This window comes from Nocardioides sp. (assembly GCF_014360585.1).
In the GTDB taxonomy this organism is placed as follows: Bacteria; Actinomycetota; Actinomycetes; order Propionibacteriales; family Nocardioidaceae; genus Nocardioides.
Genome location: NZ_JACIXG010000025.1, coordinates 1 through 57,671, shown reverse-complemented (window position 1 = coordinate 57,671; position 57,671 = coordinate 1). Strand labels below are relative to the sequence as shown.

The window sequence follows — 57,671 nt, the reverse complement described above, 5'->3', positions numbered from 1 at the left end:
ACCTTGGCGAAGGCGTCGCGCACGATCTCGTCGCCGAGCACGGTCTCACCCAGGAGCGCCTCGACCGCGGCCAGGGCCGCTGCCGCGTTCTGCGCCTGGTGGGCGCCGTAGAGGGGCAGGAAGAGGTCCTCGTACGTCCCGTGCAGTCCGCGCAGCGTGATGATCTGTCCGCCCACGGCCGGTGTCCGGGACACGACCGCGTAGTCGGTGCCCTCCCACAGCAGCCGGGCACCGACCTCGGCGGCGTGCTGGTCCAGCACGGCCGCGACATCGACGCTCTGATCGGCGATCACCGCGACGCCTCCGGGCTTGATGATCCCGGCCTTCTCCCGGGCGATCGCGACCGGTGTGTCACCGAGGTACTTCGCATGGTCGATCGAGATCGGGGTCACCACCGCCACGTCGGCGTCGGCCACGTTCGTGGCGTCCCAGCCGCCGCCCAGCCCGACCTCGACGACGGCGACGTCGACCGGGGCCTCGGCGAACTTCGCGTACGCCATCCCGACCGTCGTCTCGAAGAAGGACAGCGGGTGCGGCTGGTCGTCGTCGACCATGCTCAGGTAGTGGGCGACGTCGTTGAACGCGGCTACGAAGTCGTCGTCCGACAGCGGCTCGCCGTCGATCGAGATCCGTTCGTTGATCCGCTCCACGTGCGGCGAGGTGAACCTCCCCACCCGCAGGTCCAGGGACCGCAGCAGCGTGTCGATCATCCGGGAGGTGGAGGTCTTGCCGTTGGTGCCGGTCAGCTGGATGATCCGGAACGCGTTCTGCGGATCACCCAGGATCTCGACCAGTGCACGGATCCGGTCCAGGGAAGGCTCGAGGCGGGTCTCGGGCCAGCGCGACTGCAGCGCTTCCCAGACCTCCTCGATCGTGGCCGCCAGGCGCGGCGCGGGAGTCTCACTCATCAGGTCGAGTCTAAGCCGTGGCCGCTTCCCTGCGAATTGCCAGACCCGCTACCCTCCACCTGATCTCGGACTGATCCCCATCCCCCACAAGGTCCACCATTCATGCGTACGCTCCGGGCTGCTCTCGCACTCTCGCTACTGGCCGGTGCCTACGTGTCGGCTGCCCTCGTCCTCCTCGTCCAGCAGGTGGTCCCAGGGCGCCGCTCCGCGACCGCGGCGGACCCCGGTGGACTCGTGCTCACCGAGCAGGACCAGCCGGCGCTGTGGGCGGAGGTCCGCCAGCTGGCCGACGCCGTCGGGACCCGCTCTCCCGACGAGATCCGGCTGGTGCCGGAGGTCAACGCGGCGGTCAGCGAGGAGACCAGCCTCCTCGGGTTCCGGGCCGGCACCCGGCGCATGTTCCTCGGCGTACCTCTCCTCCAGGGGCTCTCCCGCAACCAGCTCCAGGCCGTGCTCGCCCACGAGCTGGGTCACCACAGCACCACCCGCTCCCGGCTCGGCCCCCTCGTCCACCGCAGCCGCCTGGCGATCGCCGAGGTCGCCGCCGGCCTCGCCAACCCGCTGGCGAAGCGGCCCTTCCGGACGTACGCCCGGCTCTTCTTCGCCCTCACCCGCCCGCTCGCGCACGCCCACGAGATCGACGCCGACCGGCTCAGCGCCATGGTCACCGGTCCACGGACCGCGGCGGTCACCCTGCGCACGCTCCCGGCGCTCGACGCCGCCTGGCACATCTACCTCGAGCAGTACGTCGAGCCCGGCACCCACTACGGGCTGCGACCCACCCGCTTCTTCGACAGCTTCACCCACCTGATGAGCGACCCCGAGCGCCTCGAGGAGCTCGCCAGGATCAGCGCGACGCCACCCGAGACGGCGGCGTCGGCCTACGACTCGCACCCGCCCCTGTCGGAGCGGATCGAGCGACTGGAGGCGATGGCCTCCGCAGACGAAGCGGACGAGGCGGACAAGGCGGACAAGGCGGACAAGGCGGACAGGTCCGGCAACGCCGCCAGCGTCCTGCGGTATCCGTCCCAGAGCTTCCTCGCCCTCGAGGACAAGACGTTCGCCGGCTCGGGCCTGACCCCGGCGCCGATGGCCGAGATCGTGAGCCTCGCCGGTGCCCGTGCCGCGGCGGTCGACGCAGAGATCCTCCTGAACGCGATGCGGGCGAACCGGATTGTGCCGGCGACGGTCCGTGGTGCGCTCGACCTGATCGCCTCGGGCAACCTCGAGATCCTCCTGGGTCTGGTCGAGGTCGATCCCACGACCGCAGCGGATCCTGGCAGCACGGCGGGCGACACGCGACGGAAGGTCATCGCCCGCCTCCTCGGCGCCGCCATCGCCCACGAGCTGGTCGGCGAGGACAAGGCCCGCTTCGACCTCAGCTGGGCGGGCCCGTGGCGGCTGGTCGACATCGCGGGCCAGGAGGTCGACCCGGAGGGCCTCGCCCAACAGGCCCTCGACTCCCCCGGCTACGCCGCCGCGCTGCGCGCCTGGGTCTACCAGCTCGACGTGCAGGCCGACGCCGGGACCGCGGCCCGGACACGGGACCCACGGCGTCAGGCGCCGGCCGCTGACGGCTACATCGGCGCCTTGGCCCCGGTCTCCGGCGCCGGCTTCCGTACGCTGCTGCTGACCGACGCCGGCCTGATGCTGCTCAAGCCGTCGGGATCCGACCGTCTCGCCACCGGGCTGGCCACGGTGACCTCCGGCTCGCCCGGCAGAAAGCTGATCCAACGAGCCTTGGACAGGCCACCCGCCGAGCTCGCCGCGACGCCTCAGGCCGCCTTCGTCCCCTGGGATCGGATCCGCGCGATCCACCTCAAGCACGGCACCAGCGGCCGCCTCACTGCGGACATCACCACCGCCGCCGGCGACGGCTGGTCCCTGCACTGGACCGACGCCGCCGAGGAGGAGGGTCACCTCTGGCCCGCCGTAGACCACTACCTCGGCCGCCGCTTCACCGTCGACTGAGACGCCGAGCCGGCTCGTCCTGACCGTATTCCCCGCCGAGTCGGCTCGTCTTGACGAGCCGACTCGGCGGGAATCTCGTCAGTTCGAGCCGACTCGGCAGGTCAGGAAACGATCGTGTGGTTGGCCATGTCGACGACGGGCCGGTAGCCGATCTTGGCGTACACGTGGTTGGAGACCGGGTTGTCCACGTCGGTGAAGAGGCACAGCCGGGTGCCGTCCGCGCCGAGACGACGCGAGGCCTCGGCAGTCACCGCCGTCCCGTAGCCGCGGCCTCGCTGCTCCTTCGGCGTGTAGACCGGCGCGATCCGGACCACCCCGTGGGCCGGCAGGGTCGCACCGACCAGGGACACCACCTCGCCGTCGACCTCCCACAGCAGCAGGAACTCCTCGATCCGGCGCCGCACCTCGTCCTCGCTCACGGCGGCGTGCTCGTGGGCGTAGTCCTCGTTCTCGGACTGCTCCCGGGCCGCACGCCCGAAGTCGCTCAGCCAGTCCCGGCACAGCTCGAGATCGTCGTACGTCGCCGGTCGGGCGTGCCCGGGCACGCCCGAGGGCATCACCAGCGAGCCGAGCTCGTGCAGGCGCGACGCCATCGCGACGCCCACCCGGCCGCCGGTGAGCCGGACGGTCTCCTCCGCCACCGTCCGGGCGGCGGGTAGCGCGCCGTTGGCCCCACCGGCGTACTCGCCCCTCTCGTGCACCGCCCGCGCCAGCTCGAGCGCCGCCCACTCGGGCATCGGGCAGACGTAGAGCGGGTACGGCTCGAAGCCGGCCGTCCGCATCGCCGCGCCCACGACCCGGCCACCCTCCCGGGCGACCGCGAACCAGCGGTACGGCCCCTCCCGGGCCACCCGGGTCGCCTTCTCAGCGTTGGTGGCGAGCACGTTGGCGGCCACCGGCTCCCCGGCGAGGTAGTCCCGCGCGACGGCGAGGAACTCGGCTGGATCGGTGAAGAACTCGATGGTGCCCATGCACCGAAGCATGGCGAGTGCGCAACGCCGGTCTCAACCGGTTTCGCGCCAGCAACCGCGCGCCCATAGGATTTGGTCCCATGACTGAGACCACGCCCACGCAGACCGCACCGGAGACGACTACGCCCGCTGAGCAGCGCGTAGTCGCCGTACCGGACAAGCCGGTCCTCGAGGGCCTGGAGGCCAAGTGGGCCGAGCGGTGGAAGAACGAGAAGACGTACGCCTTCGACCGCACCCAGCCGCGCGAGAACGTCTATTCGATCGACACCCCGCCGCCGACCGTCTCCGGCAGCCTGCACGTCGGCCACGTGTTCTCCTACACCCACCCCGACCTGATCGCCCGCTTCCAGCGGATGAACGGGAAGTCGGTCTTCTACCCGATCGGCTGGGACGACAACGGCCTGCCGACCGAGCGCCGGGTGCAGAACTACTTCGGCGTCCGCTGCGACCCGAGCCTCCCCTACGACCCCGACTTCACCCCGCCCGAGAAGCCGGACCCGAAGCGCCAGATCTCCATCAGCCGCCCCAACTTCGTCGAGCTGTGCAACCAGCTCGTCGTCGAGGACGAGAAGGTCTTCGAGGACCTGTGGCGCACGCTGGGCCTCTCCTTCGACTGGGACCAGCAGTACACCACCATCGGCAAGGTCTCCCAGACCGCCTCGCAGCGGGCGTTCCTGCGCAACCTCGCCCGCGGTGAGGCCTACCTGCAGGAGGCGCCGACCCTGTGGGACGTCACCTTCCAGACCGCTGTCGCCCAGGCCGAGCTCGAGGCCAAGGACTACCCCGGCTTCTTCCACCGGGTCGCGTTCCACCGCGCTGACGGCACCCCGGTCCACATCGAGACCACCCGTCCCGAGCTGATCCCGAGCGTCGTCGCGCTGATCGCGCACCCCGACGACGACCGCTACAAGGACCTGTTCGGCTCGACCGTCACCTCGCCGATCTTCGGTGTCGAGATCCCGGTCCTGCCCCACGAGGCCGCGGAGATGGACAAGGGCGCCGGCATCGCGATGAGCTGCACCTGGGGCGATCTCACCGACGTCCAGTGGTGGCGAGAGCTCAACCTGCCCGCCCGAGCCCTGATCGGCCGCGACGGCCGCTTCTCCCGCGACACCCCGGAGTGGATCACCAACGAGGCCGGTATCGCTGCGTACGAGGACCTGAAGGGCAAGACGGTCCACTCGGCCCGCGAGGCCGTCGTCGCGATGATCCGCGAGTCCGGCGACCTCGACGGTGAGCCGAAGAAGACCCAGCGGATGGCCAACTTCTACGAGCGTGGCGACAAGCCGCTCGAGATCGTCGCCAGCCGGCAGTGGTACATCACCAACGGCGGCCGCAACCCCGAGCTGCGCGAGAAGCTGCTGGCCCGCGGTGGCGAGCTGACCTGGCTGCCCGAGCACATGCGCCACCGTTACGACAACTGGGTCGGTGGCCTCGCCGGCGACTGGCTGATCTCCCGGCAGCGCTTCTTCGGCATCCCCTTCCCGGTCTGGTACGCGCTCGACGCCGAGGGCAACCCCGACTATGCCAAGCCGCTGCTGCCGAGCGAGGACCAGCTGCCGATCGACCCGTCCACGGACGTCCCGGCCGGATACGAGGAGGCGCAGCGCGGCAAGCCCGGCGGCTTCCAAGGCGACCCGGACGTGATGGACACCTGGGCGACGTCGTCGCTGACCCCGCAGATCGCCGCCGGCTGGGAGTCCGACCCCGACCTGTTCAGCCGGGTCTACCCGATGGACCTGTGCACCCAGAGCCACGAGATCATCCGCACCTGGCTCTTCGGCCGCATCGTCCGCGCTCACCTCGAGGACGGCACCGTCCCGTGGAGCCACGCGATGATCGCCGGCTGGATCCTCGACCCCGACCGCAAGAAGATGTCGAAGTCGAAGGGCAACGTCGTCGTCCCGACCGAGATCCTCGACAAGTTCGGCGCCGACGCCGTTCGCTGGCGGGCCGCGCTGACTCGCCCGGGGATGGACTCGCCGTTCGACGAGACCCAGATGAAGGTCGGTCGCCGACTGGCGATGAAGATCCTCAACGCCTCCAAGTTCGTCCTCGGCAACGTCGGCGCGAGCACCCTCAACCCGGTCGCGATCACCCAGCCGGTCGACTGCGCGCTGATGGCTCGCCTCAAGGAGACGATCACCAAGTCGACCGACGCCTTCTCCGCCTACGACTACTCCACGGCGCTGGAGACCTCGGAGAAGTTCTTCTGGGAGTTCTGCGACGACTACCTGGAGCTGGTCAAGGAGCGTGCCTACGACGAGGACGGCGGCCTCGCCACCGAGTCCGCGCGCGCCACCCTCGCCACCGCTCTCCACGTCCAGCTCCGCCTGCTGGCCCCCTTCCTGCCGTACGTCACCGAGGAGGTCTGGTCGTGGTGGCAGACCGGTTCGGTCCACACCTCGGCGTGGCCGCGTGAGCTCGAGCTCGGCACCGCCGCCGCCGCAGACCCGGCGACGCTCGACGCCGTCGCGGCGACGCTGACCGGGATCCGTGGCGCGAAGTCCACCGCGAAGGTGAAGATGCGTCACCCGCTGGCCAAGGCCGAGGTCACCGGCCCCGCCAAGCTGGTCAAGGACGCCGAGGCCGCCGCGCCTGACCTCAAGCGGGTCGGCAACATCGTCGGCGACCTGTTCTTCACCGTCGACGAGAACGCCACGGCCATCTCCGTAGCCGCCGAACTCGCCGACGAAGTCGGCTAGTTCCAGGTGGAGGAGATCGAGCAGCGGCGCGGCTGAGCTTGCGAAGCCGCGAACCCGCGTGTCGAGATCAAATCCACCGCTGGCGGAGGTCCCCGAGGAGGCCTGAGGCACCGACGGAATCAGAACGAACGGAGCAGGCCCCGGACCGCGATGCGGTCCGGGGCCTGCCTCGTCCCTCACTCCGACCAAGCGCCCGGGGGGACTCGCTCGGCCGGTCACTCTGGCGTGGTGCTGGTCGCCATCGGAGTGATCTCTACTGCACCGACTTCTCGGCGCAAGTCTTCTCGTCCTTGCTGCCGTCCTTCGGCTGCTCCGACCGCTCCGGCGGCTCCGTCGTCTCAGCGTCGGACGGCTCGGCGGAATCGGTAGAGGCCTCAGGGTCGGCTGCGGGCGACGACCCTACCGGTGTCTTCGGCTCAGTGCACGCCTCGCCGCACTCCGGCGTGGCCCGCGGCTCGGGAGCCTCGCTCGCCCCCGGCAGCTCCTTGAGGTCCTCGGCGATCGCTGCGGTGAGCTCGCAGACGCCCTCCACGATCCGCTCGGCCTCGGAGCCCGGCCCGTCCGGCTTCGGGGCGGGCTCCTTCGACTCTCCGGTCGACTCCTCCGCCTCTCGGGCGTCCTTCGGGTCCTTCATCGGAAGCGACTCGACCGGGACGCCGGCCTCGGCGGCGAGCAGCTGCTGCAGGAACATCGGCACGGCCTGGTCGACCGGTCTGGCGTCCTTCTCGGCCACGAACGGCCACAGCAGCGGCGCCATGATGCCGGGGATCGGCCCCACGGGCGGCACCAGCGTAGGCGGCTTCGCCCCGCCCTCGTCCCCACCGGGGTCAGCCGGCTCCGCCGGCTGGTCGGGGGACGGCGCGTCGGGCTGCTGCTCGGCCGGCGGCGCGGGCGGCGCCTTCTCCGGCTTCTTCTCCGCCTGCTCATCGGGCTCAGCGGCGGCGCCCTGGCCGGTGTCCCCGTTCTCCTCCGCCGCGGCGCTGGGAATCTTGGACACCCCGGAGACGCCGGCAGAAGGCGCCGGCGGGATCACGGTGAACTCGGCCTGGCCCGAGAGAGTACGCGGCACTCGGTGCAACGAGGAGACGTCCGGGCTGAGGGTCTGGATGATGACGAGCAGGCCGATGAGCACCACGGCGGCATAGGCCATCACCGGGCCCCTCTGGAACCTCACGTGCCCACTTCCCTACCGAGTGACGGACCTGTAAAGGTACAGATGATCATCAGTGCGTATTGTGTCCGACCGCCCGGGCCGATAACGACCCGGACGGCGGAAATGACCCAAACGGACTAGGGCCGTGACTCTCGAGTCCCGGGTCTAGGCCGACTTCTTCTTGGTCTCCTTCTCGCGAGTCACGAGCGTCGGCATCTCGCCGTCGTCGACCACCTCGCGGGTGACGATCACCTTGCCGACGTCGCCGCGGGAGGGCACGTCGTACATCACGTAGAGGAGGACCTCCTCGATGATCGCCCGCAGGCCACGGGCGCCGGTGCCGCGCTCGAGGGCCTTGTCGGCGATGGCGGTGATCGCGTCCTCGGTGAACTCGAGGTCGACGCCGTCGAGGTCGAAGAGCTTCTGGTACTGCTTGACCAGCGCGTTGCGCGGCTCCGTCAGGATCTGCACCAGCGCAGCCTGGTCGAGCTTCTCGACGCTCGCGATCAACGGCAGCCGGCCGATGAACTCCGGGATCAGCCCGAACTTGGTCAGATCCTCGGGGCGAACGAGCTTGAGGAGGTCCTCGGACTCCTTCTCGGCCTTGCCGCGCACCTCGGCGGTGAAGCCGAGGGTCTTCTTGCCGACGCGCTGCTCGATGATGTGCTCCAGACCGGCGAAGGCACCGCCCACCACGAAGAGGATGTTGGTGGTGTCGATCTGGATGAACTCCTGGTGCGGGTGCTTGCGGCCACCCTGCGGCGGCACCGAGGCGGTGGTGCCCTCGATGATCTTCAGCAGCGCCTGCTGCACGCCCTCACCGGAGACGTCGCGCGTGATCGAGGGGTTCTCCGCCTTGCGGGCCACCTTGTCGATCTCGTCGATGTAGATGATGCCGGTCTCGGCCTTCTTGACGTCGTAGTCGGCGGCCTGGATCAGCTTGAGGAGGATGTTCTCGACGTCCTCACCGACGTACCCGGCCTCGGTCAGCGCGGTGGCATCCGCGATCGCGAACGGGACATTGAGCATCCGAGCCAGCGTCTGCGCCAGATAGGTCTTGCCGCACCCGGTCGGGCCGATCACCAAGATGTTGGACTTGGCGACCTCGACCTGCTCCTCCTTGGCGTGCTTGCCGGGGCCCTGCGGGCCTCCGGGCTGCAGACCGGCCTGGACGCGCTTGTAGTGGTTGTAGACCGCCACCGCGAGCGACTTCTTCGCCTGCTCCTGACCGATGACGTAGGAGTTGAGGAAGTCGAAGATCTCCTTCGGCTTGGGGAGGTCGGCGATCTCCACCTCGGAGCCCTCGTTGAGCTCCTCCTCGATGATCTCGTTGCAGAGATCGATGCACTCGTCGCAGATGTACACGCCGGGACCCGCGATGAGCTTCTTGACCTGTTTCTGGCTCTTCCCGCAGAAGGAGCACTTCAGCAGGTCACCTCCGTCGCCGATGCGTGCCACGAGTGGCCTTCCTTCCCCGACTTGACTGCTAGGTCCGAATAATTACTGACGGTACCCCGCGCCGCGCCTTCGATGTGGGAGCGGCGCGGGGCCCGAGGGTCAAACGAGCGCCGGCGTCTTGAGCGACTCGAGGACCGAGTCGATCAGGCCGTACTCCACTGCCTGAGCGGCGGTGAGGATCTTGTCGCGCTCGATGTCGTGGCTGACCTCGTCCATCGACTTGCCGCTGTGGTCGGCGATCATCTTCTCCAGCAGCTCGCGCATCCGGAGGATCTCGTTGGCCTGGATCTCGATGTCGGAGGTCTGGCCGAAGGTGCCCTCGGTGTACGGCTGGTGAATCAGGATGCGGCTGTTGGGAAGCGCCATCCGCTTGCCGTGCGTGCCCGCGCCGAGCAGGATCGCGGCCGCCGAGGCGGCTTGGCCGATGCAGACGGTCTGCACGTCCGGCTTGATGAACTGCATCGTGTCGTAGATCGCGGTGCAGGCGGTGAACGAGCCACCCGGGCTGTTGATGTAGATCGAGATGTCCTGGTCCGGGTTCATCGACTGCAGGCAGAGCAGCTGGGCGATGACCGCGTTGGCGACATCGTCGCTGATCGGGGTGCCCAGGTAGATGATCCGGTCCTCGAAGAGCTTGGCGTAGGGGTCGATCCGGCGCACGCCGTAAGACGTACGCTCCTCCCACTGCGGGATGTAGTAGTTCATGTCGTCAGTCCTTCTTGTGGGCGGGGCGGCCCTCGTCAGAGGCTTCCTTGGCACTCCGGATCACCTGGTCGACCAGGCCGTAGTCGAGCGCCTCGGCAGCGGTGAACCAGCGGTCGCGGTCGGCGTCGACAGTCACCTGCTCGACACTCTGACCGGTGTGCTCGCTGATCAGATCGAGCAGCACCTTCTTGATGTGCAGCGACTGCTGGGCCTGGATCTTGATGTCCGAGGCCGATCCACCCATGCCCGAGGAGGGCTGGTGCATCATGATCCGGGCGTGGGGAAGCGCGTAGCGCTTGCCCTTCGCGCCGGCGCAGAGCAGGAACTGCCCCATCGAGGCGGCCAGCCCCATGCCGACGGTGGCGACATCGTTGGGGATGTAGTTCATCGTGTCGTAGATGGCCATGCCGGCATCCACCGAGCCACCGGGCGAGTTGATGTGGAGGAAGATGTCGGCCTCCGGGTCCTCAGCGGAGAGCAGCAGGAGCTGCGCGCAGATCGCGTTCGCGTTCGCGTCACGGACCTCGGAGCCGAGGAAGACGATGCGCTCCCGCAGCAGTCGGGTGTAGATGTTGTCGTCGAGAAGGCTCAGACCACCGCCGTTGCCGCCCAGGCTCGGGGAGAGCCCTGGGGCACCGGCGTGAGCGTCAGCCGCGCTGGAGTCGATGTTCACAGGATCGACACTAGCCGCCGAAGCCAGTTGTTCCACGGCTGGTGTGCCGTTGTTCGCCGACGGCAGAACTGTGCTGTTGGCGATTGCTCCGCAATCGGCGCAGCGCGCCGGAGCCGGAAGGAGCGCGAGTGCCGCGCTAGGCGAGCCAGCGCAGCAGGGCGTCGTGCACCGCCGGGTGGTTCGACAGCGGCGTCTCGGCGGTCGAGAGGGTGAAGCGCTCCGCGGTCGGGAACAGGTCACGCACCCGTCGCGACCGCAGCGGGGTCTTGTGTCGCCACCACAGCATCTCCCCGAAGAGGCGCCCGACCCGGTTGGGCCGCGAGGTCGCCTTGTCGGTGACCAGCAGATAGTCCACGTCCGGCCGCGGCGGCAGCATCGCCTCGTCCGGCCCGACCACCGCGATCCCGGCCAGATGCTCGTCGATCTGCTTGCCGACCCCGCGCGAGATCGGAGCGGAAGTGACCGCATAGGGAGTCGTGCCGAGCGCGATCAGCTCAGAGACGTACGTCGTCCATGGCCGGGCTCCAGGGGTGGCCACCCCGAGCGCGTTGCGGGCGATCAGACCACCGCCGGCGTACCCGACCAGGACGATGCGCGGTGAGCCGGCGGCATCGCTGTGCGGCTCCGCCGCCAGGGCGTCTAAGCACTCCTGGATCCGGCTGCTGAGCGCGACCGCGGCGGAGACCGACTTGGTGCCGGCCGACACATGCAGGTGCAGCGGCAGCCAGCCGAGCAGCTCGGCGAGCCGATCGGCGTACGTCGCACCGGTCGCCTGGGAGCCTTCGTCCCACACCGTCTCGTCCTTGCCCGACGGCGGGACCAGGACCAGGACCCGAGGGCTCGCCCCGGCGAGCTGGTGCGCAGCGGCCCACTCCCGCGCGCTGACCGTGCGGCCGTCATGGCGCACCGCGACAGCCGGCCCGGACTCGGTGCCGGCGACGCCGCGGACGATCGGGGTCGCGAGCGCGAACGGGGCCACGAACGGACGCCGCGCGAAGGCGGTGATGCGCCAGGCGAACCTCGCCAGACCGACGAGGCCGGCCACCCTGCCCTGACCGCGATCGAGCTGCTCCTCGGCTTCGGGGTCCACCGGGGTGTCCTCGACGTTGAGGACCACGGCGCGGACGGTCTCGGGACTGGAGCTCACGCTTGGAAGCGTAGAGCCTGAGCCCGGGCGGAGGACTCACCTGTGCCGCCTGACAGGCGCGTCTGTGCCTCAGATCACATCGCACCACCCGCATTCCGTACGTTTGCGTTCACTCGCGCGTATGGTGTCTGTGATGCTGTTGTTACGGATGTTGCGTGACGATGGCGGTCTTCACGGGTTACCGTCGGACTGGGAAGGGGGTGTCGGTCAGTGGGCGACGAGTTGGAGTCACACTGCCCGTCGTGCGGTGATTCGCGGGTTCCCGGGGCCATCTACTGCATCGGCTGCGGCGCTCCGCTGCTGGCTCCCCCGGAGCCCCACCGCCCGCTCTTCGTGGACGAGATCAGCGACGAGACCGCCACCCCGCGGAGCACGCGCGGCTTCTTCTTCGACGACGCTCCCCCGCCACCTCCGGCAGGACGCAAGGGCCGCACCGCCGCGATCCTGACCGTGATCGCGGTGCTCGTGCTCGTGGCCGGGGCACTCGGGTTCATCTTCGGCAAGGACGGGGTCGACCCCGCACGACCCGAGGCGAACCCTTCGACCGACCCCGCCGGGAGCGAGCCCGCGAGCAAGCCTTCGCGCACCCCATTGGGCGAGCCAACCCTGGATCCGAACGCCCCTCCCGAGAACCAGCTGCTCCGGATCTCCCGCCTCGACACCGAGGCCGCCAGCAAGCTCATCGGCAGCTGGATCCCCCAGCTCGCGGCGGTCGGCGCAGGCGACGGCGGCGACGCCGACTGGCACAAGGCGCTGAACCGCTACCAGGAGATCAAGACCGACCACCCCGACGTGCTGCTCCTCGACACCGGCGAGTGGCCCAGCTCGTACGTGAAGCCGGGGATGTACGCCGTCGTCGTGCCCTATCCCAGCGACACCTCCGGGCCCGCGCTGGAGTGGTGCGTCGAGCAGGGCCTGTCCCGGACCGACTGTGCAGCCAAGCGCCTGGAGGTCTCGGGAGCCCCGACGGACAACTACGACTCCCAGTAGATCCGCCAGCAGTAGATCCGCCAGGCTCCATCCACCAGGCGTCACAGACGAAACCGCCCCTGCCCGGATCGGGCAGGGGCGGCGTACGTCTGATGCTCAGGCGTCAGCCTTCTCGGCGGCCTCGTCGCTCTCGTCGCTCTCGTCGGCGGCCTCTGCCTCGGGCTCGCCGATGGTGCCGTCAGGACGGAGGTTCTTCAGCTCGACGTGGTTGCCGGACTCGTCGACGACCGTGGCGGCCTCGACCAGCTGGGCGAGCGCCTTGCCGCGCAGGATCTCCTGGACCAGCTCGGGCACGTGGTTGTGCTCGAGCATGTGGTTGACGAACTCCTGCGGGTCCTGACCGGACTGCTGCGCACGGCGCATCATGTGCTCGGTCAGCTCCTGCTGCTCGACACCGATCTCCTTCTCCTTGGCGATCTGGTCGAGGATCAGCTGGGCGGCGACGGCGTCACGAACGCGGCGCTCGAGGTCGGCCTCGAACTCCTCGATCGTCTGCTCCTCGTCCTCGAGGTACTTCTCGAAGGTGAGGCCGGCGAAGCCGAGCTGCTGCTCGATGCCCTCGCGACGGGCGTTGAGCTCGTCGGCGACGATGGTCTCCGGAAGCGGGATCTCGACCTTCTCCAGGAGCGCCTCGAGGACGGCGTCGCGGGCGGCAGCGGCCTGCTCGAGGCGCTTGCCGTTGCCGAGGCGGCCGCGAACGTCCTCCTCGAGCTCCTTGACGGTGTCGAACTCGCTGGCGAGCTGGGCGAACTCGTCGTCGTACTCCGGGAGCTCCTGCTCCTGCACCTGGTTGACGGTGACGTTGACGTCGACCTCCTGGCCGACCAGCTCACCGCCGACGAGGGTGCTCTTGAAGTCCGCGGACTCGCCGGCCGACAGGCCGGTGAGGGCCTCGTCGAGACCGTCGAGCATGCCGCCCTTGCCGACCTGGTAGCTCATCCCGACGGCCTCGGCGCCGTCGACGTCCTCGCCGTCCTTGGTCGCCTTCAGGTCGATGACCACGAAGTCGCCGTCGGCGGCGGGGCGCTCGATGTCCTTGAGGGTGCCGAAGCGCTCGCGCATCGCCTGGATCTGCTCCTCGACGTCAGCGTCGGTGAGCTCGATGTCCTCGACCTTCGCCTCGATGCCCTCGTAGTCGGGCAGCGTGATCTCGGGCTTGATGTCGACCTCGGCGGTGAACTCCAGCGTCTCGTTGTCCTCGAGCTTGGTGACCTCGATCTCGGGCTGCGCGAGCGGCTCGAGCGAGTTCTCTTGGAGGGCTTCGAAGTACATCTGCGGGAGGGCGTTGTTGACCGCCTCGGAGAGCACCGCACCGCGGCCGACCTGCTTGTCGATCACCTGGGGCGGGACCTTGCCACGGCGGAAGCCGGGGACGTTGATCTGCTTGGCGATCTGCTTGTACGCCGCGTCGAGGCTCGGCTTGAGCTCCTCGAAGGGCACCTCGACGGTCAGCTTGGCCCGGGTCGGGCTCAACGTCTCGACGGCGCTCTTCACAGGGTGTCTCCTGTCGTTTGTTTCTGAGAATGATGTCGCGTGCAGGGGCTATGAAATTTCGAGAAAGATGTCGGGGCGACAGGACTCGAACCTGCGGTCTCCTGCTCCCAAAGCAGGCGCGCTAGCCACTACGCTACGCCCCGTCAAGAGCCCCTCCCCAATCAGCGGGAATGGCACTTGGAGCGGATGACGGGAATCGAACCCGCGTAATCAGTTTGGAAGACTGAGGCTCTACCATTGAGCTACATCCGCGTACGCGAGAGCCAACGCCCTCGTGCAACCTGCGAAATCCTGCCATAGATCTGGCTCACACCTGTAACCGGCTCCCCTACTGACCGGTTGGTCCGGTCGTTTCGGTGCGGATCTCAGCGCCGTCTGCCGACCGCAACGAGTGCGCGATCGTCGGCGCTGGCGCTCATCCCCTCGAGCAGGCGGCGGGCTCCGCCACCCCGTCCGGTGACGGCGAGATGGTCGGCGGTGGCGACCAGGTTGCTGATGCCGTCCTCGAGGTCGACGCCCCGCGCCTCCACGACTCCGTCGGTGTAGAGCATCACCATGTCCCCCACGCCGAGCGTGCCTGTGCAGGCATCGAAGTCGACGTCGTCGATGAGCCCGAGCACCGGGCCGACGCTGTCGGCCTCCTCCCAGCGGCCGGTGGACGCGCGGCGTACGAGCGCGGGCGGGTGGCCGGCCGTGCGGATCTCGTAGGCGCCGTCGCTGAGGTCGATGGAGAGATAGACCGCGGTCGCGAAGCCCTCCTGCCAGTCCTGGCGGAGCAGGTAGCGGTTGGCGGCGGGAAGGAAGTCACCCGGCGGCACGGCGCCGAGGAGGCCGCCGAACGCTCCGGACAGCTGGAGCGCTCTGGTGCCTGCTCGCTCCCCCTTGCCGGAGACGTCCACGACGACCACCTCCAGCCGGTCCTCCACCCGAGCGGCCACCACGAAGTCGCCCGCGAACCGGGTGCCGCCCGCAGGCAGGACCGCCGAGTCGGCGAGCCACCCCGGAGGCATCGGGGGGATCGCACCCTGGTCGAGCCGGTGGGTCAGGTCGAGCAGCATGAGCTCGTCGCTCAGGCCGCCGACCCCGAGGTAGGTGCGGCGCATCGCGACGGACAGCACGATCGCGCCGAGCAGGAAGTGCACCCCGATGGAGGCGGCGTCGCGGTCGGAGAGCGTGACCCGGCTGGCGGCCACCACGATCATCACCATCACGAAGACGACGAACCAGCTGAGCGTACGCGGGCCGAGCAGCACCGCACCGAGCAGCAACGGCACCGTGAGCACCGCCACCGGGACCACCTGCAGCCAGCCGACCTGAGCCGCCGCGAGCACCGTCAGCAGGACGGTGAGCAGTCCGAGCCACAGCACCGCTCGCAGCTCCGGGTCGCGGAACCTGCGGCGGATCGCGTTGCTCCGCAAACGGCCTGCGAAGGCATGGCTCGACATGGCCTCACTCTAGGTCTCGAGGTGGGGGCTGCGTGGTCGTTCTCGCAGGCCGGAGAGTAGTGCGGGCTCCTACTTCGCGTTCGTGCGGGGCCGGTAGGTGCGCTGGCACTTCGGACACCAGAAGAGGTTGCGCTGCTGCAGCTCGACGGTGCGTACGTTCGTGCCGCACACCAGGCAGGGCTGACCGCTGCGGCGGTAGACGTAGACCTCGCCGCCGTGGTCGTCCTTGCGCGGCGGGCGACCCATCGCCTCCGGCGTGTGCTCCTCGCGGACGGTGTCGATGCGGTTCGCCTGGACGCCGAGCTTCATCAGCTCGACCAGGTCGTCCCAGATGGCGTCCCACTGCTTCCGGCGCAGGGTGTTGCCCGGTCGCATCGGGTCGATCCGGTGCCGGAAGAGCACCTCGGCCCGGTAGACGTTGCCCACTCCGGCCAGGACGGACTGGTCCATCAGCAGCGCGCCGATGCTCGTGCGGCTCCGGCTGATCCGCAGCCACGCCCGGCCAGGGTCGGCGTCGTCGCGCAGCGGGTCCGGCCCGAGCTTCGCGACCACGGCGTCACGCTGGGCCGCGGTGACCAGGTTGCAGGTGTTGGCGCCACGTAGGTCTGCGTACGTCCCGCTTCCGGTGGTCGACCCTGCCGAGACCAGGCGGAGCCTGACCTGGCCGACGGGAAGAGGGGGCTCGGCGGTGTAGGGCAACAGGTCGAGCTTGCCGTAGAGGCCGAGGTGGATGTGGACGTGCTGCTCCCCCGGGAACTCGACGAACAGCTGCTTGCCCCAGGCCTCGGCCCCGACGAGGACCTGACCGTCCAGGAGTGCGGCGGAGTCCGCGAACCTGCCCTGCGGGCTGCTGACCCGGACCTGCTCGCCGGCGAAGGCACCGCTCAGGTCGAGGGCGAGGCGGTGGAGGGTGTGCCCCTCGGGCATCGCCGGATCAGTCCTGGTCCTCGGCCGGCCCCAGGCCCTTGGCCGAGTCGGGAAGCGCCGGCCGCACGCCGTCGGCGTCGTAGGCGTGGAGCTGGTCGATACGGCGTACGTGCCGCTCCTCGTCGCTGAACGGCTCGGCCAGGAAGATCTCGACGAACTTCGTCATGTCCTCGAGACTGTGCATCCGGCCACCGACCGCGACGACCTGAGCGTTGTTGTGGTCACGGGCGAGCTTGGCGGTCTCCTCGCTCCAAGCGAGCGCGCACCGGATCCCGGTCACCTTGTTGGCCGCCATCTGCTCACCGTTGCCCGACCCCCCGATCACGACCCCGAGGCTGTCGAGCCCCTGCTCCCGATCGCGGACCACACCCTCTGCCGCCCGGATGCAGAAGACCGGGTAGTCGTCGAGTGCGTCATAGACGAACGGGCCATGGTCGACAGGCTCATAGCCGAGCTCCGTCAGACGGTTGATCAGATGGGACTTCAGTTCGAGACCGGCGTGGTCACAGCCGATGTGGACGCGCATGGCGTCCATCCTCTCTTACGGGCGGCTCAACTTCGGATTTGGTGGGTTGGTGTTTTTCTGAGGGTGGGGCCGCCGACCCTGTATTGGATGGTGTTCACGCCGAATCCCGGAGTAAAGGACGGCCTTCGGCCGCCGGCTTCGCCGGTCGCCTGCGGCGATCCTTGACACCGTGATCCGTCGAGAATTTTGGCTGGCTATCGGGTCGGCGGCGGGGTTTGGCGCAGCGAGTTCGGGTTGGGTACGGGCTTGGGGACCGGGGTTGGCCGGTCCTGCCAGGAGAAAGGTCTGCCGGGCGCTGTACTAGACGATGACACCTTGTGAATCGATCACAAGGCTGCCCCAACAGGCGGATGACCCACGGGACGGGGTTTTCCGATTCTTTCGCACCGTCCCTTCCCGGACGGAGGTTCCCCACCCTCCCGGGCGTGGGGAAGTTGCGTTGGAGTGGGGAGAGAATCTGCACGAGTGGGAAAGGTCCGCCGGCTCGGGAGCACCCGGCCGGATGGGCGGCCAAGTCCCGAGGAGTAATGGCCGCAGTGGGCGGTGGCACGTGGGCGGTGGCAGGAGGGCGTGAGTCCTTCCCAGCCTCCCGTGAATGGGGGTCGACCAGATCCGAGCCGTTGACGCGATGCCACCCAGGTCCACATCAACGGCGCAAGCAGAGCCGGCCTGGCCCAGGGCAGGCGAAAGTGCCCGCGCATAGCCGGGGGACTTGGCGGGACGACCGCTGCGGGGGTGGTCTCGACGTGCCGGTTTAGGGCCGCCGGGTGAACCGGACGGTGCCGTCGGGCAACCGCTCATGAACGTAGGCAGGGTTGTGCGCCAGACGATGATGGTGCGGACACAGCAGGACCCCGTCCTTCAGATCCGTTCTCCCGCCGGCGGCCCAGGGTTTGAAATGGTGGGCGTCACACCACTCCGGTGGCATGTCACAGCCCTCGGCCTGGCAGCACTTCTGCTGCAACCGGAGCGCTTTGCGCTGGATCGGCACGAAGACCCTGCTCCCACGGCCCATGTCCAGCACCTCACTGTCCCCGCCGAGGACCCAGGGGATGATGGTGGCGTTGCATGCCATCCTGCGGGCCTCGGCGGCGGTGATCGTGGTGCCGTTGGTCTCGTCGAACCCGAGGGTGGCGGTGCCGAGGTCTTTGCGGAGCTCCTCGAGGGAGATCACCACGTTGACCACGGTCGCGTCACCACCGTGCCTGGGCAGCGCATTCGGGTCGACGGTCTCGATCAACCGCGCGAACCCCTGACCCATCAACCGCTCCCACGGCGGCAACGGAGCACCCTTCTCGACCAGCTGCTGCTTGCGCGGTTGGGCCCAGGCCTCGACCTGCTTCTTGAACCGCATCCCGATCGACACAGGCAGTACACCCTCGAACCCGACGGTTCCATCGCCGTTGTCCCACACGCGTAGCGCGGTCTTCTGCTGGGCACGCTCTTCTTCAGCGAGAAGGGCTTTGGCTTCGGCTTCCTCGAACCGGGCGGGGTCGACCTCGACCAGGATCCGCTTACCGACGATCCGCAGTTCCTTGGCGGTGAACTGGGTCGCGTAGTCGACCAGCAACTTCTCAGCCAAGACCAGATGCTCGCGGGTGGCCAACGGGTCGGCCTCGACCTTGTCGAGCGCTTTGGTGATCACTCGGGCCTTCGCCTCGGAGACGACACCGGCAGCAAGGCCGGCAGAAACCAACTCATATCTCGCCACTCCCGCAGCGAGCTTGATCTGCGAACGAGCGGCGCCCTTGTCGACTAGCAGCTCGGCACGCATCCAGGAGGAGGCGTCCTTGTCGCCAGTCTCTGCGGCGATATCCCCAGAGACAGCGAGCACCCGCAGCGTCAATGCAGCTTGTTGTGCTTGGAGCTTCTCCACCTTCGCGAGGTAGTCCTTCTTCTGACTGGTGCGCCAGTAGGTCGGGTCCATCGCAAGGAGTTCTTCAAGGGAGGTTTCGATGGCAGCAAGAGCCGACGAGACGAGGTCTCCCGGGCTGGTGCCCCAGTGGTCGATGCTCACTGCTGTCACCTCCCTTCAAAGGCGTGTCGTAGTGCCTCCGATTCTACTCCCAGCAAGCCTTCTTGAACACCTATCTGTGCAGGTCAAACCAACTTTTCGCGGTGAGCGAACGCCCTCAAACCTGTGGACGCTAAGTGGCCCGAAGGGCCACCCCTGCCACCCCACGCGCATCACCGTTCCCAAGCGAGAATGCGCTGCGCCACACCCGGGCCGCCGCCCCGATAGCCAGCCAAATCTTTCTCGAGGGAGCCCGGTGTCAAGGACCGCGAAGCGGCCGGCGTAGCCGGCGGCCGAAGGCCGTCCTTTACTCCGGGTTTCCTCGAGAAGACCCTCGAAGCCGGGTCGGCGGCCCACACCGGCCTTCGGGTGGGACGTTCCGGCAGGGAGGTCTCGACAGGCTCGACCACCGAGGCGACCGTGTTGGTCTCGACACGCCTCCGCCTAGCGGCTCCGGCGGCTCGACCACCGGGGGGCGGTCTCTACAAGCTCGACCAGCGGGGCGAGGTCTCGACAAGCTCGGGCCAGCGGGGCGGGGTCTCGACAAGCTCGGGCCAGCGGGGCGAGGTCTCGACAAGCGGGACAGGAAGGTCTCGACAAGCTCGACCACCGACGTCCCACATCCGCTACCGTCCAACCGCATGAAGCCCCTCGGTGCCGTCCCCTGGCCCCCGACCCCGATCGTCACCGAGCGCCTGACCCTCCGAGAGACCAGGACCGAAGACAGACCAGCACTGGCCGAGCTGCTCTCGTCCGAGATCGTGCAGGCATACCTCGGCGGCCCACAGCACACCCGCGAGCAGCTCGAGGAGCTGATCCCGGTCGACCCGAACACGAGACCGGGCATCTTCGCCGTTGAACGCGACGGCGAGTTCATCGGAAGGATCACGGTCCAGCGCCGGGATCCGGCATGGGCACACCACGTACGCGACGAGGGCGACGAAGTGGAGATCGGCTGCGAATTCCTACCCACGACGTGGGGCGCGGGTGTCGCGAACGAGGCAGTCCGGGCGGTCCTCGGCTGGATCGACGCGACGCTCCCCGGCGAGCCCGTCGTCCTCACCACCCAGGTCGCCAACGAGCGCTCGCTCCGGCTCGCACGAAGGCTCGGGTTCGTCGAGGTCGAGCGGTTCACCGCGTACGGCGCGGAGCAGTGGTTCGGCCACCTCGAAGATCGACCCTAGTCGTCGGTCTCCAGGATGTTGGCCGTCCACAGCCCGAGGACGATCGGGAGCAGTACGCCCCAGATCGGCTGGAGGTCGGCGAACCCCTCGGGCGAGTCCCCGATCACGACCAGCCAGCACGACAGCGTCACGACCGACCCGACACACGCTGCGATCCCGGCGGCGAGGCGGGCCGCACCGCCCCGCTGTACGGCGAGCACGATCGCGAGCACCGGAGCCGAGACCACGAACAGGAGCGCCACGTAGAGCGCGATCGCGAGCCAGGTGAACGACGCGGGCAGACCGTCGGAGGCGTCTCGCGCATCTGCGATCCACTGGATGGCCGCCCAGATGTTGAGCTGGCGGTCGACGTCCCCGTCGTCGTCGGCCAGCCGGACCACCGGCGACGCGAGGGTCGCGACCACCAGCGCGAGCACACCGAGCAGCTGTGTACGTCGCAGCCGCGAGGCGGTCTCCTCGTTCCCACGAAGCGCAGAGCGGATCAGACCGTCCGAGTTGTTCGTCACCGCCGCAGGCTACCCCTCAGGAGTACCGAGATAGGCGACCAGCGCCAAGTGGTCGGACCCCGGCACCTCGACCGTCTCGGTCGCCAGCGCGACCAGGGCGTCACCGATGAGCACATGGTCGATCGCGGTCGCCGGCGGCAGAGGTATGCCGGCGAACCCCTCGGTCGGCCAGGTCGGCTGCCAGCCGGCGTTGCTCGCCCGGGCAGCGTCCTGCAGGTCCGCGTCGTCGAGCAGTCGCCGGGTCGTGTGGTGGTCGAGCGACGCGTTGAGATCTCCCAGGAGCAGGTCCGGCTTCTCCGCAGCCGCCGCCTCGATGATCAACTCCTGCTCGGCCGGCCACACCGCGAGCGTGGGCGGGGCGGGATGGGCGACGACGACCCGCCACTCTCCCACGTCGGCCGCCCACGACCCCATCGCCGTCTCGATCCGGCGTGACTTGGTGATCGGACGGTCGGCGAAGAGCATCGTGCCCATGGTGCCGGGGGCCGCCTCGCCGCTCCGATAGGGCAGCTGGTCCCCCAGCGCGACCGTCAGCTTCTCGAGCGCCTCCGCAGTGATCTCCTGGACGGCGAGCACGTCGACCTTGTTGGCGCGCACGGCATCGACCACCGCTTTGGTGTCGCCCTTGCCCTCCAAGAGGTTGGTGGTCATCACCGTCAACGGCTCACCGGCGCTGGTCGCCCGGGACCCGGCGTAGAACGGCGCCTGCCAGGCGACGTGCACCGCGAGCAGCAGCGCGACGACCCCGGCGACGACGGCGAGCCTGATCCGACCACGACCGGCGGCAAGCAACACCAGGACCAGGATCGCGACCAGGCACAAGGCGTACAGGACGACACCGAACGGCGCGAACGCAGCCAGACGCACCGCCCGCAGATCCGTGCTCGCCAGCGCCCGGGAGAGCGTGATCGCCAGCGCGGGCAGACCGCAGAGGACCAACACTCCCCAGCCCAGCACCAACGGCACCCACCGCGCCCGCTTCACAGGACGACCAGGTCGTCGCGGTGGATGACCTCCCGAGCGTACGCAGCCCCGAGGTTGGCCTCCAGATAGCCCGAGGAGCGCCCGGCCAGTCGCGGGATCTCGTCGGCGTCGTAGTTCACCAGGCCACGAGCGACGGCCGCCCCCGAGGGGTCGACGACATCGACCGGGTCACCGGCGTGGAACGCCCCCGAGGAGCCGGTGACCCCCGCGGCGAGCAGCGAGGCCCCGCGGCGACTGATCGCGGCGACAGCGCCGGCGTCGACGGTGATCGAGCCGACCGGCTCGGTGGCGTGCTGCAGCCAGAGCAGCCGCGCCGGCCGCCGCCTGCCGACGGCGTGGAACAGGGTGCCGACCGGCTCGCCCGCGAGCGCCGCCTCGGCCTGAGCCGCCGAGGTCAGCACGACCGGAACGCCGTCGTCGACAGCGATCCGGGCCGCCTCGAGCTTGGTCACCATTCCGCCCGTGCCGACCCCGGCGACGCCGGCCTTGCCGATGGTCACACCAGCGAGATCAGCCAGCGAGGCGACCTCATCGATCCGCCGTGAACCGGGCTGGGACGGTGGTGCGTCGTAGAGTGCGTCGACGTCGCTGAGCAGCACCAGCAGGTCGGCCTTGACCAGGTGGGCCACCAGCGCCGCGAGCCGGTCGTTGTCACCGAACCGGATCTCGGAGGTGGCCACCGTGTCGTTCTCGTTGACGATCGGGAGCACACCCAGGTCGAGCAGCTTCGACAGCGTCGCGTCGGCGTTGCGGTAGTGCGCCCGCCGGTTCAGGTCGTCGACGGTGAGCAGCACCTGGCCGGCGATGATGCCGTGCCGAGCGAGCTCGTCGGTGTAGCGGTGCACCAGCAGCCCTTGGCCCACGCTCGCCGCCGCCTGCTGCTTGGCCAGCGCCCGCGGACGCTTGGCCAGCCCCAGCGGCGAGAGCCCGGCCGCGATCGCCCCCGAGGAGACCAGCACGACCTCGGTGCCGGTGGCCCGGGTCTTCGCGAGCACGTCGACCAGAGCGCTCAACCGGTCGGGGTCGATGCCTCCCGAGGCCGTGGTCAGCGAGGACGATCCGACCTTGACCACCACCCGGCGTGCCCCGGTCACGACCTCGCGCTGCACCGATCCCCCTCGTACGTCAGCCTGTGCTCCTGCTGCGCCGGATCCTACCGGCGCCGAAGCCGATCGCTCCGCAGGTTTCCGCCGGTCGGGCGGAGCCGCTACTCCCCCGAGCGCTGTTCCGAGTCCGCCGACGGGTCGTTCTCGGCCCAGTCGCTGTCCGGGTCGTCCTCGCCGCCGATCTCGTACGAGACCGGGCCGGCGCCGTCACGCAGCCGCCGAGCGATGTCGGCGCGGGCTTCGTACTCTTCCTTGGTCTCCATCCCGGCGTCGATCTCGCGTCGCCGGGAGGCGGCGGGCCGCTCCTCGTAGAAGCGCTGGTCCTCGCCACGGCGGCCGAGCATCTCGGCGCCGGTGTCGATCGAGGGGCGGAAGTCGAAGACGACCGAGTTGGCCGGGTCGCCGATGATGACGGTGTCGCCCTCCACGGCCCCGAGCTCGACCAGGCGCTTCTCGACGCCGAGCCGGTTGAGGCGGTCGGCGAGGTAGCCGACGGCCTCCTCATTCTCGAAGTCGGTCTGGCGCACCCAGCGCTCGGGCTGCGGGCCGCGGACGAGGTATTCGCCGTTCTTCGAGACCTTGACCGTGAAGCCGTTCTTGCCCTCCACACCTTCGGGGCGCAGCACGATCCGGGTCGGTGCTGCCGCAGGGACGTCCTTGCGGGAGGCCGCAACGATCTCGGCCATCGCGTAGATCAGCTGCTGGGTGCCCTCGCCGGAGGCGGCTGAGATCTCGAAGACCTTCATCCCCCGCTTCTCGAACTCGTCGATGGTCATCTCGGCGATCGCGCGACCGTCCGGGACGTCGACCTTGTTGAGCGCGACCAGCCGCGGCCGGTCCTCGAGGCCGCCATGACGGGAGAGCTCGTTCTCGATGACGTCGAGGTCGTCGATCGGGTTGCGGCCCGGCTCGATGCTCGCGGTGTCGATGACGTGGACGAGCGCGGCACAGCGCTCGATGTGGCGCAGGAACTCGTGGCCGAGGCCTCGACCGTCAGCAGCCCCCTCGATCAGACCCGGCACGTCGGCGACGGTGAAGGTGATGTCGCCGCCCTTCACGACGCCGAGGTTCGGCACCAGGGTGGTGAACGGATAGTCGGCGATCTTCGGCCGGGCCCGCGAGATCGCCGCGATCAGCGACGACTTACCGGCGCTGGGGAAGCCGACCAGGCCGATGTCGGCGACGACCTTGAGCTCCAGGCCGATCTCCCGCGCCTCGCCCGGCTCGCCGAGGAGCGCGAACCCCGGTGCCTTGCGCTTGGAGGAGGCAAGGGCCGCGTTGCCGAGCCCACCACGCCCACCCTCGGCCAGGACCAGCTCGGAACCCGGGCCCACCAGGTCGGCGAGCACGTTGCCCTGCGGGTCGGTCACAACCGTGCCGTCAGGAACGGTGAGCACCATGTCCTCGCCGCGGGCGCCGTTCTTGAAGTCGCCCGCAGCCTGGCCCCCGTTGGCGGCCTTGCGCTTGGGACTGTGGTGGTAGTCGATCAACGTGGTCACATCGGGATCGACGCGCAGGATGATCGACCCGCCGGTGCCACCGTTGCCGCCGTCAGGACCGCCCAGCGGCTTGAACTTCTCGCGGTGCACCGACGCCACCCCGTGCCCGCCGCGACCGGCCTCGACGTGGAGGGTGACACGGTCGACAAAAGTGGGTACAGCCATGCCTCCAGCCTACCGACGGCAAGCCCCACAGTCGCTATCCGCGATCGGCCAACCCGCGGACCTGCCGACTCGGCACTAAGTTTGAGTCCATGCGAGTAGGAACAGTGATGTGGCCGATCGAGGACTGGCCGGCGATGGGCGAGCGTTGGGTTCAGGCCGAGCAGCTCGGGTTCGAGACGGCCTGGGTCTATGACCATCTGGCCTGGCGTGGGCACAGCCCCTGGGAGGAGGCGTTCACGTCGATGGCCGCCGCCGCGGCCCTCACCTCGACGATCCGGCTCGGGACCCTGGTGACCACCCCCAACTTCCGTACGCCGATCCCGACCGCCGCGGTGATCCGCAGCCTGGACCGCATCTCAGGTGGGCGGGTGACGATCGGCATCGGCGCGGGCGGCGACGACCACACCTCCGACGGAGATGTGCTCGGGCGGGAGTTCACTCCTCGCGAGCGCGCCGACCGGTTCGCGGAGTGGACCCGCACCGTCGACCGGCTGCTGCGTGAGTCACCGGTCACGATCGACGGCGAGCACTGGCAGACCCACGAGGTCACCGTCTCGCCCGGCCAGGTCCAGCAGCCTCGTACGCCGCTGTGGCTGGCCGGCAACGGCCCCCGCGGGATCCGGCTGGCCGCCGAGGTCGGCGACGGCTGGATCGCGAACCCCCAGGGCGAGGACCCGAAGGCGTACGTCGCCCAACGGCTCGAGATGCTCCGCGCGGCCTGCGAGGAGACGGGCCGGGACTACGCCGCGATTCCGAAGCTCTTCATGTCCGGTTTCACCGACGAGCCGTGGACCGAGTCTGCGGACGCGTTCGAGGACCTCGCCTGCTCCTACGCCGAGATCGGGATCACCGACATCGCGATCCACTGGCCCCGTGCCGGGACCCAGTGGGAGATGTCGTGGGACGTCTTCGAGGCGATCGCGGCTCGCGCGGCGGACCTCTGATCCTTCGTCAAGGCACACCCGAAGACGCCGAAGGGCCCTCTCCCGCAGGAGAGGGCCCTTCGAAAGGCGTTACTCAGGCGTCGCCCGGAACGATGTTGATCACCCGGCGGCCGCGGCGCTTGCCGAACTCGACCGCGCCCGGCTGCAGGGCGAACAGGGTGTCGTCGCCGCCACGGCCGACGTTGGTGCCGGGGTGGAAGTGGGTGCCACGCTGGCGGACGATGATCTCGCCGGCGCCGACGACCTGGCCGCCGAAGCGCTTCACACCGAGGCGCTGGGCGTTGGAGTCGCGACCGTTCTTGGTGCTTGCTGCACCCTTCTTGTGTGCCATCTTCTCAGTCCTTTAGGTGTCTCTAGAACGCCGGAATCAGGCGTTGATCGCGGTGACCTTGACCTGGGTGTACTTCTGACGGTGACCCTGGCGCTTCTTGTAGCCGGTCTTGTTCTTGTACTTCTGGATGATGATCTTCGGGCCCTTGGAGGCACCGACGATCTCAGCAGCCACAGAGGCCTTGTCGAGGCCGGTCGTGGTGACGGTCTCACCGTCGACGAGCATGACCACGGGCAGCGAGATCGCAGCACCGGCCTCGCCGTCGAGGCGGTCGATCTCGATGACGTCGCCGACAACGACCTTCTGCTGCTTGCTGCCAGCCTTCACGATCGCGTACACCGCGGTCTCCTTCATTGCTCCGAACTCAAAGTCTTGTGTCGCCCCGCGGCAAAGCAGACCGGACCCCGAAGCGATAGGTGCCAGCAGATGCCTGCAGGAACGGCGCACTGCGCACGCCGAGATTCAATCTTACGTACGCGGCCAGTTAGCCGCAAAACGCCGCGACACCGTCCGCTTGGACGATGCCGGGGACATTGTGCACCCGAGGGCCAGGATCTGGCCAACCGGGCGCCCGGTTCGGCCCTGTCCGCTGCGAACCGGGCACGATTGCGGGCATGATGCGCTCATGACGCCGACCGAACCATCGCACGCGAACCAGGCCAGGCAGGAGGAGATCCTGGCGCGCGCACGCGCGACCGGGCGGGTGTCCGTCACCGAGCTCGCCCCCGATCTCGGGGTGAGCGTCGAGACGATCCGGCGCGACCTCAAGGTGCTCGCCGACCGCGGCGTCGTGGAGCGGGTCTACGGCGGTGCGGTCGCCCTGGAGAGCGGCAGCTTCGAGACCTCGCTCGAGTTCCGGGCCGGCCGCGACGTCGACGAGAAGCACCGGATCGCGCGGGCGGCCCTCCAGCACCGGCGCGGCGCGGAGACGATCTACATCGACGAGGGCACCATGCCCCAGTTCCTGGCCGAGGAGCTCTTCGGGCACGGGCCGGCGACGATCATCACCCCGTCCCTGCCGGTGGCCACGCGACTCTCCGCCGACCCGGACCTCACCGTGATCGTCCTGGGCGGGCGCGTCCGCACCATCACCCGCGGCGTCGTGGACCAGTGGGCGACCCGGATGCTGGCCGACCTGGTGATCGACCTGGCCTACATCGGAGCCAACGGGATCTCCAGGGAACAGGGCCTCACCACCCAGGACCCGTCGGTGGCCGCGGTCAAGCGTGCCGCCATCGAACGCTCCCGCCGCCGGATCTTCTTTGGCGCCCACACGAAGTTCGGGGCCTCCAGCCTGTGCCGCTTCGCGGGCGTACGCGACTTCGAGCTCCTCATCACCGGCACCGAGCTCTCGGCCACCGAGGCACGTCGGTTCGCGGCCCTCGGACCGCGGGTCGTCCGGGCCTGAAAGACCCGGGAGATGAGCCTGAGAACGGGCAGCAACCGGGCGCTCCGGGCACATCGACCGGGCTAGGGGGTTCGGCGGAAACTACGCCATCGTGGTCGGTGACGACAGTCACACTGCGAGGAGGCAGACAGATGCGGGCACGGAGACGGACCTCCGCAGCGCTCACAGCGCTCTCACTGGCCACGGTCTTGTTGACCGCCTGCGGGACGGGCGGGCTCGGTGCCGGCGGCACGAGCGCGGGCGAGCACAGCATCACGGTGCTGATGGTCAACAACCCACAGATGCTCGAGCTCCAGGAGCTCACCGAGGAGCACTTCACCAAAGAGACCGGGATCGAGGTGAACTTCGTGGTCAAGGTCGAGCAGGACATGCGCGACACCGCGAGCACCGAGTTCGCCAACCAGTCCGGGATCTACGACGTGGCGACGCTGTCCAACTTCGAGATCCCCTACTACGCCGAAGCCGGCTGGATCTCGGACATGGAGAGCATCGCCAACGACCCCGAGTTCGACCAGGACGACATCCTCACCCCCATGACCGAGGCGCTCTCGGCCAACGGCAAGGTCTACGGACAGCCGTTCTACGGCGAGTCGTCGTTCCTGATGTACCGCAAGGACCTCTTCGAGAAGCACGGCCTCGAGATGCCGGCCGAGCCGACCTGGGACCAGGTCGCCGGCTTCGCCGCCACGATCAACGAGGCCGAGCCGGACATGCGTGGGATCTGCCTGCGCGGCCTGGCCGGCTGGGGCGACAACCTCGCCTCGATCACGACCGTGGTCAACACCATGGGCGGCACCTGGTTCGACGAGGACTGGAACGCCCAGGTGAACAAGGGTGGCTTCAAGAAGGCCGCCAACTTCTACGTCGACCTGGTCCGCGAGCACGGTGAGGCCGGTGCGGCGACCTTCAGCTTCCCGCAGTGCCTCAACGCCATGCAGCAGGGCAAGGTCGCGATGTGGTACGACGCCACCTCCGGCGCCGGGTCGCTGGAGGCGCCCGAGTCGCCGGTCAAGGGGAAGGTCGGCTACGTCGCCGCCCCGCACGACCAGACCGAGAACGCCGGCTGGCTCTACACCTGGGCCTGGGCGATCCAGAAGGCCTCGCGCCACCAGGAGGACGCCAAGGAGTTCGTCGCCTGGGCCTCCAGCAAGGAGTACGAGGAGCTGGTGATGACCGACACCGAGAACGACACCGGCGGCCCGACCAACGTCCCGGCGGGCAAGCGCGCCTCGACCTACGAGAACCCCGAGTACCTCGAGGTGGCCGGCTCCTTCGCGACGCCCACCATGAACGCGATCAAGAACGCCCAGGCCGACAACCCGGGGGTCCAGAAGCGGCCCTACACCGGCATCCAGTTCGTCGGGGTCCCGAGCTTCACCGACTTCGGCACCGAGTGCGCCAAGCAGCTCTCGAGCGCCATCTCGGGCTCGAAGACCACCGACGCGGCCCTCGACCGATGCCAGTCGCTCGCCCAGGCCTACGGCGACGTCCAGAAGGAGAAGCAGTGATGGCCGCCGTGACCGCACCCCCGCCCGCAGCTGCGGAGCCGACCGAGCCGACGGCGGCGCGGCCGCCCACGGCGTACAAGAAGTGGGGCCGCGAGTCCTGGAAGCTGCGCGCGCCCCTGCTGCCGGCGCTGATCTTCCTGATCGTGGTGACGCAGCTGCCGTTCGTCGCGACGCTGGTGATGTCGTTCATGAGCTGGAGCGCCCAGCCCGACGCCCCGGAGCGCAGCTTCGCCGGCTTCGACAACTTCAAGACGGTGTTCACGACGCCGGCCTACCGCACGGCCGTCCTGAACACCATCGAGATGACCGTGGTCGTCGTCGGGGTCAGCGCCCTGCTCGCCCTCGGGATCGCGCTGCTGCTCAACCACGCGTTCATCGGCCGCGGCCTGGTGCGCACGATGATGATCGCGCCGTTCCTGATCGTGCCGATCGCGGCCGCGGTCTTCTGGGGCAACGGCATCCTGATGACCGGGTTCGGCCTGGTCGACGGGGTGCTCGGTCAGCTCGGGGTCCCAGACGCTCAGAACATCGCGTTCCTCACCGACCATCCAAAGCTCGCCATCGAGATCGAGCTGATCTGGCAGTGGACGCCGTTCATGATGCTGATCCTGCTCGCCGGCCTGCAGTCGCAGGATCCGGAGGTGCTGGAGGCGGCGAGCATCGACGGCTGCAACGGGTGGCAGACGTTCGTGCACATGACGCTCCCCCACGTACGCCGCTATCTGGAGCTCTCGATCGTCCTCGGCACGATCTTCATCGTCCAGAACTTCGACTCGGTCCTGGGCATGACCGGCGGCCTGAACTCCACCAACGTCCCGTTCGCCGTCTACGAGACGTTCTACTCGGCCAAGGACTACGGCGTCGCCTCGGCCCTGGGCGTCGTCGTGGTCATCGGATCGCTGATCGTCGCGACCTTCGCGCTGCGCGTCGTGTCGTCCCTGCTCGAGGAGGAGAGCTGATGCGTACATGGAACCGGCGCCGGGTGGCGAAGATCGTCATCCCGCTCGCGGCATGGCTGATCGGCATCATCTTCGTGATCCCGATCCTCTACATGGTCCTGACCTCGCTGCACGCACCGCAGGACGCCCAGACCTATCCGCCCAGCTGGGGTGCGCCGCTGACGCTCGACAACTACGCCGGCCTGTTCAGCTCGGCGAACCCGATCACGCCGGCGCTGATCAACTCCGTGATCACCAGCATGATCTCGACGCTGCTCGTGCTCGCCCTGGCCATCCCCGCGGCGTACGCCCTGGCGATCAAGCCGGTGCGGAGATGGTCGGACACGATGTTCTTCTTCCTCTCGACCAAGATGCTGCCGATGGTCGCGGGCATCCTGCCGCTCTACCTGTTCACGACGAAGGTCATCAACATGCCTGACAACGTGATCATCCTGATCCTGATCTACACCGCGATGAACCTGCCGATCGCGGTCTGGATGATGCGCTCGTTCCTGGTCGAGGTGCCTACGGCGATCATCGAGGCGGCCTCGATCGACGGCGCCAGCACCTTCCGCATCCTGACCCGCATCGTGGCCCCGATCGCCATGCCTGGCGTCGCGGCGACCTCGCTGATCTGCTTCATCTTCGCCTGGAACGAGCAGCTCTACGCCAAGGTGCTCACCAGCGTCGCCGCGCAGACCGGTCCGGTCTACGTGAACACCCTGATCCAGACCGAGCACGCCTACCTCGCCGAGCTGGCCGCGGGGGCGACGCTGATCTCGCTGCCCGTGCTCATCGCCGGCTTCGCCGCCCAGGACAAGCTCGTCCAGGGCCTCTCCCTGGGGGCGGTCAAATGACCGAGGCACGACTCACGACGGCCAGGCTCGGCGAGCTCTCCGCGGCCGTTGCCGTCCCTGCGTACGACCGGACCGCCGTCACGCCCGGGATCGTGCATCTCGGGGTCGGCGGCTTCCACCGCGCCCATCAGGCGCGCTACGTCGACGACCTGCTGGCCTCGGGCGTCAGCGCCTGGGGCATCGTCGGCGTGGGGCTGATGCCCCAGGACGTACGCATGCGGGACGCGCTCGCCGCCCAGGACCACCTCTACACGCTCCTCGAGCGGGCTCCGGACGGGGACGTGCACAGGCGGGTGATCGGCTCGATCATCGACTACCTCTTCGCGCCCGACTCCCCCGAGGCCGTGCTGGCGTTGCTCACCGACCCGCGGATCCGGATCGTGTCGCTGACCATCACCGAGGGCGGCTACCACGTCAACCAGGCGACCGGCGGCTTCGACGCCTCCGACCCCGGGATCCAGGCCGACCTGCAGCCGGGGGCGGCGCCGACGACCGCGTTCGGTTACGTGGTGGAGGCGCTGGCGCGCCGTCGCGCCGCCGGGATCGCTCCGTTCACCGTGATGTCGTGCGACAACATCGCCGGCAACGGGGAGGTCGCCCGGGCGATGCTCTCTTCGTTTGCATCCTTGCGCGACCCGGACCTGGGTGACTGGATCGCAGCCGAGGTGGCCTTCCCGAGCTCGATGGTGGACCGGATCACCCCGGCGACCACCGATGCCGACATCGAGGAGGTCGGCTGGCGGTTCGGGATCCAGGACGCCTGGCCGGTGGTCAGCGAGCCCTTCTCCCAGTGGGTGCTCGAGGACCACTTCCCGCAGGGCCGGCCGCCGTTCGAGCAGGTCGGGGTCGAGATGGTGCCCGACGTCGAGCCCTACGAGCTGATGAAGCTGCGGCTGCTGAACGCCAGCCATCAGGCGCTGTGCTACCTCGGCTACCTCTCCGGCTACCGCTATGCCCACGACGTCTGCGCCGACCCGCTCTTCGTCGACTTCCTGCTCGGCTACATGTCGCAGGAGGCCACCCCGACGCTGCCGGAGGTGCCCGGCGTGGACCTGGCCGCGTACCAGCGGGAGCTGATCTCCCGCTTCGCCAACCCCCACATCCGCGACACCCTGGCGCGGCTGTGCGCCGAGAGCTCCGACCGGATCCCCAAGTGGCTCGTACCCGTCGTCTCGGCCCAGCTCGCCTCGGGAGGGTCCGTGCGCCGATCGGCGCTCGTCATCGCCTCCTGGGCCCGCTACGCCGAGGGTGTCGACGAGCAGGGCGCGCCGATCGACATCGTCGACCGGCGTCGGTCCGAGGTGATGGGCCGCGCGATCGCCCAGCGCGAGGATCCCCTCGCCTTCCTCCGCGACCCTGACCTCTTCGGCGACCTCATCGACTCCCCTGAGTTCACCGAGCCGTACGCCGAGGCGCTGGCGTCGTTGCACGCGGTCGGCGCGCGCAAGACTCTCGAGTCCTGGGAGACCTGACACACAGTTCGCGCAGTCTGGGCGGGTCGGCGCCGAATCGAGGTTGAACCGTGTGCATCGATGCACCAGGTTGGCCTCATGCCGGCAGCCGACCTGCCCAAACGTCGACCCTCGAGGTGAACTGTGTGCGCCGCTCCCGACCTCACAGACGTCCTCCGCGTACGTGGCGGGGCAATCACCCGCAAAGAGCTGCTCGACCTGGGGCTGCGTGACGAGTTGGACACCGCCCTCTCAGCAGGAAAGCTCGTCGCTCTCACCGGTGCCCGGGTGGCGCTTCCCGGACTTCCCGACGACAAGTCGGCCGCACTCGCGCTCGGCGGGGTCGTCTCCGGGCTCAGCGCGGCACGTGTGTGGGGCTGGTCGCTGAAGCATGAGCCCAGCCACATCGAGGTGACCGTGCCGCGCAACAGCTCGCGCAAGGCGCGACCAGGTGTGGTCGTACGCCGTCGGGATCTACGGCGCGGCGCGGGCTCGACCGGCGCCATCACCTCGCGGGCGCAGACCGTGGTCGACTGCGCCCGCGACCTTCCGTTCGATGCGGCGCTGTGCGTCGCCGACTCGGCGCTGCGCGATGGACTGGTCACCGGACTGACCCGCGAGGAGCTGGTCGCCGCAGCCGAGACGCTGCCCCGCACCGGACGGCAGCGGGCTCTGGATGTCGTCGTCGCCGCTGACCGCCGGGCGGCGAACGCGTTCGAGTCCGTGACCAGGGCGATCGTGCTTCCGATCGCAGGTCTCTCCGTCGAGCCCCAAGGCGACCTGGGATTCAGCGAGGCAGGTGCGGAGAAGTACGTCGCCAGGTCGAGCGAGTCGTCGAACGCCTCAGGCGTCAGACCCGCCTCGCGTGGATAGTCGCTCGACCCCGCCCTCGCCGAGTCGGTAGTTCTGGGCGACGAAACTCTACTTTCGTCCACCAGAAGTCACTTCTCGGCACGCCACTTCTACCTTCTCGGCGGGGAAGGCGAAGCCCCGGCTGCCGCTGGTGCGGGAGCCGGGGCTTCGTGGCCTACCTCAGCTGTCGTTCGACTGCGCCGTGTCGCGGCTGGCGCCGCCGCGGGTGCGGGTGACGACCTTGGGAGCCGGGATCGAGGCGGTGCCGTTGCTGACGACCGGTGCCTCCGACTTGGTCGCGGTCATCACAGCGCCCTCACCGGTGGTCACGACCTCGCGGCGGGCACCGCGGCGCTGCCGGGTGACCACCTTCGGCTTGGAGTCGACCGGCTCGGCCTTCACCGGTGCCACGTCGGCCGCCTCGGGCTGGGTCGCCTCAGGCTGGGTCACCTCGGGCTCGGGCGGGGCCACGGGAGCAGGCGCCTCGGCGACCGGCTCTGCGACGACCGGCTCGGCGGGCGTCGGCTCCGGCGCCACGGGCTCCGGCTTCGGCTTCGACTCCTTGACGGACGAGCTGCCGACGACGGCAGCCAGGACCGGACGACCGGTCGTCGCGGTACGGCGGGTGCGGGTCCGCGTGGTGACCTTGGGGGCCTCCGGCTCAGCGGCGGGCTCGACCGGCGTCTCGGTCCGTGCCTCAGGCTTGGACTCCGGCGTTGACTCCGGCTTGGACTCCGGCTTGGACTCGGCCGGGGCCGACCCCTTGGAGCGGCGGGAACGCGTACGGGTCGTGACCTTCGGCGCCTCGGGCTCTGCGGGCGTCGTCTCGGCCACCTCGGAGGTGGTCTCGACCGCCTCGACGGTCTCGGCCACCACAGGCTCGTCCGACTTCGACGCCCTGGACCGGCGAGAACGCGTACGAGTCGTGACCTTGGGGGTCTCGACAGGCTCGAACACCGCGGCGGGCTCGACGGTCTCCACCTCGGGCGCGGCCTCGGCAGGCTCGGTCACCGCAGCAGCGGCCTCGTTCTGCTTGGCCATGGCGGCGAACTCGGCGGGCGAGGGCGCCTTGGCGGACTCCTCCGCAGCATCCGTACGGGACTCGTTGCCGGTCTCGTCCTTGCCCTTGCCCTTGGTGCCGCGACCACCGCGGCGACGCGAGCGCGGCTCGTCGGGCGCGACGCCGGAGGACTTGCCGGCCTCGACCGGGTGCTCGTGGATCACGAGACCACGGCCGGCGCAGGCGTCACAGTTCTCGGAGAAGGCCTCGAGCAGGCCGGTGCCGATCCGCTTACGGGTCATCTGCACCAGGCCCAGCGAGGTGACCTCGGCAACCTGGTGACGGGTCCGGTCGCGGCCCAGGCACTCGACCAGGCGACGGAGCACCAGGTCACGGTTGGACTCGAGGACCATGTCGATGAAGTCGACGACGATGATGCCGCCGATGTCACGCAGCCGGAGCTGGCGGACCATCTCCTCGGCAGCCTCGAGGTTGTTCTTGGTGACCGTCTCCTCCAGGTTGCCGCCGGAGCCGGTGAACTTGCCGGTGTTGACGTCGACGACGGTCATCGCCTCGGTGCGGTCGATGATCAGCGATCCACCCGAGGGCAGCCAGACCTTGCGGTCCAGGCCCTTCGCGATCTGCTCGTCGATCCGGTACGCAGCGAAGGCATCGACGTCGCCGTCGTACTTCTCCACCCGCTCCTCAAGGTCGGGAGCCACCGACTGGACGTAGTCCTTGACGGTCTCCCACGACGAGTCGCCGGCGATGACGAGCTTGGCGAAGTCCTCGGTGAACAGGTCGCGGACGACCTTCAGGGTGAGGTCGGGCTCGCCGTAGAGAAGCTGCGGGCCGTTGCCGCCGGCCTTCTTCTCGATGTCTTCCCAGCGGGCCTTGAGACGCTCGACGTCGCGCGTCAGCTCATCCTCGGCTGCACCCTCCGCGGCGGTGCGTACGATCACGCCGGCCGTGTCGGGGACGATCTCCTTCAGGAGGGTCTTGAGGCGGTTGCGCTCGGTGTCGGGCAGCTTGCGGGAGATGCCGGAGGTGGTGCCGTCGGGCACGTAGACCAGGAATCGGCCGGCCAGCGAGATCTGCGAGGTCAGGCGGGCGCCCTTGTGGCCGATCGGGTCCTTCGTCACCTGGACGAGCACCTTCTGACCGGAGGTCAGCACCGACTCGATCTTGCGGGGCTGGCCCTCCTTCCAGCCGAGCGAGGGCCAGTTGACCTCACCGGCGTAGAGCACCGCGTTGCGGCCCTTGCCGATGTCGATGAACGCGGCCTCCATGCTCGGCAGCACGTTCTGGACACGGCCCAGGTAGACGTTGCCGATCAGGCTGGTCTGCGACTCGCGGGCGACGTAGTGCTCCACGAGGACCTTGTCCTCGAGGACGGCGATCTGGGTGAGGTCCTCGCGCTCGCGGATCACCATGACCCGCTCGACCGACTCGCGGCGGGCCAGGAACTCGGCCTCGCTCACGATCGGGGCACGACGGCGACCGGCTTCGCGGCCCTCACGGCGGCGCTGCTTCTTGGCCTCCAGACGGGTCGAACCCGCCAGCGCGGTGATCTGGTCGTCGCCGGTGCGGCTCTGACGGACCTTGGTGACGGTGTTCTCCGGGTCGTCCCCGCCGTCGCCCGAGGCTTCGCCGGCCCGACGGCGACGGCGACGACGACGGGAGGTGCCGCCCTCGCCCTGCTGATCGGCGTCGGAGTCCTTGCCGGCCTCGTCGTTCTCGGCCTCGGAGTCCTCGGACTTGCTGTCGGAGTCGGCGTCGGGGCCGTCGTCACCGTTGGCGCCCTTGCGACGGCGACGGCCGCCACGGCGACGACGGCGACGGCCGTTGCCGCCACCCTCACCATCGTCGGCGGAGCTCTCGTCGGACTCGGTCTCGGACTCGGTGTCAGTCGCGGTCGCCGTCTCGGCGGCAGCCTCGGTCTGCTCCTCGTCGGCGGCCTTCTCCTCGGCCGGCGCGGCGCTGCGGCCGTTGCGCCTGCGGGAGCGGGCCGGAGCCTCCTCCTTGGCGGCCTCCGCGGCGGGCTCGACGGTCGGCTCAGCGACGGGCTCAGCGGCCTGCGGCTCGTCCACGGCGGGCGTCTCGGCAGCCTGGACAGGCTCCTCGACGGGCTTGGGGTCGGCCGCCTTACGGGTTCGTCGCCGGGTGGTCGTCTTGGTCGGCGGCTGGAACAGCACCGCGGGAGCCACCGGACCGGCCTGCTCGGCCTCGGTCTCCTCGTCGGTCTCGTCGGCGGCGTCGGCCGCAGGGGCCTCGACGGGCTCGACGACCGGAGCGGTCTTCTTGGCGGTGGACTTCTTCGCGGCTGCCTTCTTGGCAGTGGTCTTCTTCGCCGCCGTCTTCTTGGCCGGAGCCTCGACGGTCTCGGCGGGAGTCTCGACGGTCTCGGCGGGAGTCCCGCCCTCCGGGGCGGCGGCCTCGGCGGCGGTCTCGACCTCGGCCGGCGCCGGAGCGGCGGCCTTCTTGGTCGTACGCTTGCGGGTCGTCTTCTTCGCCGCAGCCTTCTTCGCGGGGGCGTCAGCGGCCTCAGCGTTCTCGGCGGTCTCAGCGGCGGGAGCCTCGGCGGCCTCCGCCGGAGCGGCGGCCTTCTTGGTGGTGCGCTTGCGCGTGGTCTTCTTCGCCGCGGTCTTCTTCGCCGGAGCAGTCTCGCCGGTCGCTTCCGCGTCGGTCGTGGGGGTGGTGGGGTTGTCGGTCACCGGAGTCTGCGCCGTTTCAGCGCCGTTCTCGGTGTTCTCGACAGTGGTCTCGTCGGCCATGCCGTTCTCCTCATCCGGGACCTTCACAGGTGCCGGATAGTCAGGTGCCGGGAAACGGGCGCTGCGCAGTATCGAACTTTTTCCACGTAGCAGCCGCGTCGCGGCGCAAAGCTTGTCAGGGCGGCGGCATCCTCCGCTGCGGTGCGTCACAGGCGGCGGTTCGTCACCTGCCGCGGTCGCTCGGCCGTCCGGGACCTTCCCGGGCGAGTCGCTCTCACTGACCTGCTAGGCCTGCGTCGCGGTCTGGCGACGACCTACCTCCTGCGTGCCGGAGTGCGGCCCCGAAGGACCCACGCCGGCGAGGCGTCGTCGGACTGTTCATTCCTCGGGTCGGGCCCGAATGTTTGAGCAGTCGTCTCGGAGTATCGCATACTCCCTGTCGACAGACCGATATCCGGACATCGAACAAGGCTCAGGGGAGCGTGCCAGGCTCGAGATTGCCAGCCTTCATCTGGCGCGACTTGTAGACGTTCACGATCACGACCCCATCGAGCCACTCGGTGAGGCGCGCCGCTTCGGCCTCCAGCGCCTTCCGTCCGGCCTCGCCGATGTCATGGCGCACGATCGGGTGCACCCGGCCACCCTCGTCCTGCGCCCACGCTCCCACGATCCGGCCGTCCCACCAGGCGGTGTTGCCGGCGTTGCCGTTGGAGTCGAAGAGGTACGCCACGTCGTCGGCCTCCAGATAGAAGCCGCGCTCCTTCCAACCCATGACCGTGGGGTCGAGGGTGGGCGTCAAAGCTGCCCACGGCTCGATCTCGGGCTCGATCGTGGTGGCGATCGGGTCGTCGGGGAGCACCCAGCCGACGCCGCCGCCCTCGAGCCCGACCTGCACGGCCCCCACCTCGGCGAGCGCGGCCCGTGCCGCCGTCTTCGTTGAGCCGAGCCACCAGACCAGGTCGGTCTCGGTGCCGGGGCCGAAGGTGCCCAGCCAGCCGCGGACGAGGGCTGCGTACCCGTCGGTGGCGGTAAGCGGAGCGGGCGCCTCGCCCAGCCACGTCTCGGCCAGGGTCCAGGTCGGTTTGCTCAGCCGCCAGTGGCCGAGATTGTTCGCTCGCACCAGTCTCCCCTGCGCGGCGAGGGTGCCGATCACCCAGCGGCCGATCGCGAACTCCCCGCCCCACTTCTTGTCCGGCGCGCCCATCCGGAACCGGACGTCGAGCGCCGGCACCAGCTCACGCAGCTGTGCCGTCGTGCGCGGCTCCCCGTCGGCGAGCGCCGCCAGCGTCGCGGCGAACGCCTTCTCGATCCAGCCGTCCTGGTCCTCGTCGATGCCACCCGCGGTCAGCCACTTGTGGAGGTTCTTCTCCTCCTGGGCCGCCACCCGAACCGAGGCGCTGCCCAAGGCCGCCGGAAGCAGATCTCGGGAAAAGGCGAAGAGCGTACGCCGCATCGCCAGCTGCTTGACCAGTGAGCGCTCCTCGTAGAGCGCACGCTCGACGTCCTCGACCCGGAGGTCGTGCACCCGCGCGTGCAGCGCGAGGTGGACCGTGGCCGCCTCGGTCGCGTGCCAGGCGGTCATCGCCTGCGTCGCCGCGGCCACGTCCGCGTACCTGTGGGCGGGGGCGAGCCCATGCTGGCGAGCCAGCCTCGCCCGGCGTTCGCGGTCGGTGACCGTTCTCATCGGCAGAGCCTCATCGCGGGCACGTTAGTGGAGCGGGTCGCCGATCGCGCCCGTTTCCTCGTCGAAGACGCCCTGGGTGAGCCGGGTCAGCAGCGGGAGTCCGCCGTGCTCGGGGCCCACCTTCAGCCCACCGATGCGCTCCAGGCCGGTGACGACGTCGTCGGGGCGTACGGCCGGGGTGCCGTGCTTGAGCAGGAGCTCCAACCGCGAGCCGCCCTCTCGTGGCGTTGCGGCGAGGCGTACGACCGCGGCCCGGGCGTCGAACTCGCGCAGACCCTTCTTGGTCATCCGGGACACGATGACCTCCTCGGCGCCGACGAACGCCTCGACCGCCGCGGCGGCGTCCTCCGGCGTGGTCGGGAGGTCGATGATCCACTCGCTGCCGGTGAGCAGGTCGGCCAGCGCACCCTTGGGCGAGGTGGCCGTGTCGACGACGTCGATCAGGTCGAGACCGTCGGGCATGACCTCGTCCAGGGCAGCCTTCGTCGTGGCCGGGTCGACGACCTCACGCAGCCCCAGCTCGACGTACTCGGCCTCGCTGGCCGCTCCCGTCGGCGCCGCGCCGGCGTAGGAGATCCGCGGGTGCGGGTTGAACCCCGAGGAGTAGGCCACCGGGATCCGGGCCCGTGCGACCGCGCGCTCGAAGGCACGGCTGAAGTCGCGGTGACTGGTGAACCGGAGCCGGCCGCGCTTGGCGTAGCGGATGCGGAGACGCTGGACCGGTGGGGCCTGCTGTTCGGGCTGTTGACGCACGAGTCGATTATGTCTGCCCTGGGGCGCGATGGCCCATCCGGCGAATGCGACGCAAACTGGCGGTAACGGTTCGCGTACGAAAAATGGGAGACTTCCGCGGTGAGCCACCACAGGAGCAGGCAGTTCTCGGTACGCCTCAAAGAGCTGTTGCCGATCCTTGCGGTTGTCCTCACCGTCGGCGCCATCGCCGCCCTGACCGTCCTCGCACCCCGGCTGGGCGACTCGAGACAGGCCTCCGCCGACGCCTCTATCGACTCTCCCTCACCGAGCGCCGAGCCGCTCGAGACCAGCCCGTCCGCTGAGCCGGAGCCGCTGCCGGAGTTCAAGACGTTCAAGGCGCCGCCCGCGATCGACAAGATCCCGAAGAAGCCGAAGATCGACCCGTGCGCGGTCCCGCGCAGCCTGAGCGTGATGACCTTCAACATCAAGGGCGGCAAGGTCTCTCCCGGCGAGCTCGGCGGCATCGCCGACGTGATCCGCTCGGCCGGCGCCGACGTCGTACTCCTCCAGGAGATCGACCAGAACCGCCGTCGCTCGGGCAACGTCGACCAGCCCGCGATCATCGCCTCTCAGCTGGGCATGCAGTCCGTCTTCGGCGCCAACGCCTACATCACCAGCCGCGGTGGCTACGGCACCGCGATCCTGTCGCGCTTCCCGATCGAGGGCTACGACAACACCCACCTGCCCAACCGCGGCGGCAAGGAGCAGCGTGGCTTGCTGCGGGCGAACATCATCGTCGAGGGCCAGCGACTGGTCGTCTTCAACACCCACCTCGACCACACCTCCGACTCGCTCCGGCAGGCGCAGATCGGCGCCGTGATGGCCAAGGTGAACGCCTACGACGGCGCCAAGCTCCTCGGCGGCGACCTCAACGCCGGCTCCGGCTCGGGCGTCCTCGGCACCGCCCTGGCCACGCTGACCGACGCCGGCGCCGCCCTCGGGGCCAGCCACGACGGTGGCGGCCGCGTCGACTACCTGCTCCCCAACTCCTGGCTGGCCGCCGGCGACGGCCGCGTCTCCCCCACCCGCCTGTCCGACCACCATGCCGTCACCATCGACTTCTCCATGCGCGGCGCCGCGGACTGCTGATTTCTAGGCGCGCACTCACCGGGCATGGGAACATCCCGCCCATGTCCTACAACGCGCCGGGTCCGGCGTATGAACCGAATCCGTATCACCAAGCACCGCCAGGCGGATATCCTCCGCCGCCACGGGGCGAGCAGCCGCCGTCGCAGGCGATGGCCACCGTCGCGCTGGTGCTGTGCTGCATCTTCTTCATCCCTCTGGCCGCCATCGTCGGCATCGGGCTCGCGATCGCAGTCCTGGTCAAGTCGACCCCGACGCGCAACTACGGCACCGGCAAAGCAGTCACGGGCATCGCGATCGGGTTGTGCGGGCTGATGATCATGTTCGGCCTGTTCACGTGGTTGGCGACGCTGGAGAACGGCACCAACCTCGACCGAGACCAAGATGGCGCTGCAACAACGAGCGGGACGGTGTTGACCACGGCACTCCGGGTCGGCGACTGTTTCAACAATGACACCGAGGTGCCCGAGTCCGAGGTGGTCATGGTCGGCACCGTCAAGGTGGTGCCTTGCTCCGAATCGCACCAGTGGGAGGCCTACCACGGCTTCAAGCTCGAGGACGGGCAGTGGCCAGGTGACATGCAGGTCGGCAGGCTCGCCGAGGGCGGGTGCGCCGAGGCGTTTCAAGGTTTCACAGGTGAGTCCTACCACTCGAGCACTCTGGAAGTGATCTACTTCCTGCCCGTCGAGCAGAGCTGGAGCGAGGGCGACCGAAGGGTGCTGTGCACCGTGGGAACTGGTGCGCTGAGGGCCGGGTCGCTTCGCGGCTAGGCTGCGAAGCCGATACGACTGCGTGAGAGACTTCCGGCCGTGATCGAGCTTCGCCCTGCCGCCGTGGCTGATGTGCCTGCGCTGATCGGGTTGTGGGAGGTGGCGGCGGAGAACGACTCGCGACCGGCCGACTCCCCGGCGAAGGTGGAGGCGTTGATCGCGCGCGCCCCCGACGCCTGCACGGTCGCGGTGACTGCCGAGGGACGGGTCGTCGGCTCGCTGATCTCCGGATGGGACGGCTGGCGCGCTCACCTCTATCGGCTGGCGGTCCACCCCGACGTACGCCGCCAGGGGCTCGCCCGCCGGCTCCTGGCCCACGCCGAGGACCGTCTCGTCGCCCTCGGCGCGAGCCGGATCGACGCGATGGTCCTGGAGGACAACGATCTGGGACAGTCGCTGTGGAAGAGCCTGGGCTACGAGCCTCAGGAGGACTGGCGCCGCTGGGTCCGCCCGGTCGGCCGAGGCCGGACCATCAGGTCGTACGCCGCCCGGAACCCGCCCCGCTCGTAGAACGGGATCGACTTCTCGCTGGGGCTCAGCACGACGCGTACGAATCCTTCCGCGTCCGCGTGGTCGGTGAGCGCGTCGAGCATCTCGGTGCCGAGGCCGCTGTTGCGGTGCTCGGGCAGGACGTAGAAGTTGGCCAGGTAGCCCCAGCGCGACGGCTGCACCTGGCCAGGTCGCGGCATCCGGGTGAAGATCAGCATGTTGACCATTCCGGCCGGCTCACCACCGACGCAGCCGAGCCAGGTCAGCCGCTGCTCACGCTCCTTGACCATCCACTCGTCGAAGCGCTCCTCGAACCCGGGGTCGTCGACCGAGCTCGTCGCCGCCTCCTCGACCCAGGTCCGGCGCAGTCCTGCCATAAGAGGGGCGTCCGCCGGCCCGGCCAGACGTACGTCGAAGGTGTCGATCACAGACCAGAACCTAGCCGCAGAAGTAAACATTGGCGCGTCTGCGAAGCCGGGTCTACCTTCGCCCAATGGATTTCGTGTCCCCCGAGGACCTTCCCGCCCCCGCCGGCTACAGCCACCTGGTGATCACCGACCCCGGCGCCAGGCTGGTGGTGATCTCCGGGCAGGTGGGCATGGCCGCCGACGGCACCGTCGCCTATGGCTGGGAGGCCCAGATCCGGCAGACCTTCGCCAACCTCGGCGTCGCACTGGCCGCGGCCGGCGCCACCTGGGCAGAGGCGGTGAAGCTGACCTACTTCGTCGTCTCCACCACGGAGCTGCCGATGATCCGGCGGGTACGCGACGAGTTCGTCGACGTCGAGCACCCGCCCGCCAGCTCGCTGCTCCAGGTCTCCGGCCTCTTCCGCCCCGACGTGCTCATCGAGATCGAGGCGACCGCCGCGATCAGCTGAGCCCTACACCACGGACAGCGGGAGCAGCTTCTGACCCGTGGGGCCGATCTGGATGTCGGTCCCCATCTCCGGGCAGACGCCACAGTCGTAGCACGGCGTCCAGCGGCAGTCCTCGACCTCGATGTCCTCGCCGTTGGCGACCGCGAGGGCGTCCTCCCAGTCTGCCCAGAGCCAGTCCTTGTCGAGACCGGAGTCGAGGTGGTCCCAGGGGAGGATCTCGTCGTACTCACGCTCGCGGGTGGTGTACCAGTCGAGGTCGACGCCGGTGCCTTCCAGGCCCTTCTCGACGGCGGACATCCAGCGGTCGTAGGAGAAGTGCTCGCTCCAGCCGTCGAAGCGGCCACCGTCGCGCCAGACCTGCTCGATGATCCGGCCGACCCGGCGGTCGCCTCGCGACAGCAGGCCCTCGACGATGCCGGGCTTGCCATCGTGGTAGCGGAACCCGATCGCACGGCCGAACTTCTTGTCGGAGCGGACCGAGTCGCGCAGCTTCTGAAGGCGTACGTCGGTGGTCTCGTGGTCGAGCTGGGAGGCCCACTGGAAGGGCGTGTGCGGCTTGGGTACGAAGCCACCGATCGAGACGGTGCAGCGGATGTCGTTGCGGCCCGAGACCTCGCGGCCCTTGGCGATGACCTTCTTGGCGAGCTCGGCGATCTGGAGCACGTCCTCGTCGGTCTCGGTCGGCAGGCCGCACATGAAGTAGAGCTTCACCTGGCGCCAGCCGTGGGAGTAGGCGGCACCGACGGTGCGGATCAGGTCTTCCTCGGTCACCATCTTGTTGATGACCTTGCGCATCCGCTCCGAGCCACCCTCGGGCGCGAACGTCAGGCCGGAGCGACGGCCGTTGCGAGAGAACTCGTTGGCCAGGGTGATGTTGAAGGCGTCGACGCGCGTCGACGGGAGCGACAGCGAGACGTTGGAACCCTCGTAGCGGTCGGCCAGGCCGGTCGCGACGTCACCGATCTCGGTGTGGTCGGCGGAGCTCAGCGAGAGCAGCCCGACCTCCTCGAAGCCGGACTTCCGGATCCCGTTCTCGACCATGTCGCCGATGGTCTTGATCGAGCGCTCACGCACCGGACGGGTGATCATCCCCGCCTGGCAGAAGCGGCAGCCGCGGGTGCAGCCGCGGAAGATCTCCACCGAGAACCGCTCGTGGACGGTCTCGGCCAACGGCACCAGCGGGTTGCGCGGGTAGGGCCAGGCGTCGAGGTCCATCAGGGTGTGCTTGCGCACCCGCCACGGGATGTCGGGACGGTTGGGCACCACGGCCTCGATCTGGCCGTCGGCGGCGTAGTTGACGTCGTAAAACTTCGGGACGTAGACGGCACCGGAGACGGCCAGCCGCCGCAGCAGCTCGTCGCGCCCGCCGGGGCGCCCCTCCTGCTTCCACTCGCGCACGACCTCGGAGATCTTGAGCACGACCTCCTCGCCGTCGCCGAGCACGGCAGCGTCGAGGAAGTCGGCGATCGGCTCGGGGTTGAACGCGGCGTGGCCGCCGGCGAGCACCACCGGGTCGTCGTCGCCGCGGTCGACCGCGTGCAGCGGGATGCCGGCGAGGCTGAGCGCGTTGAGCATGTTGGTGTAGCCGAGCTCGGTCGAGAACGAGAGCCCGAACAGGTCGAACGCCTTCACCGGACGGTGGGCGTCGACGGTGAACTGCGGGATCGGGCCCTGCTCGTCACCCTCGCGCATGATCTTCTCGAGGTCCGGCCACACCGCGTAGGTGCGCTCCGCGGCGATCCAGTCACGCTCGTTGAGCACCTCGTAGAGGATCTGGACGCCCTGGTTCGGCAGCCCGACCTCGTAGGCGTCCGGATACATCAGCGCCCAGCGCACCTCGACGTCGTTCCACTCCTTGACGGTCGAGTTGAGCTCGCCGCCGACGTACTGGATCGGCTTGGACACCAGCGCCAGGCGCGGCTCCAGCCGGGGGAACACGGATTCAGGAACGAGGTCGCTCTGGGCGACGGTCACGATGGGCACCTCAAAGCTCGGGAACGATCAACGCCAAGCGTACGCCGCCCCCTGACTCCCCCACCAAACCTCGCGTCGCCGGGCGGCCTCCCCGACGTCCGCAGGTAAGAATGTCGTCATGGCATTGCGAACCTGGTCGGAACAGTTCGCCGGGGGCATCATCTCTGACGCCGTGGCGACGCTCAACGCGCGTCACCCCTGGAGCCACAACGACCACTTCCACAGCTGGATCCTGGCGAACCTCCCCGCCCGGCGACGCACCGCGCTGGACGTGGGCTGCGGTCAGGGCGGGCTGCTGGCCGCACTCTCGCCGAGGTTCACGACGGTCCACGGCACCGATCGCGACGGCGCCATGAGGGGGCAGGCCGCTACCCGCTGCGCCGGCCTGTCCAACGTCACCATCCACGACGGCACCTGGATCGACGGGCCGGTCGACCTGGTCACGATGGTCGCGGTCCTGCATCATCTCGACGTCGCCGACGCTCTCGAGCAGGTGCGCGACATCCTCGAACCGGACGGGCGGTTCCTGTCGGTAGGTCTCGCTCCTCCCCAGGACGTCACCGACCACCTGTGGGACCTCGCGTCGATGGTGACGAACCCCGCGATCGGCTACGTGAAACATCCCTGGCCCAGCGACGACGGCGCATCGCAGCCGGTCGTCCCCGTCAAGGACCCGACGATGTCGTTCGCCGAACTGCACGGCATCCTCGCGGACGTCATGCCGGGCGCCTCGATCCGGCACCGTCTCGGGTTCCGGCACACCATCGCCTGGACCAAGCCGGCGTAGACGGACGTGGATGAGGCGTTGGGGCCGCCCCCTCCCGGGCGGCCCCAACGCGCTCAGTGGATCTCGAACCGCAGTCACGGCCTCGCGAGCTCGGCCGTGTGCTCGCTCGATCTCCTCGCGTTTGCCTGACGCAAGCGTCAGGCAAGGCTCGGACTCAGAACAGCGTGGTGAGCAGCAGGTTCGGCGAACCGGTGCCGGGGTTGGTGACCACGTCAGGGGTGGCGGCGCCGATCAGGCCGGTGGCGACATCGGCCGGGGTGGCCGAGGGGTTCGCCTCGAGGAAGAGGGCAGCGGCGCCGGCGACATGGGGGGTCGCCATCGACGTGCCGGAGATGGTGTTGGTCGAGCCGTCGTTCCAGGCGGAGGTGATGTCGACGCCCGGCGCGAAGATGTCGAGGCACTCACCGGTGTTGGAGAAGTTCGCGGTGGCGTCGGAGTCGTCGGTGGCGCCGACGGTGATCGCCTCGGGGACGGCCGCAGGCGAGGAGCCGCAGGCGTCGGCGCTCTCGTTGCCGGCCGCGACGGCGTAGGTCACACCGTCGGCGATGGAGGCCTGGACGGCCGCGTCGAGAGCGGGGTCGTTGCCACCGCCGAGCGACATGTTGGCGACGGCCGGGCCGTCGGTGTGGTTCTCGGTGACCCACTCGATGCCCGCGACGACACCCTCGGTGGTGCCGGAGCCCTGGTCGTCGAGGACGCGGACCGGAACGATCGTGGCCTCCTTGGCCACGCCGTAGGTGGTGCCGGCGACGGTGCCCGCGACGTGGGTGCCGTGGCCGTTGCCGTCGGCCGCGTCGGTATCCCCGTCGACGGCGTCGAAGCCCTCACCGATCCGGCCGCTGAACTCCGAGTGGTCGGTCGCGACGCCGGTGTCGATGATGTAGGCGGTCACGCCCGCACCGGTCTGCTCGTAGTGGTAGTTCTTGTCGAGCGGCAGCGCGGCCTGGTCGATCCGGTCGAGGCCCCAGGTCGGATCGGCCTGGTCGCCCTGGGTGGTGTAGCGGTGGTTGGCCTGCACGTAGGCGACGTCCGGGTTGTCGCGGACCTCGGCGAGCGCGTCCTTGTCGAGCGACGCCGAGAAGCCGTTGAAGGCCGTGTTGTAGATCTCCCGTACGTCACCACCCGCGTCGCGGGCGTCGCTGCGGACCGACTTGGCCTCGGACTTCGCCACGTCGCTGCGGCCCTGCTTCTTCATCACGACGATGTACTGACCCTCGATTGCGGTCGAGGCGTCCGCGCCGCGCAGCGGTGCCGGACCGTCCGCGGCGCCGGCCGGAACGGTGAAGGCGATCGCCGAGGCTGCTGCTCCGACAGCTACGGCTGAGATGACTGCCGGCGCCTTGAAGGCCCGGTTCTTGATGGTTCGGCACACGTTCTGACTCCCGTCATCGTGCGGCCCGATGAGGCCACAACCATTCATTGCACCGGACTCGGGAACCGCCTGTGGGCGGTCCCCCGTGCAGCCCTCGCACGTGCCGGCCGAACGCCCTGCGCCCTCCCTACGGCCGCAACCCGAAGCGTTCGGTCAACCACGTAATCACGTTACGTAATGCTCGTAACGACCCAACTCATCGCATTGCAGCAACGTGCAGATATCCCAGGTGAACACCTGTGAACAGCCTGGAAACAAGGCATGAAAGGGTCTGCAACCCAGCACGCCGGGCCGCTCGCATTACGCGAGCGACCCGGCGTGGTCAGGCTTTTGGATCAGGCGATAGAGGTGTCATCGATCAGGAAGCTGGTCCCCAGCGAGGAGTCCTCGGTTCCGGTGAACGTCAGCGTCACGGTGCTGCCGGCGAAGGACCCGAGCGAGAACGACTTCAACGAGTACGAGGAGCTCGCGTTCAGGTTGGAGTATGTCGCCAGCGTCGTCGACCCGACCTTGACGGTCAGCTTGTCATAGGCCCTCGACGTGGTCGTCTCGTTGGTGATCACCCGCAGGTAGAACGAGAGGGTCTTGCCGGTCGTGGGCAGGGTGACCGACTGCGACAGCGTGTCGGTGTGGGTGCTGCCGTAGCCGTTCAGCCACGCCTTGTAGGAGCCCGTACGAGCGGGAGTGCTGCTCGAGCTGTCGATCACGCCCGTGGAGGCGCTCCAGCCGGTCGCGCCCGACTCGAAGCCCGGGTTCAACAGCAGGTTGTCGGTGGCCGGCGGGTCCGTCGGGTCCGTGGCGCCGCTCCACAGCGAGTAGAGGAGGCGGTTGGGTGATCCGGTCCCGGGCGAGGTCACCACGCCGGTCGTGGCGTTCGAGTTGATCGCCGAGGCGACGGCGGAGGGAGACGCCGTCGGGTTCGCCTGCAGGTAGAGCGCGGCCACTCCGGCGACGTGCGGGGTCGCCATCGACGTACCGGAGATCGTGTTGGTCGCGGTGTTGGAGGTGTGCCACGCCGAGGTGATCGACGAGCCCGGAGCGAACAGGTCGAGGCACGAACCGATGTTGGAGAAGCTCGAGCGGGCGTCGGTGTTGGTCGTCGAGCCGACGGTCAGCGCCGCGGCGACACGGGCGGGTGACCCGTTGCACGCGTTGGCGCCGGAGTCGTTGCCCGCCGCGACGGCGTAGGTGACGCCGTCGGCGATGGAGTTCGAGACCGCGGAGTCGAGGGTCGTGGAGACCCCGCCTCCGAGCGACATGTTGGCGACGGCAGGACCGGAGGTGTGGTCGGAGGTCACCCAGTTCACACCCGCGATCACCCCGGCGGTCGTGCCGGATCCGGAGGCGTCGAGCACCCGGACGGGAACGAGCGTGACACCCTTGGCGACTCCGTAGGTCGCACCTCCGACCGTCCCGGCCACGTGGGTGCCGTGACCGTTCTCGTCCTCGGTGCTGGAACCGATGGCGGTGTAGCCGGAGGTCACCCGGCCACCGAAGTCGGCGTGCCCGGAGCGGATGCCGGTGTCGAGGATGTACGCCTTCACCCCGGACCCGGTGTAGTCGTAGTGGTAGTTCGAGTTCAGCGGCAGGTTGCGCTGATCGATCCGGTCGAGACCCCAGGTGGGGTTGGCCTGGTCACCGCTGGCCTTCACCTTCTGGTTGGCCTCGATGTAGGCGACATCGGGGTCGTTGCGGAGCGCGTCGAGCGCGTCGTCGTCGAGCGTGGCGGAGAAGCCGGTGACCGCCTTGTCGTAGGCGTACTTCACCGAGCCGCCCTTCTTCTTGGCGAGCGCACGGGCCTCAGCCGCGTTGGCCTTCGCGGTCGAGCCCTTGCCCTCCATCACCACGATGTAGGAGTTGTCGATGGCCGTCGACTTCTCGGCACCGATCAGCGGGGCCGGGCTGTCGGCCGCGCCGGCAGGGCCGGACATGGCCAGGATGGTGGTAGCCGCACCGACGGCGGTCACCGTCGCGGCAGCCAGCGCACCGAGGCGCTGGGTTCTGTGGGGTCGGTTCATGATCTTGCTGCTCCCGTCGTCAAGCAGCCTCGGGTTTGAGACTGCAAGGGGTCACACGGATGCCCTGTAGGGCAACCGGAAGGGAACGTAATCGAGTTTAATTTCGATGAAACGCGGCATCTTTTCGCACTGCAGCAACCTGCAGGCGATCACGCGAGCGGAGCTCCTGAAGTGGTCCGGACCGGTCCAGACCGGTGCGCCGCGAGCGGCCCGAGATCCCGAGCAGCAGGCCCACCGCCAGCAGCGTCGCGATCATCGATGATCCGCCGTAGGAGAGGAACGGCAGCGGCACGCCGGTGACGGGCATGATGCCCAGGCACATCCCGATGTTCTGGAAGCTCTGGATGCCGAGCCAGCAGACGATCCCGGCCGCGGCCACACGTCCGAACAGGTCGTCGGTGCGCGCCGCGATCCGCAGCCCGCGCCACAGCACGACCCCGATCAGACCGATCACCAGCAGCGAGCCGACCAGCCCGAGCTCCTCCCCCACGACCGTGAAGATGAAGTCGGTCTGCTGCTCCGGGACGAAGCCCGCACGGACCTGCGATCCCTGGAACAGCCCCTGGCCGAAGATGCCGCCGTCTCCGATCGCGATCCGCGCCTGCTGCACGTTGTAGCCGGCCCCGCGAGGGTCCAGCGACGGATCGGTGAACGCCATGAACCGGTTGATCTGGTACTGCTTCAGCACCCCGGCCGCGACGACGATCGTGGCAGCCGACGCGCCGATCAGCGCCAGCAGGGCCAGCCACCGTCGCGGCGTCCCCGCCGCCGCGAGGACGCAGAAGACGGTCACGCCGAGCACCAGGGTGGTGCCGAGGTCCGGCTGGAGCAGGACCAGAGCGATCGGCACCGCGGCGACCAGGATCATCGCGATCACGTCCCCCAGGGAGACCCGGGCCTGCCATCGACCCTCGCTGCGCTCGGCGAGCACCAGAGCCATCGCGATGACCACGGCCAGCTTGGCCAGCTCCGAGGGCTGGACCTGGACCGGCCCGAGGACCACCCACGACTTCGAGCCGTTGATCGTGGAGCCCATCACGAGCACCAGCACCAGCCCGACCACCGCGCCCAGGTAGACCACGGGCGTCAGGAGCCGGACCCAGCGATGGTTGGTGGCGACCACGCCCACCATCAGCACCAGCCCGGCGGCGACGTTGATCATCTGCTTACGCAGATAGGCGGTCGTGTCTCCGCCGGTGAGCGCGTCGCGGTGGATGGTCGCGGACCAGACCAGCAGCGTCGACAGCGACACCAGGACCAGCACCGCGCCGAGGAGGACCAGGTCGATGCGGCGTACGAAGGCCATCACGTCGTTCTTCATGCTCTGCGGTTCCCCCGTTCCCTGTCCGTGTCCCTAGTCCTTCGGCGCGACGATCGAGCCGTCGGTGCCGAATGCCGGCAGGTTCCGCGGCGGGTCGATGCCCTTGATCGCGGCCTTCTTGGGCCGGACCTCGGCGCCACCCTCCTCGACTCCGTAGAGCGACTCCCACAGCTTGCGTACGGAGTCGCCGACTGAGCCCGATCCGGTGCCGCCCTGGGAGATCGTCATGATGACGACGTACTTCTTGTTGTACGTCGCGACCCAGCCGGTCGTCTGCTTGCCGGTGACCTCCGCGGTGCCGGTCTTGCCGCGCACCTTCACCTCGTCGAGCGGGAACCCGCCGAACTTCCAGGCCAGGGTGCCCGTCCGCGTGGTGCCGAGCAGCGCGTCGTTGACGTAGCCGATGCTCTTGGGCGACATCTTCACCTTGCCGGCGACCTTGGGGTCGATCTTCTCGACCACGGTGCCGTCGGCACCGACGACCGCCTTCCCGATCCGCGGCTCGTAGAGCGTGCCGCCGTTGGCGAGCGAGGCGTAGGCCCGGGCCAGCTGGATCGGGGTGACCATCGTGTCGCCCTGGCCGATGGAGAAGTTCACCGCGTCGCCGGTGCGGTAGTAGTTGCCCTCGATGCAGAACTCGTGGGCGAAGAGCTGCAGGAACTGGGACGGTGCGTTCTTCTTCTCGTCCATCCGGCAGTAGTAGCCCTTCATGGCCTCGTAGTACTCGGCCTTCCACTTCCGGTCCGCGATCCGGCCCGCCGACTCACCGGGCAGGTCGATGCCGGTGCGCTTGCCGAAGCCGAACGCCTTCGCGGTCTCGACCAGCGGGTCCTTGGCGTTGACGTCGGCCGGGTTGGAGCCGAACTTCTGCCAGTAGTCGACCGCGATCCGGTAGAAGAAGGTGTTGCAGGAGACCTGGAGCGCCTGGGCGAAGTCGATGTAGCCGTAGGGGGCCGACTCGTAGTTCTGGAACACGCGGTTGCCGACCTGGAGCCCGCTGGAGCAGTCGAGCCGGGAGTCGCGGCTGTAGCCGTTGTTGAGGGCACCGACCGTCATGAACGGCTTCCACGTCGAACCTGGCGCGAACTGGCCCTGCGTCGCCCGCGGCAGCAGCGGGTAGCCCGCCTTCTCGGAGTAGAGCCGGTCGAGCTGCTTCTGGGTGATCCCGCCGACCCACTCCTCGGGGTCGTACGTCGGCTGGTTCGCCATCGCGACCAACCGGCCGGTCTGGGCCTCCATGACCACGACCGAGCCGGAGTCGGCCTCGTAGTTGCGGCCGGAGATCTTGTCGAAGGTGTTGCGGGCGGTCTCGATCGACTCGGCGAGCAGCTTCTCGGCGCGGCCCTGCACCTTGGCGTCGATGCTGGTCACCAGCGTGTCGCCGGGCTGGGAGGCGACCGAGTCGCCGCGGCCGATCTCGCGCCCGAGCGAGTCGACGGTGACGGTGTCGTAGCCCGGCATCCCGCGCAGCCACTGGTCGTACTGCTTCTCGACGCCCGAGCGACCCACCATCGAGGTGATGTTGAGCGACTCGTCCCCGCGCTCCCGGGCGTCCTTGTTCTCGTCCTCGGTGATCGGGGAGAGATAGCCGAGCACGCCGGCGGCGTTGATGCCGTGGGGGCTCGGGTAGGAGCGCAGGGTCTGCTTCTCCGCGACCACCCCGGGGAAGTCCTCGGGCTGCTCGAGGATGCGCAGCGCGGTCGACTCGGAGACGTCGGTGGCGATCGGCACCGGCTGGTAGCGGGTGCCGGACCAGTTGGCGATCGCCTCGTCCTGCTTCTTCGGGGACACGTCGACGGCCTTGGCGACGCGCGCCATCAGCGTCTTGCGGTCCGCCTCCTCCAGCCCGTCGAGCACGCCCTGGTCGAGGCTGACCACCCAGGCCGAGCGGTTCGTCACCATCGGCCGGCCCTGGGCGTCGACGATGATGCCGCGCACCGGCTGGCGCACGACCTCACGCTTGGACTGGGAGGCGGCGGCCGCCTGGTAGGCGTCGCCGTGTCGCACCTGCAGGTAGAAGAGCCTGACCCCGAGCGTGGCCAGCAACGAGAACACGAGCGCCTGGATGACGATCAGCCGCAGCCGGCTGACCTGCGCGGTGGGAAGCCTGCTTCGAGCCACTAGAAGTCCCCCTTACCGATCAACCAGAGCAGCATCGGAATCACCAGCGGCGCCAGCAGCAGGTCGTAGCCCACGCTGATCAGGACGGTCGGCAGCAGCGTCAATGGTGCCTCACCGAGGATCAGGCCGCTGACCGCGAAGATGCTGACCCCGATGAACGAGCAGGCCGCCACCGTGGCCATCACGGTCAGTGCGTTGGGACGGCCCGGGCCGTTGTGGGTGTTGCTGCTCTCACGTACGCGGCTGGCGACGTAGCCGACGATCAGCAGCGAGAGCGCCCACCGGCCGGCGGTGTGGTCGGCGGGCGGCGCCAGATCGAGGAGTACGCCCGCCGCGAACCCGGTCACCAGGCCGGCCTGGCCACCGCGGGTGAGCGCGACCGCGACGACGACCAGGAGGGCCAGGTCGGGAGTGATGTCGCGGATGGCGAAGGCCGGCGCCACGCTCAGCTGGAGGACGACGGCGATCACGACCAGCATGCCGACCAGGACGTTGCGAAGCACCGGAGCGGCGCCCGACGCACGCGCGTCCATCTCGCTCATCGCAGCTCCCCTTCCGGCGTGACGACGGCGCGGTCGCTCAGCGTGTCGTTGGGCACCACCACACCGACGACGTCGAGCGAGCCGAAGTCGACGTACGGCTTGATCCGCACCGTCCGCGAGGAGTCGCGCACGCTCGCGAAGGTGTCGGTCACCTCGCCGATCGGCAGCCCGGAGACGTACGGAGCGGCTCGGCCGTCACCCCAGGTGACGACCGTGTCGCCCTTGAGAGGGGCGGCGCTCTGGTCGATGAGGTCCAGGGTCAGCAGACCGGCGTCGGAGCGGCCGGCGACCACTCCGGAGCCCCGGACCATGCCGACCTGGCCCGACTTCTTGCCGCCCGTGTCGGCACCGCCGACGCGGCCGCCCACAACTGAAGCGGCGTCGACGATCAGCAGGACCGTGGCCGAGGTCTTCGTCACCCGCAGCACCCGGCCGGCGAGGCCGTCGCCGGTCACGACCGACATGTCGGACCTGATCCCGGCGGCGCTGCCGGCGTCGATGGTGACGGTGCGGTTGAAGGTCTGCGCCGGGCCGAAGGCGGTGACCCGCGCCGGGACGAGGGCGTAGCCGAGGTCCTCAGCGGCTCGGGTGATCGACTCGTACTCGGCGAGCTTGGCCCGACCGTAGTCGGTGACCTCGACCTGGCGACGCAGCGTGGAGTTCTCGGCCTCGAGCTCGGCGAGCCGCTCACGCAGGTCGTCACGGGTGTCGAACCACTCCGGAATCCCGGTGAACGGGCGGGCCACCATCGCCGCGCCGGTCTCCAGCGGGGAGAGCACCTCGCCGACCGCGGTGCGGGCCGGCTCCAGGACGGGGGTCTGGTCGAGCGTGGCCAGGGTCGCGCAGCACAGGATGAGCACGATCAGCCAAGAGCGTTTCGGGCCGCTGCCACCGGAACTCGTCTCGAGGCTGCCGCGGCGGTTGAGCCTCTCCCGCGGCCTACGGACCATGGATTTGGGGCCTTTGCGCTGTTCCATCCCCTTGCGAAGACGCTCGCTGGGGCGGGGGCTCAGCAACGACACGTCACCATCTCCTGTTCTCGTTCACCAGGACGGGGCGGAGCACGTCGTAGTCCTCGACGCAGCGGCCGGCGCCCATCGCGACCGAGGTCAGCGGAGACTCCGCGACGTGGACGGGCATACCGGTCTCGTGGCGCAGCCGCTCGTCGAGCCCGCGGAGGAGGGCGCCGCCGCCGGTGAGCACGATGCCGCGGTCCATGATGTCGCCGGCGAGCTCCGGTGGCGTCTGGTCGAGCGTGGAGCGGACCGCGTCGAAGATGTCGTGCAGGGGCTCCTCGATCGCCTTGCGCACCTCGGCGCTCGAGACGCTCACGGTGCGCGGCAGGCCGCTGACCAGGTCCCTCCCCCTGATCTCGGCCTCGGGCTCGTTGGGCAGCGGCCAGACCGACCCGAGGGTCATCTTGACCTCCTCGGCGGTGCGCTCGCCCAGGAGCAGGGCGTGCTCCTTCTTCAGCCAGGTCATGATCGCGTTGTCGAGCTGGTGACCGGCGGTCCTGATGGACTGCGAGGTGACGATGCCGCCGAGGCTGATCACCGCGACCTCGGTGGTGCCGCCGCCGATGTCGACGACCATGTTGCCGGTCGGCAGGTGGACCGGGAGGCCCGCGCCGATCGCGGCTGCCATCGGCTCCTCGATGATGTTCACCATCCGGGCGCCGGACTGGTAGCCGGCCTCCTTCACCGCACGGATCTCGACCGCGGTGATCCCGGACGGGACGCAGATGACCATCCGCGGCTTGGCGAAGTAGCGGCGGCGATGGACCTGGTGGATGAAGTAGCGAAGCATCTGCTCGGTCGCCTCGAAGTCGGCGATCACGCCGTCCTTCAGGGGCCGCAGCGCAACGATGTCGTCAGGCGTACGTCCCAGCATCTTCTTCGCCTCATGGCCGACGGCGACCATCTGGCCGGTGTTCTTGTTGAGCGCGACCACACTCGGCTCATCGACGAGGACACCCTTGCCGCGGACGTAGACGAGGGTGTTGGCGGTGCCGAGGTCCACCGCCATGTCACGTCCAATGATGCTCGCCATACGTCCTCGCGTTCCCGGGGCGCCGCGTCGGGGATACGTGCTGCAGGATGCGGGCCTGCCGACGAGGCTACGAAGGTCCGAGCCCCAATCCGGAGAGGCTCGCCGAAAGCGCAACGATACGGGGTGAGCTCGCGTCGCCGAAGCAGGGGATGCCCGTGTTCACCGGGTGTTGCGGAACGGCTCACGGACCCTTCTCGAACGCAAATGAAATCGCGCCGGTAGCCACCGGCGCGATCCCAGAGTCAGGCGATCCGCGCTTCGCGCGGTCACGTCCTCGCTCGTCTCAGGCGCCGAACCAGAGCTTGATCTCACGGTCGGCCGACTCAGGAGAGTCGGAGCCGTGGACGAGGTTCTCGCGGTTGGAGAGCGAGAGGTCGCCGCGGATGGTCCCGGGGGCGGCCTTGCGGCCGTCGGTGGCGCCGTTGAGCGCACGGACGACCTCGATCGCCTCGTCACCCTCGAGGACGGCCGCGACGAGCGGGCCGGAGGTGACGAAGTCGCGCAGCGGCGGGTACCACGGCTGCTCGACGTGCTCGGCGTAGTGCTCATCGGCCAGGCCCGCGTCGACGGTGCGGTGCTCCAGCCTCACGATCGAGAGGCCCTTGGCCTCGTAGCGGGACAGGATCTCCCCCACCAGGCCACGGCGTACGGCGTCGGGCTTCAGGATCACGAACGTGCGCTGCGTCATGGGTCGAGGGTATCGGGGCGGGCCGGTCCCGGCACGTTCGGGCCGGGTGGTCGAGCCGTCCGAGAGAATGTCGGTGGCGTACGGCAGGATGGCGCCCCGTGACACCAACTCCATCAGCTCCGACGCTCGCAGACTCGATGGCCGCGATTCCGGCCCGCATCGCCGAAGATCTCGGGGTGCGCCCCGCACAGGTGAAGGCGGCGGTCGCCCTGCTCGACGAGGGTTCGACGGTGCCGTTCATCGCGCGCTACCGCAAGGAGGTGACCGGCGGCCTCGACGACGCCCAGCTGCGTACGCTGGAGGAGCGGCTCGGCTACCTGCGCGACCTCGAGGAGCGGCGTGCCGCCGTCCTCGCCGAGATCGCGAAGCAGGACAAGCTCACCCCCGAGCTGCAGGCATCGATCCTCGCCGCCGACACCAAGGCGCGCCTCGAGGACATCTACCTGCCGTTCAAGCCGAAGCGGCGTACGAAGGCGATGATCGCCCGCGAGAACGGGCTCGAGCCGCTGGCCGACGGCCTGCTCGCCGACCCGTCCCTGGATCCCGTCGTCGAGGCCGAGAAGTTCCTCGGGGAGCAGGTCCCGGACACCAAGGCCGCGCTCGACGGCGCCCGCGCGATCCTGGTCGAGCGGTTCGGCGAGGACGCCGACCTGATCGGCACGCTGCGGGAGCGGATGTGGCAGCAGGGCCGGCTCGTGACCCGTGTCCGCGAGGGCCGCGAGAACGACCCGGCCGCGGCGAAGTTCTCCGACTACTTCGAGTTCTCCGAGGCGTACGCGTCGCTGCCCTCGCACCGCACCCTGGCCGTGCTCCGGGCGGAGAAGGAGGAGGTTCTCGACGTCACCCTCTCCCCCTACACCGAGGAGCCGGAGCCGGGCGTGGTGACCGACTACGAGCGCTCCATCGCAGCCCGGTTCGGGATCGTCGACTCCGGCCGCCCGGCCGACAAGTGGCTGGGCGAGACGGTGCGGTGGGCATGGCGCACGCGAATCCTCTTCCGGCTCGAGCTCGACATGCGCACCCGGATCCGCACGGCCGCCGAAGAGGGCGCGATCTCGGTCTTCGCCGACAACCTGCGTGACCTGCTGCTCGCCGCACCCGCCGGGACGCGGGCGACGATGGGCCTCGACCCGGGCATCCGGACGGGCGTGAAGGTGGCCGTCGTGGACGCGACCGGGAAGGTCGTCGACACCTCGACCGTCTACCCGCACGAGCCGCGGCGTGACTGGGACGGATCGCTGGCGACGCTGGCGAAGCTGTGCGCGAAGCACAAGGTGGACCTGATCGCGATCGGCAACGGCACCGCCTCGCGCGAGACCGACAAGCTCGCCGCCGACCTGCTCAAGCTGCTGCCGGACCAGAAGATGACCAAGGTGATGGTCTCCGAGGCGGGCGCGTCGGTCTACTCCGCCTCCGCCTACGCCTCCGCCGAGCTTCCGGATCTCGACGTGTCGATCCGTGGGGCGGTGTCGATCGCGCGCCGTCTGCAGGACCCGCTGGCCGAGCTGGTGAAGATCGAGCCGAAGTCGATCGGCGTCGGGCAATACCAGCACGACCTCCCCGAATACGGTCTCTCCAAGTCCCTCGACGCAGTCGTCGAGGACTGTGTCAACGGCGTCGGCGTCGACCTCAACACGGCCTCGGCTCCGCTGCTGCGCCGGGTCTCCGGCATCACCGAGTCGCTGGCGACCGCGATCGTCACGCACCGCGACACCAACGGACCGTTCCGCACCCGCAAGGAGCTCACCAAGGTGGCGCGGCTCGGCCCGAAGGCGTTCGAGCAGGCGGCAGGATTCCTCCGGATCCGGGGCGGCGACGACCCGCTCGACATGTCCGGGGTGCACCCGGAGGCCTACCCGGTCGTGAACCGCATCCTCGACAAGGCCTCGGCCGACATCGGGTCGGTGATCGGCAACCCGCAGGTGCTGAAGTCGCTGAAGCCCTCGGAGTTCGTCGACGAGAAGTTCGGCCTGCCGACCGTCACCGACATCCTGGCCGAGCTCGAGAAGCCCGGCCGCGACCCGCGCCCGGAGTTCAAGACTGCGACCTTCGACGACTCCGTCCACGCCGTCTCCGACCTGCGCCCGGGCATGGTGCTGGAAGGCACCGTCACCAACGTGGCCGCCTTCGGTGCCTTCGTCGACATCGGCGTCCACCAGGACGGCCTCGTCCACATCTCCGCGATGTCGGACAAGTTCGTCGAGGACCCGCGCGACGTGGTCCGTTCCGGTGACGTGGTCCGCGTGAAGGTGATGGAGGTCGACGAGGCCCGCAAGCGGATCTCGTTCACCCTCCGCCTCTCCGACGACGCTCCAGCGGCAGGCGAGCCGAAGGCTGCCGGTGGCGACCGCGGTCAGCGTGGTCAGCGCGGCGGTGGCGGCGGCGGAAAGGGCCAGCCGCGCGGCAAGGACGGCAAGGGCGGCGGTCGCCCGCAGGGTCGCGGCAGCTCGGCCCCCGCCCCCGCCAACAGCGCGATGGCCGACGCCCTGCGCCGCGCAGGGCTCAACTGAGCCAGACCCCGCCGAATCGGTAGTTGTGGCGGCCCGAATCGGTAGTTGTGGGCGACGAAAGTAGATCTTCGTCGCCCACAACAAAAAAAACGGCCC

48 protein-coding genes and 2 tRNA genes (1 of these 50 running past the window's edge) are annotated in these 57,671 nt (G+C 69.2%); 17 read left to right on the top strand and 33 right to left on the bottom strand.

Going from position 1 to position 57,671, the window contains the following annotated elements:
- A protein-coding gene (locus tag H5T77_RS10650) for a bifunctional folylpolyglutamate synthase/dihydrofolate synthase (RefSeq protein WP_292648691.1) crosses the window boundary here: on the bottom strand, positions 1 to 908 show its 5' portion. It extends 535 nt beyond the left edge of the window; 908 of the gene's 1,443 nt are visible here — the first part of the coding sequence; the start codon lies at positions 906 to 908; its stop codon lies off the left edge, out of view.
- Between the two features lie 102 nt (positions 909 to 1,010).
- On the opposite strand from H5T77_RS10650, the gene H5T77_RS10645 reads away from it, so the two are divergent.
- Positions 1,011 to 2,879, top strand: coding sequence for a M48 family metallopeptidase (locus tag H5T77_RS10645; protein WP_292648688.1), 1,869 nt, complete (start codon positions 1,011 to 1,013; stop codon positions 2,877 to 2,879).
- Between the two features lie 101 nt (positions 2,880 to 2,980).
- On the opposite strand, the gene H5T77_RS10640 is transcribed toward H5T77_RS10645, so the two are convergent.
- A complete protein-coding gene (locus H5T77_RS10640; protein WP_292648685.1) occupies positions 2,981 to 3,850 on the bottom strand; it encodes a GNAT family N-acetyltransferase in 870 nt (289 codons plus the stop codon).
- An 80-nt stretch (positions 3,851 to 3,930) separates the two neighbouring features.
- Between H5T77_RS10640 and valS the strand changes: the two genes are divergently transcribed.
- Complete coding sequence (valS, locus tag H5T77_RS10635; RefSeq protein WP_292648683.1) at positions 3,931 to 6,555, top strand: valine--tRNA ligase; 2,625 nt, start codon at positions 3,931 to 3,933, stop codon at positions 6,553 to 6,555.
- Positions 6,556 to 6,808: 253 nt separating this feature from the next.
- Here the strand turns inward: valS and H5T77_RS10630 are convergent, their stop codons facing one another.
- The 5 genes from H5T77_RS10630 to H5T77_RS10610 form a co-directional block, all read right to left on the bottom strand.
- Positions 6,809 to 7,729 carry a hypothetical protein gene (locus tag H5T77_RS10630; RefSeq protein WP_292648680.1) on the bottom strand — a complete coding sequence of 307 codons (921 nt, stop codon included), beginning with the start codon at positions 7,727 to 7,729 and terminating at the stop codon, positions 6,809 to 6,811.
- Positions 7,730 to 7,873: 144 nt separating this feature from the next.
- The gene (gene clpX, locus H5T77_RS10625) at positions 7,874 to 9,166 is read right to left on the bottom strand and encodes an ATP-dependent Clp protease ATP-binding subunit ClpX (protein WP_179656817.1); all 1,293 of its coding nucleotides are present in this window, start codon (positions 9,164 to 9,166) and stop codon (positions 7,874 to 7,876) included.
- Positions 9,167 to 9,265: 99 nt separating this feature from the next.
- Positions 9,266 to 9,871 carry an ATP-dependent Clp protease proteolytic subunit gene (locus tag H5T77_RS10620; RefSeq protein ID WP_179656816.1) on the bottom strand — a complete coding sequence of 202 codons (606 nt, stop codon included), beginning with the start codon at positions 9,869 to 9,871 and terminating at the stop codon, positions 9,266 to 9,268.
- A gap of 4 nt (positions 9,872 to 9,875) precedes the next feature.
- Positions 9,876 to 10,538: an ATP-dependent Clp protease proteolytic subunit gene (locus H5T77_RS10615; protein ID WP_425490912.1), complete on the bottom strand. Its 663-nt coding sequence runs from the start codon at positions 10,536 to 10,538 to the stop codon at positions 9,876 to 9,878.
- A gap of 142 nt (positions 10,539 to 10,680) precedes the next feature.
- Positions 10,681 to 11,691, bottom strand: a complete 1,011-nt coding sequence (locus H5T77_RS10610) for a lipase family protein (protein ID WP_292648676.1) — start codon at positions 11,689 to 11,691, stop codon at positions 10,681 to 10,683.
- Positions 11,692 to 11,901: 210 nt separating this feature from the next.
- Between H5T77_RS10610 and H5T77_RS10605 the strand changes: the two genes are divergently transcribed.
- On the top strand, positions 11,902 to 12,681 hold the full coding sequence (locus H5T77_RS10605; RefSeq protein ID WP_292648673.1) for a zinc ribbon domain-containing protein: 780 nt from the start codon (positions 11,902 to 11,904) through the stop codon (positions 12,679 to 12,681).
- A 96-nt stretch (positions 12,682 to 12,777) separates the two neighbouring features.
- On the opposite strand, the gene tig is transcribed toward H5T77_RS10605, so the two are convergent.
- From tig to H5T77_RS10570, 7 genes are all read right to left on the bottom strand, one after another.
- Positions 12,778 to 14,175: a trigger factor gene (tig, locus tag H5T77_RS10600; protein WP_292648670.1), complete on the bottom strand. Its 1,398-nt coding sequence runs from the start codon at positions 14,173 to 14,175 to the stop codon at positions 12,778 to 12,780.
- Positions 14,176 to 14,245: 70 nt separating this feature from the next.
- Positions 14,246 to 14,318: transfer RNA gene (locus tag H5T77_RS10595), tRNA-Pro, on the bottom strand.
- A 35-nt stretch (positions 14,319 to 14,353) separates the two neighbouring features.
- Positions 14,354 to 14,427 (bottom strand) — tRNA-Gly (locus H5T77_RS10590).
- A gap of 113 nt (positions 14,428 to 14,540) precedes the next feature.
- Entirely contained in the window at positions 14,541 to 15,620 is a 1,080-nt protein-coding gene (locus H5T77_RS10585; protein WP_292648666.1) for a PP2C family protein-serine/threonine phosphatase, read from the bottom strand.
- A 69-nt stretch (positions 15,621 to 15,689) separates the two neighbouring features.
- The gene (locus H5T77_RS10580) at positions 15,690 to 16,547 is read right to left on the bottom strand and encodes an Fpg/Nei family DNA glycosylase (RefSeq protein ID WP_292648664.1); all 858 of its coding nucleotides are present in this window, start codon (positions 16,545 to 16,547) and stop codon (positions 15,690 to 15,692) included.
- A 7-nt stretch (positions 16,548 to 16,554) separates the two neighbouring features.
- Complete coding sequence (locus tag H5T77_RS10575) at positions 16,555 to 17,073, bottom strand: ribose-5-phosphate isomerase (protein WP_292648661.1); 519 nt, start codon at positions 17,071 to 17,073, stop codon at positions 16,555 to 16,557.
- Positions 17,074 to 17,827: 754 nt separating this feature from the next.
- A complete protein-coding gene (locus tag H5T77_RS10570; protein ID WP_292648659.1) occupies positions 17,828 to 19,090 on the bottom strand; it encodes an HNH endonuclease signature motif containing protein in 1,263 nt (420 codons plus the stop codon).
- 638 nt (positions 19,091 to 19,728) lie between these two features.
- Between H5T77_RS10570 and H5T77_RS10565 the strand changes: the two genes are divergently transcribed.
- A complete protein-coding gene (locus tag H5T77_RS10565; RefSeq protein WP_292648656.1) occupies positions 19,729 to 20,271 on the top strand; it encodes a GNAT family N-acetyltransferase in 543 nt (180 codons plus the stop codon).
- On the opposite strand, the gene H5T77_RS10560 is transcribed toward H5T77_RS10565, so the two are convergent.
- The 4 genes from H5T77_RS10560 to obgE all read right to left on the bottom strand — a co-directional run bounded on the left by H5T77_RS10560 (position 20,268) and on the right by obgE (position 24,531).
- Positions 20,268 to 20,777: a hypothetical protein gene (locus H5T77_RS10560; protein WP_292648653.1), complete on the bottom strand. Its 510-nt coding sequence runs from the start codon at positions 20,775 to 20,777 to the stop codon at positions 20,268 to 20,270. The two genes, H5T77_RS10565 and H5T77_RS10560, sit on opposite strands and share 4 nt — an antisense overlap.
- 9 nt (positions 20,778 to 20,786) lie before the next feature.
- Entirely contained in the window at positions 20,787 to 21,761 is a 975-nt protein-coding gene (locus tag H5T77_RS10555; RefSeq protein WP_292648651.1) for an endonuclease/exonuclease/phosphatase family protein, read from the bottom strand.
- On the bottom strand, positions 21,758 to 22,870 hold the full coding sequence (gene proB, locus H5T77_RS10550) for a glutamate 5-kinase (protein WP_292648649.1): 1,113 nt from the start codon (positions 22,868 to 22,870) through the stop codon (positions 21,758 to 21,760). Before proB ends, H5T77_RS10555 begins: the two co-directional genes overlap by 4 nt.
- A 98-nt stretch (positions 22,871 to 22,968) precedes the next feature.
- Positions 22,969 to 24,531 carry a GTPase ObgE gene (gene obgE, locus H5T77_RS10545; RefSeq protein WP_292648647.1) on the bottom strand — a complete coding sequence of 521 codons (1,563 nt, stop codon included), beginning with the start codon at positions 24,529 to 24,531 and terminating at the stop codon, positions 22,969 to 22,971.
- 89 nt (positions 24,532 to 24,620) lie between these two features.
- Here obgE and H5T77_RS10540 point away from each other — a divergent pair, with 89 nt between their 5' ends.
- A complete protein-coding gene (locus H5T77_RS10540) occupies positions 24,621 to 25,475 on the top strand; it encodes an LLM class flavin-dependent oxidoreductase (RefSeq protein ID WP_292648645.1) in 855 nt (284 codons plus the stop codon).
- A gap of 73 nt (positions 25,476 to 25,548) precedes the next feature.
- On the opposite strand, the gene rpmA is transcribed toward H5T77_RS10540, so the two are convergent.
- Together rpmA and rplU are read right to left on the bottom strand one after the other, a co-directional pair.
- Positions 25,549 to 25,806 (bottom strand): 50S ribosomal protein L27, encoded by a 258-nt coding sequence (rpmA, locus tag H5T77_RS10535; protein ID WP_179656849.1) that lies wholly within the window; start codon positions 25,804 to 25,806, stop codon positions 25,549 to 25,551.
- Between the two features lie 36 nt (positions 25,807 to 25,842).
- Positions 25,843 to 26,145: a 50S ribosomal protein L21 gene (gene rplU, locus H5T77_RS10530; RefSeq protein ID WP_292648642.1), complete on the bottom strand. Its 303-nt coding sequence runs from the start codon at positions 26,143 to 26,145 to the stop codon at positions 25,843 to 25,845.
- A gap of 286 nt (positions 26,146 to 26,431) precedes the next feature.
- Here rplU and H5T77_RS10525 point away from each other — a divergent pair, with 286 nt between their 5' ends.
- The 6 genes from H5T77_RS10525 (at position 26,432) to H5T77_RS10500 (ending at position 32,841) form a co-directional block, all read left to right on the top strand.
- Complete coding sequence (locus H5T77_RS10525) at positions 26,432 to 27,214, top strand: DeoR/GlpR family DNA-binding transcription regulator (RefSeq protein ID WP_292648640.1); 783 nt, start codon at positions 26,432 to 26,434, stop codon at positions 27,212 to 27,214.
- A 131-nt stretch (positions 27,215 to 27,345) separates the two neighbouring features.
- Positions 27,346 to 28,722, top strand: a complete 1,377-nt coding sequence (locus H5T77_RS10520; protein WP_292648637.1) for an ABC transporter substrate-binding protein — start codon at positions 27,346 to 27,348, stop codon at positions 28,720 to 28,722.
- The gene (locus H5T77_RS10515) at positions 28,722 to 29,681 is read left to right on the top strand and encodes a carbohydrate ABC transporter permease (RefSeq protein ID WP_292648634.1); all 960 of its coding nucleotides are present in this window, start codon (positions 28,722 to 28,724) and stop codon (positions 29,679 to 29,681) included. The genes H5T77_RS10520 and H5T77_RS10515 overlap by 1 nt, the downstream gene beginning before the upstream one ends.
- Positions 29,681 to 30,517, top strand: a complete 837-nt coding sequence (locus H5T77_RS10510; protein ID WP_292648633.1) for a carbohydrate ABC transporter permease — start codon at positions 29,681 to 29,683, stop codon at positions 30,515 to 30,517. The genes H5T77_RS10515 and H5T77_RS10510 overlap by 1 nt, the downstream gene beginning before the upstream one ends.
- Positions 30,514 to 31,989 (top strand): mannitol dehydrogenase family protein, encoded by a 1,476-nt coding sequence (locus H5T77_RS10505; RefSeq protein WP_292648630.1) that lies wholly within the window; start codon positions 30,514 to 30,516, stop codon positions 31,987 to 31,989. The genes H5T77_RS10510 and H5T77_RS10505 overlap by 4 nt, the downstream gene beginning before the upstream one ends.
- A gap of 123 nt (positions 31,990 to 32,112) precedes the next feature.
- Positions 32,113 to 32,841, top strand: coding sequence for a hypothetical protein (locus tag H5T77_RS10500; protein ID WP_292648628.1), 729 nt, complete (start codon positions 32,113 to 32,115; stop codon positions 32,839 to 32,841).
- A gap of 159 nt (positions 32,842 to 33,000) precedes the next feature.
- Here H5T77_RS10500 and H5T77_RS10495 read toward each other — a convergent pair whose 3' ends face one another.
- From H5T77_RS10495 to H5T77_RS10485, 3 genes are all read right to left on the bottom strand, one after another.
- Positions 33,001 to 36,594 carry an Rne/Rng family ribonuclease gene (locus H5T77_RS10495; RefSeq protein WP_292648625.1) on the bottom strand — a complete coding sequence of 1,198 codons (3,594 nt, stop codon included), beginning with the start codon at positions 36,592 to 36,594 and terminating at the stop codon, positions 33,001 to 33,003.
- Positions 36,595 to 37,006: 412 nt separating this feature from the next.
- A complete protein-coding gene (locus H5T77_RS10490) occupies positions 37,007 to 38,218 on the bottom strand; it encodes a winged helix DNA-binding domain-containing protein (RefSeq protein ID WP_292648622.1) in 1,212 nt (403 codons plus the stop codon).
- A 24-nt stretch (positions 38,219 to 38,242) separates the two neighbouring features.
- The gene (locus tag H5T77_RS10485) at positions 38,243 to 38,971 is read right to left on the bottom strand and encodes a TIGR03936 family radical SAM-associated protein (protein ID WP_292648620.1); all 729 of its coding nucleotides are present in this window, start codon (positions 38,969 to 38,971) and stop codon (positions 38,243 to 38,245) included.
- Between the two features lie 99 nt (positions 38,972 to 39,070).
- On the opposite strand from H5T77_RS10485, the gene H5T77_RS10480 reads away from it, so the two are divergent.
- The 3 genes from H5T77_RS10480 to H5T77_RS10470 all read left to right on the top strand — a co-directional run bounded on the left by H5T77_RS10480 (position 39,071) and on the right by H5T77_RS10470 (position 41,337).
- Complete coding sequence (locus H5T77_RS10480) at positions 39,071 to 40,060, top strand: endonuclease/exonuclease/phosphatase family protein (protein ID WP_292648617.1); 990 nt, start codon at positions 39,071 to 39,073, stop codon at positions 40,058 to 40,060.
- A gap of 149 nt (positions 40,061 to 40,209) precedes the next feature.
- Complete coding sequence (locus tag H5T77_RS10475) at positions 40,210 to 40,827, top strand: DUF4190 domain-containing protein (protein WP_292648614.1); 618 nt, start codon at positions 40,210 to 40,212, stop codon at positions 40,825 to 40,827.
- A gap of 39 nt (positions 40,828 to 40,866) precedes the next feature.
- Positions 40,867 to 41,337 carry a GNAT family N-acetyltransferase gene (locus H5T77_RS10470; protein ID WP_292648612.1) on the top strand — a complete coding sequence of 157 codons (471 nt, stop codon included), beginning with the start codon at positions 40,867 to 40,869 and terminating at the stop codon, positions 41,335 to 41,337.
- Here H5T77_RS10470 and H5T77_RS10465 read toward each other — a convergent pair.
- Complete coding sequence (locus H5T77_RS10465) at positions 41,250 to 41,744, bottom strand: GNAT family N-acetyltransferase (protein ID WP_292648610.1); 495 nt, start codon at positions 41,742 to 41,744, stop codon at positions 41,250 to 41,252. The two genes, H5T77_RS10470 and H5T77_RS10465, sit on opposite strands and share 88 nt — an antisense overlap.
- A gap of 65 nt (positions 41,745 to 41,809) precedes the next feature.
- Here H5T77_RS10465 and H5T77_RS10460 point away from each other — a divergent pair, with 65 nt between their 5' ends.
- Positions 41,810 to 42,193 carry a RidA family protein gene (locus H5T77_RS10460; protein WP_292648608.1) on the top strand — a complete coding sequence of 128 codons (384 nt, stop codon included), beginning with the start codon at positions 41,810 to 41,812 and terminating at the stop codon, positions 42,191 to 42,193.
- 3 nt (positions 42,194 to 42,196) lie between these two features.
- On the opposite strand, the gene H5T77_RS10455 is transcribed toward H5T77_RS10460, so the two are convergent.
- Positions 42,197 to 44,167, bottom strand: coding sequence for a TIGR03960 family B12-binding radical SAM protein (locus H5T77_RS10455; protein WP_292648605.1), 1,971 nt, complete (start codon positions 44,165 to 44,167; stop codon positions 42,197 to 42,199).
- Positions 44,168 to 44,285: 118 nt separating this feature from the next.
- On the opposite strand from H5T77_RS10455, the gene H5T77_RS10450 reads away from it, so the two are divergent.
- On the top strand, positions 44,286 to 44,954 hold the full coding sequence (locus H5T77_RS10450) for a class I SAM-dependent methyltransferase (RefSeq protein ID WP_292648603.1): 669 nt from the start codon (positions 44,286 to 44,288) through the stop codon (positions 44,952 to 44,954).
- A gap of 154 nt (positions 44,955 to 45,108) precedes the next feature.
- On the opposite strand, the gene H5T77_RS10445 is transcribed toward H5T77_RS10450, so the two are convergent.
- From H5T77_RS10445 to ndk, 8 genes are all read right to left on the bottom strand, one after another.
- Entirely contained in the window at positions 45,109 to 46,326 is a 1,218-nt protein-coding gene (locus H5T77_RS10445; protein WP_292648601.1) for a S8 family peptidase, read from the bottom strand.
- A 335-nt stretch (positions 46,327 to 46,661) separates the two neighbouring features.
- Complete coding sequence (locus H5T77_RS10440; protein ID WP_292648599.1) at positions 46,662 to 48,344, bottom strand: S8 family peptidase; 1,683 nt, start codon at positions 48,342 to 48,344, stop codon at positions 46,662 to 46,664.
- A 97-nt stretch (positions 48,345 to 48,441) separates the two neighbouring features.
- On the bottom strand, positions 48,442 to 49,665 hold the full coding sequence (gene rodA, locus H5T77_RS10435) for a rod shape-determining protein RodA (protein WP_292648596.1): 1,224 nt from the start codon (positions 49,663 to 49,665) through the stop codon (positions 48,442 to 48,444).
- A gap of 33 nt (positions 49,666 to 49,698) precedes the next feature.
- Complete coding sequence (mrdA, locus tag H5T77_RS10430; RefSeq protein ID WP_292648594.1) at positions 49,699 to 51,786, bottom strand: penicillin-binding protein 2; 2,088 nt, start codon at positions 51,784 to 51,786, stop codon at positions 49,699 to 49,701.
- Positions 51,786 to 52,328 (bottom strand): rod shape-determining protein MreD, encoded by a 543-nt coding sequence (gene mreD / locus H5T77_RS10425; RefSeq protein WP_292648591.1) that lies wholly within the window; start codon positions 52,326 to 52,328, stop codon positions 51,786 to 51,788. Before mreD ends, mrdA begins: the two co-directional genes overlap by 1 nt.
- A complete protein-coding gene (gene mreC, locus H5T77_RS10420; protein WP_292648588.1) occupies positions 52,325 to 53,278 on the bottom strand; it encodes a rod shape-determining protein MreC in 954 nt (317 codons plus the stop codon). Before mreC ends, mreD begins: the two co-directional genes overlap by 4 nt.
- Positions 53,279 to 53,351: 73 nt before the next feature.
- Positions 53,352 to 54,377 (bottom strand): rod shape-determining protein, encoded by a 1,026-nt coding sequence (mreB, locus tag H5T77_RS10415; RefSeq protein WP_292648585.1) that lies wholly within the window; start codon positions 54,375 to 54,377, stop codon positions 53,352 to 53,354.
- Between the two features lie 283 nt (positions 54,378 to 54,660).
- On the bottom strand, positions 54,661 to 55,065 hold the full coding sequence (gene ndk, locus H5T77_RS10410; protein WP_292648583.1) for a nucleoside-diphosphate kinase: 405 nt from the start codon (positions 55,063 to 55,065) through the stop codon (positions 54,661 to 54,663).
- 98 nt (positions 55,066 to 55,163) lie between these two features.
- Here ndk and H5T77_RS10405 point away from each other — a divergent pair, with 98 nt between their 5' ends.
- Entirely contained in the window at positions 55,164 to 57,575 is a 2,412-nt protein-coding gene (locus tag H5T77_RS10405; protein WP_292648581.1) for a Tex family protein, read from the top strand.
- Positions 57,576 to 57,671: the final 96 nt, after the last annotated feature.

Excerpts from the sequence above, each read along its gene's own strand:
- H5T77_RS10645 (WP_292648688.1), top strand. The coding sequence starts at position 1,011 with ATGCGTACGCTCCGGGCTGCTCTCGCACTCTCGCTACTGGCCGGTGCC.
- H5T77_RS10640 (WP_292648685.1), bottom strand. The coding sequence starts at position 3,850 with ATGGGCACCATCGAGTTCTTCACCGATCCAGCCGAGTTCCTCGCCGTC.
- valS (WP_292648683.1), top strand. The coding sequence starts at position 3,931 with ATGACTGAGACCACGCCCACGCAGACCGCACCGGAGACGACTACGCCC.
- H5T77_RS10620 (WP_179656816.1), bottom strand. The coding sequence starts at position 9,871 with ATGAACTACTACATCCCGCAGTGGGAGGAGCGTACGTCTTACGGCGTG.
- H5T77_RS10585 (WP_292648666.1), bottom strand. The coding sequence starts at position 15,620 with ATGTCGAGCCATGCCTTCGCAGGCCGTTTGCGGAGCAACGCGATCCGC.
- H5T77_RS10580 (WP_292648664.1), bottom strand. The coding sequence starts at position 16,547 with ATGCCCGAGGGGCACACCCTCCACCGCCTCGCCCTCGACCTGAGCGGT.
- H5T77_RS10575 (WP_292648661.1), bottom strand. The coding sequence starts at position 17,073 with ATGCGCGTCCACATCGGCTGTGACCACGCCGGTCTCGAACTGAAGTCC.
- H5T77_RS10565 (WP_292648656.1), top strand. The coding sequence starts at position 19,729 with ATGAAGCCCCTCGGTGCCGTCCCCTGGCCCCCGACCCCGATCGTCACC.
- obgE (WP_292648647.1), bottom strand. The coding sequence starts at position 24,531 with ATGGCTGTACCCACTTTTGTCGACCGTGTCACCCTCCACGTCGAGGCC.
- H5T77_RS10540 (WP_292648645.1), top strand. The coding sequence starts at position 24,621 with ATGCGAGTAGGAACAGTGATGTGGCCGATCGAGGACTGGCCGGCGATG.
- rpmA (WP_179656849.1), bottom strand. The coding sequence starts at position 25,806 with ATGGCACACAAGAAGGGTGCAGCAAGCACCAAGAACGGTCGCGACTCC.
- H5T77_RS10525 (WP_292648640.1), top strand. The coding sequence starts at position 26,432 with ATGACGCCGACCGAACCATCGCACGCGAACCAGGCCAGGCAGGAGGAG.
- H5T77_RS10520 (WP_292648637.1), top strand. The coding sequence starts at position 27,346 with ATGCGGGCACGGAGACGGACCTCCGCAGCGCTCACAGCGCTCTCACTG.
- H5T77_RS10515 (WP_292648634.1), top strand. The coding sequence starts at position 28,722 with ATGGCCGCCGTGACCGCACCCCCGCCCGCAGCTGCGGAGCCGACCGAG.
- H5T77_RS10510 (WP_292648633.1), top strand. The coding sequence starts at position 29,681 with ATGCGTACATGGAACCGGCGCCGGGTGGCGAAGATCGTCATCCCGCTC.
- H5T77_RS10505 (WP_292648630.1), top strand. The coding sequence starts at position 30,514 with ATGACCGAGGCACGACTCACGACGGCCAGGCTCGGCGAGCTCTCCGCG.
- H5T77_RS10495 (WP_292648625.1), bottom strand. The coding sequence starts at position 36,594 with ATGGCCGACGAGACCACTGTCGAGAACACCGAGAACGGCGCTGAAACG.
- H5T77_RS10490 (WP_292648622.1), bottom strand. The coding sequence starts at position 38,218 with ATGAGAACGGTCACCGACCGCGAACGCCGGGCGAGGCTGGCTCGCCAG.
- H5T77_RS10475 (WP_292648614.1), top strand. The coding sequence starts at position 40,210 with ATGGCCACCGTCGCGCTGGTGCTGTGCTGCATCTTCTTCATCCCTCTG.
- H5T77_RS10460 (WP_292648608.1), top strand. The coding sequence starts at position 41,810 with ATGGATTTCGTGTCCCCCGAGGACCTTCCCGCCCCCGCCGGCTACAGC.
- H5T77_RS10450 (WP_292648603.1), top strand. The coding sequence starts at position 44,286 with ATGGCATTGCGAACCTGGTCGGAACAGTTCGCCGGGGGCATCATCTCT.
- H5T77_RS10440 (WP_292648599.1), bottom strand. The coding sequence starts at position 48,344 with ATGAACCGACCCCACAGAACCCAGCGCCTCGGTGCGCTGGCTGCCGCG.
- rodA (WP_292648596.1), bottom strand. The coding sequence starts at position 49,665 with ATGAAGAACGACGTGATGGCCTTCGTACGCCGCATCGACCTGGTCCTC.
- mreD (WP_292648591.1), bottom strand. The coding sequence starts at position 52,328 with ATGAGCGAGATGGACGCGCGTGCGTCGGGCGCCGCTCCGGTGCTTCGC.
- mreC (WP_292648588.1), bottom strand. The coding sequence starts at position 53,278 with ATGGTCCGTAGGCCGCGGGAGAGGCTCAACCGCCGCGGCAGCCTCGAG.
- mreB (WP_292648585.1), bottom strand. The coding sequence starts at position 54,377 with ATGGCGAGCATCATTGGACGTGACATGGCGGTGGACCTCGGCACCGCC.
- ndk (WP_292648583.1), bottom strand. The coding sequence starts at position 55,065 with ATGACGCAGCGCACGTTCGTGATCCTGAAGCCCGACGCCGTACGCCGT.